Below are 57,671 nucleotides of genomic sequence, written 5' to 3' on the forward strand. Positions count from 1 at the left end.
TTGGTTAACTGCTCTAATTAGTAGTAGCAGCTAACCCTTTTGAGTGAGCCATCGTGCTGTGGTCTTTGACATACTCGTACCAAAGACGAGTCAAATCTTGAGCCTGTTGCTGTACCTCTGAACGGATTTGGTACATCCGGCGAGGGCGACCCCGACCTTCAACCTTTTTCCAATAACCTTCAATAATTTGCTCGTCCTCTAAGAACTTCAGCGCACTGTATAAAACTGTGTCAGAAAGACGATAGCTCGGGTACTCGGTCTCTAGTAGTTGAATCAACTCGGTGCCATAGGAGTCACCACGCGATAGAACGGCGAGTACGTAACATACTGCTAGCTCTTTGTTGAGATAGAACGGCGGCGGCGCTTGAAAAAATTGATAGATATCGTCGAACTTCATCTTTCCCATCCAAAATAATCACAACTTTGTTCACATTGGCTGCAAAGCGCCGCAAATGAACCGCAGACAACATAACCACACTATCGACCACCCCCCCTTACTCAACATCATCCAAAAGCATTAAATTCGTGCTCAACGTAAAAAAAAGTATGCCTTTGGATGTGTAAGTCAGGCTCTTGCCTTTCTTAACCTAGTTGCCGGGTAAAGCAAATGCCGAGTAAGCGACAAAGGCAACCTGTGGCAGGCTCAAAAAGCAACTATAGAAAGTAGAAACCTCGATTGCAAGAACAACATCAGCAGCCTTATTCGCTTTCGATTTCCCTTGTTGCTGACCAAAAAATGCCCGAATTAAGAAGTTGAGCCTTCAAGCAGACTTTCGTTCAGAGGTCAAAAACAAAAGCAGGACAGTGGTCAATTTAGTCTCTGACGATTAGGAACTACAAACTTGCACACCCTGATTCTAGATCCTAATCTGAATATTGTTCACTGAAAAAGTATCAAGCTTACGCTCTTAACAGTAGGTCGATTTCGTACCTAAGGTGGCTGAGAGGGTGACAGCCAGAAAAGTGTCCCGTTGTAGAAAAAGGTGATTAGCTAGTCGATTAAACTTTTTTAACATGCAGTGGCATCACTTTTTTGCCCTTAGCCGCTGCTTGACTGATGTTTCAGCTACAAGTAAGGTGGGTCTGACCTGTCAGGGTTACTTGACTAAACCAGAGCGTAAGGCGACAACGGCTGCCTGAACACGATCGTCAACCGCAAGCTTATTCATAATGCCGCGAATATGGGTTTTCACCGTATTGGGGCTAAGGTAAAGTACAGCGGCAATTTCAGGGTTACTTTGACCTTGAACCATTAGCTCAAGTACCTGTTGCTCTCGCTGTGATAGCTGACCAATGTTGCTGTTGACCGTCGGCGGCTGGAGATGTTCGATGACGCGACGGGCAATCTGTGGGTCAAGATAGGTTGCACCCTCTTGGGCAGCCGCGATCGCAGCAATCAGCCGTTCAACATTTGTACCTTTAATACAGTAAGCGTCTGCACCACTTGACAGTGCTGCAATGACTTCGGTTTCGGTTGTATGGGAGGTCAGCATCACAACGCGCACATCAGGCAGTGCTGCTTTAATCTGCTGTGTTGCTGCAATGCCATCCAGTCGCGGTAAGCCAATATCCATTACAACGACATCAGGTTTGAGCTTCAGTGCAGCTTCAACGCCCAAGTAGCCATCGCTTGCTTGCCCAACCACTGTAAGTTGAGGGTAGTCTTCCAGGCATTGCTCCAACCCTAGTTGCATCATCGGGTCGTCTTCGACAATAAGAATCCGCAGTGGTGGAAGTGCGTGTGAATGAGGCAATGAAGATACTTCCGACATAGTGTCACCGCAAGATTAAGAAGATGCAGCTAGCGTATCAGGGTTGCACTAGGAGATGCCGCAACTATAGCTTGACTTAATCCTTTTTTGAACTGGGTCAGCGCTGGCGTGAGAGACTGGTAGAATGACGCTCTTAAGCATTTTGAACGATTATGGTTAACCGGTCAGGCTCCTCAGCAACAAACCTGCAACAGATTGGCAAAGGTTTCCGTCTTACTGGTTGGGTTTGCTTATGGATTCAGGTTGTGCTGACTGTTGTCTCTAGCGTTGTCCTGATCTTTGCTACCTTGTTCAGTCCCAGCCGTTTTGCCAACCCAAATAATCCAAGTTCTAGTAGCTTCAGTACTTTTGCAGGCGTAGCGCTAACCACTTTTAGCATTTTCACCCTTTGCTTTAGTATCTATTGGGCGTTTCGCTACGTGCTGGTTGGTAGGCAGTTAGTTAACAAAACAACGCGTCCAAAGAAAGCTGAAGTAATTCAGATTCTACGCACTGGCTTGTATGTCAGTTTGGGAGGAATGCTAGTAGCAATTTTTGGGGCAGAGGCAATTACAGGTGTGTTAGTAGGCAAAGCTTCTGTAAGCCAGGGTTCTGGCTTTGCAATTAACCCATCTCAGGTCGTGCAATCGCTCGATATGTTTACTATCTTGGCGAGTCTTCAAGTCATCTTGGCTCACTTTGTTGGTATAGCTGGCGCACTTTTGCTCTTAAACAAGATGAGCCGACAGTAAGAGTGATTTCTTGAGACTAATTTCAGCAGAATACAGTAGTTAGTAGGGAAATAGATTGAAGCTAAGTCGCTCAGACTCGATCGATTCCTTCCTTTACCTGAAACCGTGTAAGAGCGCTGCGGCTTGAGTAGGGACTTTTTTGTCTGAAATCATTCAATGCTCAATCTTAAGCACTCAAAACTCTGTCACCCTTCCAACCAGTCGAAAATCTGCTCTAGCTGCTCTAGCGAAACCAAGCCATATTGCCAGAGGATCATTGGTAACGGACCTGGATCTTGCTCACGGTAGCGCAGCGCCATGGCGATCGCTGCTGCCGAAAGAGCTAGTTCCTTCTGCAAAAAATTAATGAGTTGAGTAGTGCTACGGTCAGATTCCACGGCTGGACTTTTTACCCCTGAATGTGAGTCTATTTGGTGCATTAGCTAGGCGATCGACTGTTAGCTTTCAAGGCTCGCTATGACTCAGATGCTTTAAGGGCAAGGGAGGCGCAAGCGAAACAGGGCTACGTGTGGCACTATGCTACTGAAAGCAAGTCGGTAAGGCGCTAACCGAATGACTCACCTGATTGGGTGGTTTTTGGCTGCTTACCCTCGTGATTTTACGTACTTGCTACTTACTTAAACCACAATCTTCAGCAAATGAACGTAGAGTTTTGTTGTTAAGGCGCGGTTGAGCGCGATCGCCCTCTAGATTTAGGGTCAGAAGCAACGAGCTTCTCCCTCGGATGCTACATCTAGAGTATTAATTGATTATGAAGATTTAGCGGTGGCAAGGCTTGTTTGCCATCAATGCAATGGCACTATGACGGCAGCACTTTAGCAACAGCCTTTTGCTACCTTCGGCAATACGCCTTCAAAAGGAGTGAACACCGACCCTTGCGATCTTGCTTACGTCCTTACAATAACCATATGCCATTAAACTGAAACACTATAGTGAGGGGACTATGCAGCCAACCAACCCCAATCAATTTACCGAAAAAGCCTGGGAGGCAATCGCGCGCACTCAAGAGCTTGTAAAGCAGGCACAGCATCAGCAGATTGAGTCAGAGCATCTTATGAAGGCACTGCTGGAGCAGGACGGACTTGCCAGCAGTGTCTTCAATAAATTGAACTTGAATGTGCAACAGGTGCGAGAGCGAACGGACGAGTTTATTCGCAAGCAGCCGAAGGTTTCTGGTAGCAGCACGTCCATGTATCTGGGGCGTAGTCTAGATGCTTTGCTTGATCGTGCTGACGGCTATCGCAAGCAGTTCAGTGATGAGTTCATTTCAGTAGAGCATTTGCTGCTTGGCTATGCCAAAGACGATCGCTTTGGCAGAAGCTTATTTACAGAATTTAGACTGGATGAGGCAAAGCTAAGAACGGCGATCGACCAGATTCGAGGGAGTCAAAAGGTGACAGACCAAAACCCGGAAGGTAAGTACGAGTCTTTAGAAAAGTACGGACGCGACTTGACGCAGTTCGCACGGGATGGCAAGCTCGACCCTGTGATTGGTCGCGATGATGAGATTCGCCGTACGATTCAAATCTTGTCGCGCCGTACCAAAAACAACCCTGTGCTTATTGGCGAACCGGGTGTGGGCAAAACGGCGATCGCTGAAGGTCTTGCTCAACGAATTGTTAGTGGTGACGTGCCAGAATCGTTGCGCGATCGCAAACTCATTGCGTTGGATATGGGCGCGCTGATTGCGGGTGCAAAATACCGGGGCGAATTTGAGGAGCGGTTGAAAGCAGTCCTTAAAGAAGTCACGGAGTCGAGAGGGCAACTAGTGCTCTTTATTGACGAAATTCACACTGTGGTTGGCGCTGGTGCCACACAAGGTGCAATGGATGCAGGCAACCTGCTGAAGCCTATGCTGGCTCGTGGTGAACTTCGCTGTATCGGTGCGACGACGCTGGACGAGTATCGCAAGTACATTGAAAAAGATGCTGCGCTAGAGCGACGCTTTCAGCAAGTGTATGTCGATCAACCCAGTGTCGAAGATTCGATCTCGATTCTACGCGGCTTGCGTGAACGCTATGAACTGCACCACGGGGTTAATATTTCTGATAATGCGCTGATTGCAGCAGCCACATTGTCTGCACGCTATATCGCCGATCGCTTCTTGCCAGATAAGGCGATCGACCTGATCGACGAAGCCGCTGCCAAGCTCAAGATGGAAAAAACGTCCAAGCCAGAAGAACTGGATGAGGTCGATCGCAAAATTTTGCAGCTTGAGATGGAGCGCCTGTCGCTACAAAAGGAAACAGATGCCGCTTCCCGCGATCGTCTCGAACGACTCGATCGTGAGTTAGCTGATTTGAAAGAGACACAGAGCGCTTTGAATGCCCAATGGCAGGCGGAAAAGGGTGTTATGGATCACATCCAGACGCTCAAAGAAGAGATGGATCACCTCAACATTCAGATCCAACAGGCAGAACGCGACTATGACTTAAACCGTGCTGCTGAACTGAAGTACGGCAAACTGGCGGATTTGAATCGCCAACTGCAAGAGGCTGAAGGTAAACTTTCTTCGACCCAATCTAGCGGCAAGTCTCTTTTGCAGAAAGAAGTCACTGAGGCAGATATTGCCGAAATTATCTCCAAGTGGACGGGCATTCCTATCAGCAAACTGGTGGAATCAGAAATGCAAAAGTTGCTGCACTTAGAAGACGAACTACACGAGCGTGTGATTGGTCAGCAAGAGGCAGTGACAGCGGTTGCCGATGCTATCCAGCGATCGCGGGCAGGCTTGGCAGATCCCAACCGACCGACTGCTAGCTTCATCTTCCTGGGACCTACAGGCGTTGGTAAAACCGAACTTGCCAAAGCGCTTGCAGCGTACCTCTTTGATACCGAAGACGCGCTGGTTCGCATTGATATGTCTGAATACATGGAGAAGCAATCAGTATCACGTTTGATTGGTGCGCCTCCAGGTTATGTAGGCTATGACGAAGGTGGACAGTTGACCGAAGCGATTCGTCGTCGTCCCTATGCTGTCATTCTGTTTGACGAAATTGAGAAAGCGCATCCCGATGTCTTCAACGTGATGCTGCAAATTCTAGATGACGGGCGCGTGACGGATGCTCAGGGGCATACGGTGGACTTCAAAAACACTGTGATCATTATGACGAGCAACATCGGTTCGCAATACATCCTGGATCTTGCAGGGGATGATAATCGGTATGACGAGATGCGATCGCGGGTGATGGATGCGATGCGTACCAGCTTCCGCCCCGAATTTCTCAATCGCATTGACGAAATCATTATCTTTCACACCTTGCAGCGATCGGAACTGCGGCAAATCGTTAAGCTCCAAACCTTGCGGCTGGGTACTCGTCTTGCCGATCGCAAAATGTCGCTCAAGCTTTCTGACAGTGCGCTAGATTTCCTGGCAGAAGTCGGCTACGACCCTGTTTTTGGTGCCCGTCCTCTCAAACGCGCCATCCAGCGTGAACTCGAAACACAGATTGCTAAAGCTATTCTGCGGGGCGAGTTTACTAGTGGTGATACTATCTTTGTCGATGTGGAAAATGAGCGACTAGCATTCAAACGCTTGCCGTCAGAAGTGCTAACAATACAGTAAGCGATCAAGGGGTGGACAACAGTTCACCCCTTTTTAGTTTCAGGCGATTGCCCTCTCTTGCAAAGTTCTCCACCCGCCTTTCCATAGCCGTTGAAGAGAGAGTTAAGACAGATTGAGGTTCCCAGTTCGGCTTCTGGTAAGGGTTTTACTTAATCCCTTAGCCTTAATCCTTTAGCCTTTTGCTATACCTGAGATAATAAAAGTACCCTTCTGCACTGATAGCCATGTTTGCGCTCGTCTCCCGTGAGAACATTCAACTGCGTCCTGGTACAGTGCTGCGGCTTCCTGCCACCTGGGATGAGTATGAGAGTCTGAGCCAGCAGCGGGGCGACGGTTCGCTACCTCGACTCAAGTATCGACATGGAGAAGTGCTTTTAATGTCTCCTTTGCCGCACCATGGGAAAGATGCTCATATCATTGCCAATATGATTACAACGTTGCTGGATCACTTTGAGCGTGAATATGATGCTTTTACTCCGGTAACGATGAAACTGCCGGAGGAAAGCGGAATTGAGCCAGATTACTGCTTTTACATCAATAACTGGGAAGCGGTTTTAGGTAAGAAGCGCATTGATTGGCGTGTCGATCCGCCACCCGATTTGGTGCTTGAAATTGATGTCACCAGCTATTCTGATGTTGATGATTATTTGCCTTATCGAGTGCCAGAAGTGTGGCTTTATAGGCGGCATCAGCTTTGCATCCACCAGCTTCAGGACAATGCCTATTGCCTGGTAGCTCAAAGCCGTTACTTTTCGATGATCGACCTTCAGCTCATTGTCGATCGCTGCCTGCAACTTGCCTACGATCGCAATACTAGCGCTGCGATCCGTGACCTGAGACAACGGTTACAAAACAGCACCACGTCCTAGCTGTTGTCGGCGATCACACCACAGCCCGATTCCATCTACAAATTCACCTTGTAACTGTGCAGTCATGTGGAGTCTTCAACCGATCGCTACAGAGTGAAGGTAAAGGAGCGGCAGCAACAAACGTAACAGAGGCTGCCAGTGCTGCGCTTGAAAAGTAGCCCATCATTCCCAGGTTGCAATTGGCTTCAACACGGCTGGAATTTCAGCGTCAGCCGGAAACTCTAGTTGGGTTTCTCGCAAGCCCAGGTAGCCCGATTCGGTAAAAGACAGTAGCATCCGCTGGAGCGCTAACCAAACTTCCGCTTCATACTCCCAATCACGTTGCCGATATGCCTGAGCCGCGATCGATCGCAATGCCCAAAAATAGCTGTTCCGTACAACCGAACCCCCTTTCTTGTATTCCGGCACATCTTCGCGGTGCAAAAACACAATTTCATCCTCGATTCTGGCTCTCATCAGTTGTAGCCCCCATGATTTAGTAAAAAGTCGTTTGGGAGCCTTTCCCCCTTTCCTCAAAAAGCATTTTTAATTTAATTACGTCCAGTTACCTAGGGACACAGATCACATACTTAGGGACACAAATTACATACCGTCAAATCTTCATGTCAGGGTATATCTTGCCTTCGCCTAACCATGCAGAAGCTTACTTTCCTTACAAATTACTAAGTTGACAGGTGCTTCAATGCTCACTTGTTGACGTTTGAGTAAATGGCAGAACGGCCTCTACAGACCGCTCTACCCAGATTTAAGGCATCTTAAATATATGTACGTAGCGGCCTTTTATAAAGAGCCTTAGAAGCTAGGAAGCCAATTTATGTTGCCTCTATGAAATTAGTTTAAGTTGTAGTGGCAGATACAGGCATCTCTAGGCAGGTATAACCACAATAGTTGTGTCAGTTTCCTGGGTGATTGAGAAAGTGTGGTCTAGCAATGTCCTAACAAGCAAAAGAGTCTGTTGTGGACAAGTTATCTCTTCGGATGGTCACTAAACGATCACAGCTTTGAGATACTAAGAGCGCAGCCTTGACAGTATTGATTTAAATCACAAAGATTCAACTGGTAACAAAATGGCGCACTGCCCTTTATGCTCTGATATTTTACTGCGGCACATTCGTTCTAGTCAGCCATATTGGCTGTGTCGCCGCTGTCGCTTTGAAATCTTAGGGGAAAGCTACCCAATTCACGATCGCAGCAGCGTAGCACTACCGCTTATCCCTGTTAAACAATTGCTAGCATCTCAAGTCAATGTATCGCTCGATTGCCTTGAGCCGCCGCTGCCTTCCGTGCCAACTAAAGTTTAGTAACAGGTACATACTGCTTTATGGAACGTAACTGAGCGGTATAAAGCCCGTTAAATAAAGCTGTTGCCTTGCTAAATGGCTCTGCCGTTGAGTAAATTTGAGCTAAACCTTAGTGAACTCACCAGCACCTCACGGGTCTAATCTCCGTAGAAAGCCTGATTTACCACCCTAGACAATGGATCATACTGTAACTGCAATGCCCTAAGAAGCCAATGCAGCATCTGTCTGACTGCGATGAATGAGGCAGATGTAGTCCATCGTCACCATGAGGTTTGCCCAAGTGAATCGCTTTTATACAGAGCTGCCCAGAGTTTTAGTTGTAGATGACAACCCCTCCAGTCGGCTCACGGCGGTTGCACTGCTGTCGGTCGAAGGTTACGACGTTGTAGAGGCTGATAGTGGTCCCGTAGCCTTAGACTCTGTTGTTGCAACTAATCCTGACCTGATTTTACTGGATGTTATGATGCCCGGTATGGACGGGTTTGAAGTGTGCCGTCGTCTTAAGCAGGATGAGCAGACCCGCCTGACCCCTGTTGTTTTTGTGACAGCGCTGGATGATCGTCGCGCTCGGCTGAAAGGCATTGAAGCAGGCGGCGATGACTTTTTAACTAAACCGTTTGACCAACTGGAACTGTCTGCCCGCGTCAAATCGCTCGTTCACCAAAAACGCCTCAACGAGGACCTTGACCACGCTGAACGAGTCCTCTTTTCGATCGCACAAACTGTAGAAAGCCGTGACCCTAATACAGGTGACCATTGCGAACGGCTCGTCGCGCATGGCAAAGCCTTTGGTGAGTTTTTGGGACTGTCGCGCATCGAAATCCGCGATTTGATGTGGGGCGGTTACCTGCATGACATCGGCAAAGTTGGTGTTCCTGATGCTATTTTGCTGAAGCCAGGTAAATTTACCCCAGAGGAGTGGGTGCTAATGCAGCAGCACGTACTCATTGGTGTAAAAATCTGCCAACCGTTACGAACCATGCGCGGCGTATTGCCAATTATTCGCTACCATCATGAGCGCTGGGATGGCACAGGCTACCCTGACGGTCTTAAAGGCGACCAGATTCCTCATCTAGCGCAAATTTTTCAAGTCATCGATATCTTCGATGCACTTACGAGCGAACGCCCTTATAAGAAGGCTTTCACTCCGATCGAAGCAGTTGGCATCTTGGAGGAAGAAACGGCAAAGGGCTGGCGCAATCCTGCATTGATCGAGCAGTTTAAAGAGTTCATCAATACAGTCTCTTTAGAAGCAAGCGAATCATTGTCTGGCGCAGCGTTGCTTGAGCTAGCCTCGCTGCCTCACACAGCCTAGCAACAGCGCTTGAATCGTTATCCAACTTAGAATATCCAACATCAAGACCGCTGACTTCTTTCAGAAAGTGATGGTCATATCAGTGGTGACGTTTTTCATGTCAGTAGAGTGAATGGTATTCTGTAGAGCGTTAAGGGGCAGAGTGGTAGCGGGATCGATGCATCAGGTTTCACGGCAAACGGTTCCACTGCAAACGACGTTCTACAGCAAACTAACTGGCGCAAACAACAATGGTAGCGGTGGCAATTTTGGCGGCTGGGCGTGGCACTCGGATGAAATCGGACTTGCCCAAAGTGCTGCATCGGTTGGGGGGTAAAACGCTAGTCGAATGGGTACTGGGTAGTGCCTCAGCAGTGGATGTCGATCGACGACTGGTAATTGTAGGCTATCGGAGTGAACTGATCAAACAGGCATTTGCTCAGAGAGACGATGGCAACACCCTTGAATTCGTAGAACAACGTGAACAACTGGGCACCGGACACGCAGTACAGCAGCTTTTATCGCCATTGCATGGGTTTGAGGGCGATCTGCTGATCCTTAATGGGGATGTACCGTTGTTGCGTCCCCTAACCCTCAAGCACCTGTTGCAGACCCATCGAGAGCACCAGAATGCAGCAACCATCCTGACTGCTCAACTGCCCAACCCCAAGGGCTACGGACGAGTATTTTGTGACGATCGAAATGTAGTGCAGCAGATTGTGGAAGACCGTGATTGCACAGCGCCACAACGACAGAATTGCCGCATTAATGCTGGGGTTTATTGCTTTCGCTGGGCTGACTTGGCAGCGGTGTTGCCAAAGTTGACGGCTGATAATGATCAGAAAGAATATTATTTGACAGATGTTGTGAACTATCTGTCTCCGGTCATGGCAGTGGATGTGGAGGATGAACAAGAGATTCTTGGCATTAATGATCGCAAACAGCTTGCTGCTGCGTATGACATCCTGCAAAGGCGTATTAAGGATGACTGGATGGCGGCTGGAGTTACGTTAATCGACCCAAACAGCATTACGATCGACGACACAGTAGTACTAGAGGCGGATGTAGTGGTGGAGCCACAAACCCATCTACGTGGCACGACAACGATTCAGGCTGGTAGCCGCATTGGTCCGGGTAGCCTAATTGAAAACAGCCGCATTGGTAAAAATGTGACGGCGCTCTATTCGGTGATTAGCGATAGCACGGTAGCAGCAGACACGCGCGTTGGTCCCTATGCTCATCTGCGGGGACACGTAGAAACGGGCACTGGCTGCCGCATCGGTAATTTTGTGGAGTTAAAAAATACGACGCTGGGCGATCGCACGAACATTGCTCACCTCTCGTATCTGGGCGATACGACTGCTGGCAATCAGGTGAATGTGGGTGCAGGCACAATTACGGCGAACTATGACGGTGTGAAGAAGCACCGCACTCAGATTGGCGATCGCACAAAAACGGGCGCAAATAGTGTGCTGGTAGCACCTATTACAATCGGCGAGGGCGTAAACATTGCGGCAGGTTCGACCATTACTGAGGATGTGCCGAATGATTGCCTGGTGATTGCCCGCGCTCGCCAGGTTGTGAAACCCGGCTGGCAGCTGAAAACTCAAACGAATGAGCCGACTTAATGCTTATTTAATAGCAATGCAAAACGCAATCGCTCAAGCCATTGATTAGTCAGCAGTGAAGGCGATCGTTCTAAAGTAAAGCCTCAGCGCATTCTAACGGTATGCGTAACCATTAGAATGCCGTTTGAGAGCGGTACTTTAGGCTTTGTGCTTTTTGCCTGGTTTGATGGAGGACTTTGCACCACTGATGACATCTTTTAGCGTGTCAACGGCGACCTCAACTGCTTTTTCAGCCGATGCTTGAGTACCTTCAGCGGTATCTTTCGCTTTGTCTGTCAAGGATGTAGCGGCATCAACTACGCCTGTATCAGCATCGTCAAGCGCATTGTGTACGGCGCTCGCTACGTTTTTGATAGCACCTGCCGCATCTTTAAGGGTGTGCCGAACCGTGTCTAGTCGATCGCTAGCTGCTCCTTGTTCAACCATTTTGGTAAGCGTGGCTTGTGCGCCCTCGGCAGCAACGGCTCCAACCAGTGCTGTGCCTAGAGTAGCAGCGTTCTTGCCAGCTTTACTTAAGGGGCTGTTACCTGTTTTGTGCTTCTTCTGCTTGCTTTTCTTATCTTTTTTATCTTTCTTGTCTTTCTTTTTCTTACTCATTAGTCAAAGAATGGATGACACCATTTCAAACGTCCATTCTTAAGCTTGCCTTAACCAATGCATAGTTACCTCTGCTTTGAGTAGGAGAACTAGATTAAGGGTGTGATCGCCAATCAGACAGAAAGCTTGCGCTGGTCCCGTTCAAGTACTGGACGATGCTTAAAAGCGGTTCTTTTTACTCTTTTAAGAAAGCTATTACTATTCATGCGATTGTTTGCTGCGGTAAACCTCACTCTCCAAGTAGAAGAGATCTTGAAAAGGGATAGCGATGATTAATTTAATTCGATCTACAGCTTTGGCGAAAGGAAAATTGATCATGAAAATTTCACCGGAAATTACCTACCGAGGTATTGATAAGAGCGAAGCGATCGATAACTTGATTCATGAAAAAATCGCTAAGCTCGAAAAGGTTTGTGATCACATCAGCAGTTGTCATATTGCAGTTGAAAAAGACCAGGATCGTCCGCGCAACAAATCGCCTTATCGGGTGCGCCTTGATATTACGGTTCCTCCTAACCACGAAGTTGTGGCACAAAGCAATCTTGCGATTGCTAAACAATATGTGGGTCTGGATACGGTGGTTCGAGATGCTTTTGATAAGGCATGGCGGCAGCTTAGAGACCTGAGCAGACAGCAACGTGAACACGACACTGCCCTAACAAATGACGGAGCGGAGGATACAGCAGCACTCGTTACGAAGCTCTTTCCTGAACAAGGCTATGGCTTTCTCAAAACGTTGGGCGGTGAAGATATTTACTTCCATCGCAACAGTGTGATTCACGGAGATTTTGATCGGCTGAGCTTAGGTACAGGTGTGCATTTTGAAGCGGTTGAAGGTGAGCAAGGCTTGCAAGCAACAACTGTAAAGATCGTTGATAAGCCAGGTGTGCGTGCTGGCAAGGCTGATGAAGCGTTGATTGAACCACCTTTAGGCTGGCAATAAAAACCTACATACACGCACTGGCTTGAAAGCATTGCCTAATATGTAACCACGATCGCCTGATAACGCACTTACGGTTACTAGGGATTGTGAATTTAATCAATCCGCAAACTGTACGGGCGGGTTTAGCAGACCCAACTACATCCTGCAATGGATTTCACAGTAAAACCCGCCCCTACCAAAGATCGAACTTATTTCATTCCCATTCCCAAGGGCGATCGCGCGTGCAATGCAATTGCCAGTTGTGCAAAGCGGACTAGGACTCTTTTTTGACGATTTCATCAAACCATTGCTTGAAAACCATGATGTGTTTTGGGCGGTACTGTGGGTCAAGGGTTGCCAACTGCCAGCGTTCCTTCACACTGTCATGGATTCTGTCTTTAAAGAAGTGCTGGTCAAGCTGTGTCGATCGGTCTTCTTTGTCAATCAAACTGCGATCGATTCTGCCTGCCAGTGCAAAAATTCCTTTAACATTGTCGGCAAATTGGATCGATGGATCGACCTCGATACCTTCTTCGACGACATAGGTTTGTTGCTGCTCTCCGTTTCTTCCATACGTGGTTAAATGTTCATTCGGATTGCCAACAAATTCCAAACCCAACCCTAATGCTTTGATCTGATCCATCATCCACTCGAGGGTAATGTCAGACAGCCCCCGGTTCTCTTTTGTACCGCCACCGACACAACCGTGGGTGCCTGTAAACCAGATTTCAGAGACTTGCTTTTTGTGGGTTAAAGCGTCTTTGCTCACGCTGTTCGGTAACATGTGAGTCACCTCGAAGGCACTACGATGTTCATCAATGGCAACCGCATGGAGTGCCTGTTGAATTTTGGGGTTCAGTTTGGAATCGTGAAATTGATATTTCTCGTTGACCCGACCGCTTATGAGGGGAATGGTTTTGGGAACGCCTAACTTGCCGACGGTATCCCAACAGCCAAGCAGTGTAATGGGGATCTGTGTTCCGGGCGCTGAACCTTGTGGGTAAACTGCATACCGCATGCGAAAGTCTTCTGCCTCTGGCTTTGAAGGCGAAAGATCTCGGTTACGGTAAAGTGCGTAGGCATCTTTGGTTTTACGAATGTAGGGACGTGCGAGCAACCCGCATTTATAGATAAATCCGGCGAGGCTTCTAGCGGTGTAAGCCCCCCGACTGAAGCCAAAGAGATAAATTTCATCGCCTGCTTCATAGTTGAAACAGAGGAAGCGATAGGCGTTTTGAATCCGTCGATCGATGCCCCAGCCAAAAGCACCTCCTAGCCAGCGATCGAATTTTTCTGGTCCTGTGCCAATGCCCTCGCTGTAATGCACGATTTGAGGAACGCCATCACTAGCGACTGCTTTAACGGCTTGGGCGATTTTGACCACGTTCGTTGGGTATTTGCAGTCTAGGTCTTGCCAAGTGCCATCGCAGCACACAACCAAACGCTTGTTCGGCTTCATCGTTCTACCTCTTAGATCTGTAGCTAGGGCTGGAAAAAGGAATTTTAGCGGTTAAGTGACATCAGAATTTATACCAATGCGGTAGCCTGAGAGCACTTCTAGCTTGGTGCTTGGTTAGGCGATGATGCTAAGGATGATGGCGAAAGTTACATTCGCTAGCAGAATCGAGAATAATCACTCTATATAGAAGTTTGCCCAGTAAAGCTCTCAGAATCGGGGTCTTTACCAACCTTTACGTTAATACCACGACGGTTCAAGATGATCGCTCGTTGCTTACTTAATCCACTATCAAATCACGCAGAAAGTAAAAGCGATCGGTCTGCCAATCTAATCCTTTACTTCGCCCTAAATGACCTATTAAAGGTGAAGAAAGCTCAATCAAAATTTCATGCATCTCTTTAGGTTGTAAAGGCAAAGGTGGAGTTGCGCTAAAGTATAATCCCATGAGCGTCTCTACTCCAATTGAATCAGAACTTGTGTCCTCCAAGTATTTCTTTGTCAATTGAACTAGAAGCGATCTAACACTAATTTCCCTAAGCACTTTGTCAATGTATTTTTCGACCTCATCATTAGATTGACCTGGTTTTAAGTAATCTTTGAGTTTAAATAGATCAACCGAACCGTAATGGTTGTTCTGTAATTTGACAAGTTTTTCAAGTGTTTCAGGATTGATGATTGTCATACTGTGTACTCTTGCAGCATCTTTAAGTTGCTCAGTCAATTCACCAGGACCAATAATCAATTTAGTTGCCCTGCGGAATTGCACTTCATCTTTTAAACGTAACGTTCCTAAGTTTAATAGTTGAACTGCTGTATCGTTAGGAATTTTCTTGCCCGATTTACACTCTCCAACTAACGGATATGGCTTCGAGCAGAATAAATCTAAACCTCCTGCTCCTCCTTTGTGCGAGTAGTCGATTGTAAACCCCAAAAACTGAAGACTAGTCCGCACTATATTTTCAAAATCTGTTCCAGCTTGATAGTTGGTTTTACCTTGGTCACTTTCTTTGCTACGCTTACCCAAGTCTGAAATATTCTCAATCCAAGTTGAATCTGAGTTTTTAGCTTTTGACGATATAAATGTTTTCCAGCCTAAAAATAAGCTTATTTCTTCGCTAAGTCTTTTGGCTGTAGGCTCAACAAAAACTAGTTGAGAAACTATATTGTGAAGTTCTTCCAGTTCAGGATGTAATGGTGATTCCAGATTTTCTAACTGCTGCTTGCGTCGGGCGAAGATACGATCATTGAAAACTGGAGTGTATTCATTAATGCTAAGGGAAGTTAAAAGTTTAACAAACTGCCCTTTAGCACTGACAGAACCTTCAACTGGCTCAACTAATGAATATACTCTAAGATAAATTAAGAAGACGTACTGCTTTTCTTGAAAAAGTTCCTGTAATTCTTTTATAGGTATTGCTACTAGACGTGATAACGCGCCTAAGGAGTCAGATCTACTGATGGGCTGGCAAGCCGAGCACTTAGCCCAAGCCCTAATCGATACCTTCTTCGGATCCAACTCATCATCAGGTGAACAAAGACCGAAGTTCTGTCCAGGGTAAATGTACGCTTTAGATATAGCCCCAATAGAGCGTCCTTGTATTAGAGATGCAGCTTCATTGTCAGATAAATGCAATGCGGACGCAATTGAAATTGACATATCTTTCAATCAATTGTAGTAACCAGCTCAAGTGAATCATCAAGACTAGAGACACTTGCTGTAGTAGGAATACTGATTGGGAGCTCTTCATTCGGTATATTCTTAGGAATCCTGCCAGAAGGCTTACTCAAGATTTCTCGAATAAGGGGATTATCAATCACAAGCCTTTTCTGATCAAGGAATTCAAAGATTTGATTCTCGCTCACTTCATAATCAGCCATTCTATTGTAAACGAACAGTATAGAAAGGAGTGGTTTGATATATTCACCAGCTAGCAAAACCCACTCACCTTGATGGGTAAGCAGTAAAGATCTCAAGTATTCTTGAGCTCTGGTAGCACTGCTAGAAATAGGTTTAGATCGTACTAAGCAGCCACGAGTTAAATCAAATTTTTCGTATTCAATTAACCGTTTAAGAGCTGCGGAAACACCAACTCCACTTGACTGCTGAACAATTGAGACTCCAATCTTTACAGGTTTTCTCTTTTCTTTTCCAACTATTCTAAAGTCAATATAACCCCTATCATTACCTTTTGCCTCTACCTCCTGAATATCCTTTATTTGGACTTCTTCAACGGTTTGACCAATCAGTGAACAGAAACTTAAGTGTAAAGCTTCAACCAGAGTAGTTTTGTCCTCTAGATAATTTTCTAATGCCCACTCTAGATCAGTAAATTCTTTCTCATACGCAGACTCTACAGGATTCTTAGGAGGAATCTTTAATAGTGTTTTTTCTGCAAAACTTGGAACTTTAAACTCATTAGCACACCACTGTAAAACCTTTCTAAAAGTTGGTCTTTCTTGCTTGAATTCTTCTTTAAGCTTACTTTCTTCAAAGGGATAAAGCGGGTCAGGTGGAATTAAGTCTTTGCTACAATAAAAATCTTTTAACCATTCAGAAATCAATGCAAAAACATCACTAACACTTAAATAATTCAAATCAATTACTTTTTCCCCTATGCGATCTATAACAGCATCAGCCTGTGGCATAACTTTAACCTGATCACGCCAAGTTTCAGGATACATTGCTGTTAAGACAACACCACTTTTCAAGCTATTTGAGACATCCTTTGCAAGGCTAGCTACTACCATTGCCTTTGGAAGAGTTTGCTCATTATGTCCTATGCTGTCTAGCTCATCGAAGCAAACTACTAATGTTTTGTATTCTCCAATTAGATTTAGAATTTCACCCACTTTATCTAAAGATTCAGCTTCTGGCTCCTCAGAAGAGGAGGATGGGAAACCCATCTCTTCGGCGTGCAACTGTGATAAGCCTTTGCCAGCAAGCCAATTAATGGCAAACGTTGCATGTGGTTTTGAGAGTGTCCAAAGGATAGCTTGGATAAGGTAAGGATTGTCTATTTCTGGTTTTGTTTGCAGAACTCTGGTAACAATCTGGTTGATTAAAGAAACAGGTTTCTCGCCTTTAGCTAGCATTTCAGCCATCTTCTTTGGAAATGCTACATCCACAAGCTGTTTTGGTTGAAACTCCTTTTTGTAGGCATCGCTTACTAAAGCTGTTGCTAATTCTTGCCACTGCATCACGCTTTGGCTACCAGTGCGCTTAAGGCTATACGCTAAATTCTGTAAAAACTCTTGCTTTATTCGATCTAAATTGCTGAATTCGCTCATGTAAACAAATAAAGCACTACCTTCAAATTGAAGACGATGCCGAATTCGGCTAATGAGGTGGCTTTTCCCTAGTCCTTTTTCAGCCCTGATAGTGATACCAATGGATGAGCGCTGTCCTGTACGAACCTTATTGATAGCATCGAAAACCATGTCAGATGCATGAGCATTCAGACTTGGAACATCAGGAAACCCTTTTCCCCAAACGTCTTGCTGCTTTACAAACAAAGGTCGGTCGAATGGATTGTGACTGGCAATTGTATTATGAAGAACTTCAATGGAAGACGGGAAGATATTTGTAGTGCTCATGGCATTAGGTTAGGGGAAAGCAATGAATAGGAGAGAGCTTTGGCTTGGTTAAGCTAATCGTTTCGCATAGAAGCGAAGACCGCTTACTTTTGACGTTATTGAGTCTTCGACCTTATCTGAAGAGCTATCCTCAACGCTGCCACCTTGAAGTTGAAGAATATCGTTAGCTTGCATTTCCAACACCCATTCATTAAATTCAGAACGAGAAACTCGACCGCCAATCTCGCGACGAATACGATAAATCGGTACTAAGTTGTCCAGATTGTATTCACGATTGAGGCGATCGTAGACTTCAAGCGCAACGGTCTTAAATTCGTCGTAGGACGCGATCGTGTCTTTTTTCGCTTTGCCATTTGTGGACGCGATCGTTGTTACAGTCTCCATCTGCTGAAGCCATTTCAACAACCCTCTTACTAGCCAAGCTCCCGTTGTTGTACCGTCCAGCTTAAAATCAACCGTTTTAAGTTCTTCAGCCAGTTGTTCCACACCTTTCGCTTCCAGCGATACTAGCGAGGATGACTTTTGCTTTTCGACCTTAATCGCGCCATCTTCTACTAACTGCTTGAAAGGTGCAGCTTTTTTGGCACGATCGGGCAGTTTCCCCTTTGGTAAGGCTGTCTTGTCTGCACCTAACTCCCACAAAGCCAGTAGCAAGCGAGTTGTCTCCTGGGTCTTCGTTTTAGACGATGTTTCTTTAGAAGGAGTCTGCACTGACATACGATCAATCCTGTTTTTATTAGGGTGAGTTGTTGCGCCTTACTCATGTTTCCCCTAAAAATCAGCAAGATCACGATCGCACACTATGAACTTCATGAAATGCCTATAGTTTGACTGTTAGTTGTGTAGCGATGCCACTGAAAGTAGTCCAGGCTACATCTACTTACGCAAGCTGACTGCGATCGCTCAGTTTGCCATCCCAAATCCTCGGCTTCTTTATCAGGTTCAGCCAAACAATCAGGATTAAACAAAGAAGTCGGGGATCTTTATCGGTTTTGTGTGGCGATTATTAACTGACTGCAAACTCGCTAAACTGCCGCATATAGGGCGACTGATACGCCAACACAATATCCTGCTTAGGGATGCCGGACTCCACCAGTTCATTTGCGACCCCAATCTCAGTCCCGTCATACTGAATCCAGATCTTTTCGCCCTTAATGTCTACATGAATCAGGCAACCAAAGACTCGGCGACGGCTTTCCCAGCCTGCATTTACCACCTGATAATGATCGCGCTCCACATCAAAGAGCGTTTGACGCTCAACCTCACCATAGGCAGGCTTAATCTGAGCGTGTTGCGCTAATACCTGTTGCACCGCTTGCCGATACTGGTCTAGTTTTGCCATTGCACAATCACCTCCGGCTCAGGATCAAACACCAGCAGCTTTAACTGATACTCTTGGATGCTCAGTTGCGGCAGTTGTCGTGAGAAAAAAGACTCATAGACCTCCAACGGCACCGCCAAATAGAGTCTTCGTTCCGGCTCCTTTATTTTAAGCGCTACCCGATAGTTCAAAAACTGCCCTAACGCGGTATGAAACTCAGACACCGCAGATGGCGCAAGAAAACTTTTGACCTCGACTGCAATTTGTTCGCCCTCTCGCTGGGCACCCAGCAAGCGCTCTGCACCTAAATCAACCTGCAATTGCCCATCGACTAGATCGATTGACAGTGGATCATGGGTAATTGTCCACCCGTCTTTTTGCAAGGCTGCTTTAACTGCATCATGAAAAATATCCCTCGCAGACATTGCTTAAGCCTAGACAGATTTCTTATTCGTTACTTTACGAGGAATAAACCGCGTATATCTCGGCTCAATCCTAATTTCAACCTAACAACTCATCCTGGGATTCAGAACCATTTTCTGAGTTGTTTTTAGCATCACTTCCAGCTAGCAAAACGTCAGCTACTTCTGGGAAATGGCTTCGCATACAGCTATTACAAACACCGTGAGTAAACTCCACATCTGAATACTTTTCGATGAACTTCTCGACACTAGACCAATAGCCCTGATCGTCACGAATACCCTTACAGTACGAACAAATGGGAATCAGCCCTTCCATCAGTTCGATCGTGTCCAACGCTTTTGCCAGTTGCGAAGAGACGCGCCGTAGCTCTAGCTGCATCACTACTTGACGGGCAAGCGCTTCTAACGTTTTCTTCTGAGCCTCCGATAGCTCTCTGGGCTTATGGTCAATCACACACAACGTACCGATTTCTTGCTCATCCGGCGTAGTAAGTGGTACGCCAGCATAGAAACGTACGTTTGGCGCACAGCTAACCAACGGATTAGTAGCGAAACGCTCATCTTTAAGCGCATCGTTCACAACCATCGTGTCTTTGCTTAAAATCGCGTGGGCACAGAACGAAACATCACGAGGGGTTTCGTCAACACTTAGCCCGACTTTAGACTTAAACCACTGGCGATCGACATCGACTAAACTAATCAGGGCGATCGGTACATCACAGATAAAAGCAGCTAGCGTCGTGATGTCATCATAGACTTGCTCAGAAGGAGTATCCAGAATGTTGTATGCCCTGAGTGCTTCGAGCCTTTCAACTTCTTGGTTAGGGGTTCTTGCTTTCATGGCATGACCATACTGGAATGCTTAACACTATTCTAGAGAGCAACCCGAAGCAAAGTTGTTGGGGAAAGAAAGAGTTGACAGCACTTAATATTAGGCTTGCCAAGTAATAATAGGCACTAAGAAACGCCAGTATGGGTCATGACTAAGCACAGATAACCTTAAAGATAACAACTAGAAAATAGAGTCCCCCTTAGGCAAGATAGAGTGATCAATCTAGAGTTATCACTTCTTAAGGTTCATCATTAAGCGTCAAAGCGTAGAGCTTTTCCACGTACTTCAGCATTAATGGTGCCGCGATCGTAAACAACCTGACCACCCACAATCGTCACCACTGGAAAGCCCGTCAGACTCCAACCTTCAAAGGGACTCCACTTGCACTTAGTTTGCAACTCCTCGCGCAATACGGGGCGGTAAGTATCTAGATCAACTAGCACCAAGTCGGCATCGTAGCCAGGGGCGATCGCACCCTTCTTCGGAATCCGATACGCTTTGGCGACCGCAGTAGACATCCAATTTGCTACCTGGGCAACCGTGCAGCGTCCCTGCTTTGCCTGGGTTAGCATCAACGGCAACGACGTTTCTACACCGGGCATTCCAGACGGCGAGTTCGGGTAAGTCTGGGCTTTCTCCTCTAGCGTATGGGGCGCATGATCAGTCGCAATGAAGTCAATTACACCATCCAGGAGCGCTTGCCAGAGAACTTCGTTGTCATGGGGCGATCGTAACGGTGGGTTCATTTGTGCCAACGTGCCGATCGTCTCGTAAGCGCTAGTGTTCAGCAACAAATGCTGCGGCGTGACTTCTGCCGTTACCCAAGCGGGTTTCTCCTGTCGCAACAGATCCGCTTCTTCGGCTGTAGACATATGTAGGATATGCAGCCGTCGCTGATATTTTTTAGAAAGCTTCAGCGCAAGCTGCGTCGCCTGGAGTGCTGCCAGATTGTCTTGAATTTGCGAGTGAACGGCTGGATCAGTGATGCCTGCAAACTGCTGTCGCCGTTCTGTAATCCGCGCTTGGTTTTCGGCATGGACGGCAATCAAGCGATCGCCATAGGCAAAGATCTTTTCTAGCCCTTCCTCTTGATCGTTCAGCAACGGACCATGCATCGACCCCATAAAGATCTTGATGCCTGGAGTGGGGTTTGCCTCAAGCAAATCGGGCAGTACCTCTGGCGTTGCACCAATAAAAAAGCCGTAGTTCACCAACGCTTTCTGAGCCGCGAGTTGCAGTTTGCTGTCCAGCGTTGCCTGTGTGGTGGTCAGTGGCTTCGTATTTGGCATTTCCAAAAAGGAGGTCACGCCACCTTTCGCGCAAGCACTGCTAGCGGTAAACAAATCTTCTTTATGTTCCAGCCCTGGTTCGCGGAAGTGTACCTGCGGATCGATAACTCCTGGCAACAAAGTCAAGCCCTGTGCGTCAATCTCTCTAACTGCCTCGTTAGTGGAGACGGGTGGCGGTGTGTCTGCATTGTGGGCATCGATAACTTGGACGATCGTGCCTTCTTGTATTTGCACATCGCCATTCATAAAGTCGCCATTAGGCAGCAAGATGTGAGCGTTTCGGATCAGAAGCGAAGAATTAGCTACCATGCTAGTCACAGTGATTTGTTTAGAGCGGAATCGTTCAAGACAGAAAAATCACCGCCATAATGAGCTAGATGCCAAAATAAGCGATGAGATGGTTTACAGTTGCATTTATATTGTGATGGATTAACGACACTGCCTCTACTGCACGGCAAGTATTAGATGCCATAACAAGCCAGCTACTTTTTTGCTCACATTTTTGATTTTTTTACATTTGACTCTCTATGACACGCGTACAAAGTAAGGTATCAGATGAAAAGCCACCTCAGAAAACCACTGAGAACCCCTGGTTAGAGGGACTCAAAACGATTGGACTAAGCGCTGTGCTAGCGTTTGGCATTCGGACGTTTGTAGCAGAGGCGCGGTATATTCCCTCTGGCTCGATGTTGCCGACGCTGCAAATCAACGACCGCCTCATTGTCGATAAGCTGGGCTATCACTTCAAAAATCCCGAGCGCGGCGATGTGGTGGTGTTTTCACCCACTGATACGCTAGAAAAACAAAATTTTCACGATGCGTTTATTAAGCGTGTCATTGGCTTGCCAGGCGATAAGGTCGAGGTCAAGGGTGGACGGGTGTTCATCAACGACCAGGCTCTCAGAGAAAGCTATATCGCCGAAGACCCTCAGTATCAATATGGTCCTGTGACGGTGCCCCAGGACGCTTATCTGGTGCTGGGCGACAACCGCAACAATAGCTATGACAGCCATTATTGGGGCTTTGTCCCGCGTGATCGTATCATCGGGCGAGCGATCGTTCGCTTTTGGCCCATGAACCGTTTGGGCGAAATCACACCCGAACCCAACTATCAGTAAGGCTAAGGGCTAAAGGATAAAAAATTTAGCCTTCATCCTTTAGACTTTCCAATAGCCTTTAGCCTTTTCCTACCCAGGTTCTCACCACCCGTCCAGTAATATCTTGCTGGAACCAGGGTGTGTTGACAGAAAGTGATTTGAGTGATCGGGCGTCTACTGTCCAAACCTGCTGCGGGTCGAAGAGCGTTAGTTCGGCAGGCTGTCCGGGGGCGATCGTGGCAGCTTTTTGCTGTAAGCATAGGGCTGGACGACTGCTGAGACTACGCCACAGATCCAGTGCTGTCCATTTGCCGGTAGCGACTAACGCTTGCCAGAGTAATGGCAATGCCACCTCTAAACCGATCGTGCCAGGAGGCGCTTCGGCAAAGGCAACGGTTTTTTCTTCGTAGGTGTAAGGTGTATGATCGATGGCGATCGCGTCGATCGTGCCGCTTTGTACGCCTTGAATCAGCGCGTCCTGATCGTCAGGGTTGCCTAGCGGTGGTGCAAGGTGCAAATTCGGGTCATAGCTGCCGATCGCCTCACTGTTGAGCAGCAGATGCATCCAGGTAGTACTGGCAGTGATAGGCAATCCCCGCGTCTTCGCTGCCTGGACGAGCGCTACACCCCGCGCGGTCGAAAGGCGCATCAGGTGAACAGGCGTGCCAGTCGTTTCAACGCATTCCAAAAGGGCTGACAAGGCAGTGGTTTCGGCGATCGTAGGAATCCCTGGCAAACCAAAGCGTAGCGCTGCCTGTCCTTCACGCATGACCCCGTTACCGCTCAAGGCTAGGTCAGAAGCCCAAAGTGCGATCGGTTTGGCGATCGGGTGCAAATATTCCAGCAGGCGACGAACCAGCAATAAACTGGTGAGCGATCGACTATCCGCAAAGCCAACAATCCCGGTCGCTGCCAGTTCACCCAACTCGGTCATTTGTTGTCCTTGTACAGCCAGGGTCAGCGCGCCCCAGCAGTAGAGGTGGGGAATGGGGAGCCGGGAGTTGGGAGTTGGGTCTGACGCTTGCATCCATGCTTCCCCTGCTCCATCGGCTCCCCTCACTCTCCCCTCTCCCTTCAGTTCTTGCCAGCGGTTCTGCACCCAGGCAACGCTACCTGGATGATCGATCGCGGGTTTAGTATCTGGCAGGATGGCGATACGGGTAAAACCACCCGCACTGGCAGCTTGCAAGAGTGATTGCAGCGTCTCACGTTCCTCAAAACCGGGTTCACCAGAGTGACTGTAAAGGTCAACTAAACCACTGCCCAGCACCAAACCACGACAATCCTGCACTTCAGTTGCGTCCGAGCTGTCTGCGATCGCATCACCAATCGCCTGCACAATGCCGTCTGCAATGAGCACATTCGTAACGCGATCGGTATTTGAAATGGGATCAATTACTCGTACTTGTTGAAGTAGTTCAGTAGGCATGGGTAAGAGGAGAGGGGTGAGGAGAATGAGTGAGAAGAGTTTTGACTGAAAAGTGAAGAGTCTTGAGTTGATTGAGCAGTCAGCGGTCAGCCTTTAGCCTTTGGCTTTTAGCCTGACTCCCGACTCCCCCTTCTGCCCCCTACCCTCTGCTTTCTGCCTTCTGCCCCTACAACGCTCCTGCCGCTGTTTGATCCAAAATGCCATCCGATAGATGAACGGTAATATTCATTGCCATCAGAACAGGTTGAATGTCGGTTGTGGCGGCATAATCGATAACGCTGACCGCACCGTTGCCTTGCTTAAAGTTCCAGAAATGCTCTGGACCAAGACCCAAAACGTAGCAGAGAATCGCTTTGTTTACGGCATCGTGGGCAACGACGAGGGTGGTGCCGGGTTCAGGTCTACTGGCAGCGGTTTGCACAATTTGATCCCAGGCTGCGATCGTCCGCTCCCACACTTGCTGGAGGTTCTCGCCTTCCGGCATCTGCACCGTTTCGGGCGATCGTTGCCATTGGTGCAACGTACCGGGATACCCCGCCTCAATTTCTGCTTCTAGCTTTCCTTCCCATAGCCCGTGGCTGATTTCTTTCAGGTTAGCTTCCAGTTCCAGCGACACATCCGGATGGTGTTGGAGAATGACCTCAGCAGTTTCTTTGGGGCGCAGCATCGGGCTACTAACGGCATGGTGAATGGGGATCGCTTTAAGAAATGCCGCTGCCCGCTGCGACTGTGCCCGTCCGTTCTCGTTCAGCGGTACGTCGATGTGACCCTGAAACCGCTTTTGGCGGTTCCAATCTGTCTCGCCGTGACGCACCAGCAAAAAACGCGCTCCCTGCTGCCCAGATTTAGGTTTTGGCAGCGGTTCGCCCAGATGAGCCGTTAAGTTAAGCGACTCGATTTGCACCGCGTCTCCGAACCCGCCTGCAAAGTTCAAAACGCTGATGCCGCAGTTAGATTGATGCACCGACTGATAGCGATCGCTCGGCAGCCCGATCGCGGTAGAAATTAACGCCCGATTGATGCCGCTATGTGCCACCACGAGAACAGTTTGCCCTTCGTGGCGCGGTAATAGCTCCCGCCAGAACGCTTCGGCTTGCTCAAACAGTGCTGGCACTGGGTAATAGTCTGTTGCACCATCCGTATCGGGTGCAGCCATCTTTAACTTGTGGGGTCGCCTTTGCCAGTTGCGGTAGCCCTCGGGGTCTTGCTCGGCAATCTCGCTAAACAGCTTGCCTTCCCAATCGGTCAGGTTGATTTCCTTCAACTTATCAGTGGTTTGCAGTAATGCAACAGGCGGCGTTTTAAGACGAGACAAAATGCGATCAGCGGTATCCTTTGCTCGTCGCAGAGGGCTGCTGTACACCGCATCAAAAGACAGAGCACTGAGGGCTACACCGACTTGATCAGCCGATCGCTGCCCTGCCTCTGTAAGGGTCGATTTATCACCATGACCCTGAACACGTCGTTCAACGTTAAAGCTACTCTCGCCGTGACGAACGAGGATGATGCGGGTAGTCAGAAGTTTGTCCTCCAGTAAATTGTTAGTTATTAGTTGTTTGCGGGAGCAGGGGAGGCAGAAGGCAGAGGACGGAGGGCAGAAAATGAAGACTTGTTTTTACCTTTTACCTTTTTACTTTTACCTTCCTCTCTCCTCTCTCCTGAAGAATTTTACCCCGTCTAGCGTACAGCCTTTGCCTATCTAAGCGACAATCGTTCTACAGGATCTGTGATCCTCATTCACAATGCAAAAGTGCAGTGCAAAGGTTCTAGCCGTTTTTAGTTGATAGCTAACGGCGAACGGCTAATCGTTACGTTGGAGAATGCATGACAATTAAGCGGATCGTTCTGGTGATCTTGACAGTGCTGGCGATCGCCCTCATTGGTCAAGATCTGCTGGCAAGCTGGAGTCAACCCCAGTTCCAAAGTCGGTTGGAGCTGTACCAAACTAATCTGGTGCTGCAGGCGACCGAGTGGCAGGGCGACGATCCAGGCTTAGTGTCGGTTCGCAAGGGCATCATCGGTGCTGAACCCGTACAGGGAGCCACAAAGCAATACCAAGAGCTACGCCAATCTGCCCAGAAAAACCTGGAACGAACTCAGCTTTTGCTGGCTTCTCCGACTGCCGATCCATCCTTAAAGGTATCGACACCCAAACTAGAACGCCTGATTACCGAACTCGATCTCAGGCTGGGTGTCCTTCAGGTGCAGCAAGGGCAGACTGCGACAGCACAAAAAACCTGGGCAGGCGTAATTCAGCAAACAGACGGGAAAGCTAACCTTGAGCCACTGAGCAAAACGGCTGGCGTCCTGGCAGGGCTTTGGAGCGATCCACCCCGGTTGTTCCCTGATGCCGAACAAACGCTGAAGCAAAATCTGGATAGCTGGTTTCGCTATCGGTCGCTCGCCCAACTGTACAAACTACAGCAACGACAGGACGCACTGACAGATCTTCAAGCAGCGCAACAGGCAACAGCAGAACGGGCGCTCACTAATTTGGCGATCGTCGGCGGCATCCCCACCATCAGCGGTTTGCTTGGCACCGTTATTCTGCTTTTTTTGCTGGGGCAGTGGGTCGTGCGACGCAAGCAATCTCTACTTGCACCAGAAGGAATCGCTGCGTGGACAGTGCCGTGGGATGGCGAAATTGTCTGGCAGGTATTGATCTTTGGCTTCTTTCTGGTGGGGCAAATCCTGCTACCGCTAGGGCTTGGCGTGTTTCAGCAAGCAGTGGGCTTCAATCCGGCGACATTGAGCGAACGCGTCAGAGCGCTTTACATCCTGGTGAATTACCTACTGTTAGCGGCTGGCGGCTTAGCAGTACTGTACTTCTCGATTAAGACATTCTTGCCGCTACCCGATGGTTGGTTTCAGGTCAAGCTACGGAGCCGATGGTTCCTTTGGGGGCTTGGTGGTTATTTCGCAGCGCTACCACTGGTGATTCTCATCTCGCTGGTCAACCAAAAAATTTGGCAGGGGCAGGGCGGCAGTAATCCTATTTTGCCGATCGCCCTGGAAGGCAAAGACCAGGGTGCCTTTGTGCTCTTTTGCATCACCGCCGCGATCGCCGCTCCCATTTTTGAAGAACTTTTGTTTCGGGGTTTCTTGCTGCCTTCACTCACTCGCTATATGCCTGTTTGGGGCGCGATCGTCTTGAGTAGCTTTATCTTTGCTCTCGCGCACCTCAGCCTCTCGGAAGTGCTGCCGCTAATGACATTAGGGATTGTGCTGGGCTTTGTCTACTCGCGATCGCGCAACCTCCTCGCCTCTATGCTGCTGCATAGTCTCTGGAATAGCGGCACACTTCTCAGCCTGTTTGTCTTGGGCAGCAGCACGCAATAGCGATGAGGCACATCTGTGAAAGACTAAAGCGAAGATAAACTTTTGTTACTTGAAATCTTCCTGATGTCGTTTGTAGAGAGTCTGGGGGATGAATAGAGCAGAGCATTACGGCAAACGAATTGTGCCGCTTAGTTTCGTTTGTCTGTCAGAAGCTAATTAAGCTTGCTTTTGCAAGTTTGTATAACTCTGATGGCTCATTGCAGCACTCAATGATGGGTGCAGTTTATGGCGGTGAGATCGCGGTCAGCAGGAACGATAAGACGTAGGAACTGAGTACGAAGCAAGCCTTACATTAGGCTTTTTTGCAGAAGCACACATTATGTATGCCTTGATTGAGATGGCTTTAGATCCATCATTTGAGCCACTTTAGATTGCTGCATTGATGTTGCTTGATTGGCTGTGTTCTAAATTTTCTTTCCAGCTAGCCTTAATGAGTTAAGTTTTCTAGGGAATACTTTATTCCAATAATTCGGGGGAGTAGATTAAATATGACTTCAATCCGGGCGTGATTAAGTCGATCGAAAATCAGCCTCACAAAGTGCTGAAGTTGGTTTTTGGTATGGTCTGAGACGAGAGCATCAATTTTTGCATTTTGGAGAGAACGACTATGGAAAGTTACGGGTCGACAGGGCTTGAAGGCTTACTTCATAAAAGCTACACAGTGAAGATTAGCGAGTACATTGGCAGCGGTTGGGCAACACTCAAGAAAAATCTAGGTGGGTTTGTTGGCTTTACACTTGTGGTTTTCTTGATTAACATTGCGATCGCTAAAATTAACCAATCTGCCTCTCCTGTCGGTACATTGATCAGCCTTTTGATTTCTGGTCCTTTAAATGCAGGCTTTTTCATTGTGGCATTCAAGCTTTTGAGAAATCGCGCTACAACGTTTGGTGATTTCTTTAGAGGTTTTAATAACTTCCTGCCGCTTTTTCTGGTTAGCCTTATTTCTAGCGTGATGATTGGCATTGGATTTGTGCTGATTATCATTCCTGGTATTTACCTGGCAGTTGCATACACCTTTGCGCTGCCTTTAGTGCTTGAAAAGAAGATGAACTTCTGGGATGGAATGGAGTTTAGCCGCAAGCTGATTTCCAAGAATTGGTTCTCCTTCTTTGGCTTTGCTTTTGTGTTGGTATTACTAAATCTGGCGGGTGCTTTGCTGCTGGGTATAGGTCTGCTAGTGACGATTCCGCTCAGTGTTTGCGCTATTGCTGCCGCCTATGCAGACATCGTAGGTTTACCCTCTTCCACCTCTGATTTTTAGTGACGGCTTACAGTAGAAGCGCCTCTACTAGTCAGATTTGCTTAAAGAAAGTGGATAGTTTTTGACCAATCGCCTTCTACTTCATCTACGCTCAAGAGAGAACCCCGTAGATGCTTGTGGAAGGTTTTTCCTTTGGTTTTAGACGCAACAAAACTCACGCTGCCACAAGGCGATCGCACAACTGAGGCGATCGCGGCACCATCTCTAGAAATTGCCATCCTGGATGTGACTGGGATGAAGTGTGCTGGCTGTGTTCGAGCCGTTGAGAACGAACTGAAACAATGTCAGGGTGTGGCGACAGCAACAGTCAACCTGGCGATCGAAGTGGCAACGGTTGAATACGAGAGCGGTGCGCTCCAGCCCTCTACTTTAGCGACAACGTTAACCGAGGCAGGGTTCCCGTCTCAGCTTCGGGTGTCTGACAGTACGCTTAATCCTGCCGATCCCCAAAACAGCGATCGCCTTGATTTTCAGGCACAGCGGCAGATAGAGTCGCAGCGACAGCTTTGGCGATTAGCGATGGCGATTGCTCTGTTGCTGCTGTCAGGCATTGGACATCTTGACCAATTGGGTCAGTTGAATCTACCTGTTTTGTCAAACCTCGGCTTCACTAATATTTGGTTCCATTGTGGGCTGGCAACTGTTGCGCTGCTTATACCAGGGCGATCAATGCTGATCGACGGTTGGCGTGGACTGCGACGCAATGCTCCCAACATGAATACACTCGTCAGCATGGGCACGCTGACTGCCTATATCACTAGCTTAGTAGCGCTACTAGTGCCCCAACTAGGCTGGGAGTGCTTTTTTGATGAGCCTGTCATGCTAGTTGGCTTTATCTTGCTGGGTCGCACACTTGAACAACAAGCAAGAAATCGTGCTGCCAGTGCTTTTCAATCATTACTTGCCCTCCAGCCTAAGGTGGCACGGTTGATGAAGGGGAGGAGTGAGCAAGAGAAGGGAGAGCAGCGAGAGGAAAGGGGGAAGCAAAAGGAGCAGGGGGAGCCATGCAATCAAAACTCTTACCCTGATCGCTCCACACTCCTCACCTCAGATTTCATCGAAATTCCTGCCGATCGTGTTCGTCTCGGTGAATGGCTTCAAGTGCTACCAGGAGACAAAGTGCCTGTGGATGGTGAAGTGGTGATTGGGCAGACCACTATAGATGAGTCGATGCTGACGGGTGAGGCAATCCCTGTTCTAAAACAGCCTGGAGACTTAGTGGCAGCAGGGACACTCAATCAAACGGGCACGATCGCGCTGCGTGCAACTCGTACAGGCAAAGAAACGACTCTGGCACATATTATTGCGCTGGTTGAAGCAGCCCAGACCCGTAAAGCCCCGATCCAAAATCTGGCAGATACGATCGCGGGCTATTTTACCTACGGCGTGATGACGATCGCCTTCCTCACGTTCTTGTTCTGGTATCTCGTTGGCAGCCAACTCTGGGGCGACGCTCTGATGCAAATCGGGCAACACGCCATGAGTACTGGACACACGATGTCGCACTCCTCACTCCCTACCCCTCACTCTTCACCCTTCGTTCTCAGCCTCAAACTGGCGATCGCCGTCCTTGTGATCGCTTGCCCCTGCGCTCTGGGGCTTGCCACACCGACCGCTATCCTGGTTGGGTCTGGCATTGGGGCTGAACGAGGTCTCCTCATTCGTGGGGGCGATGTGCTGGAGCGCGTGCATCAACTGGACACCGTAATCTTCGACAAAACAGGTACGCTTACTACTGGTAAACCGATTGTCACAGACTGTATTGTGCTGGAAAGCGGTCAGCGGTCAGCGGTCAGCGGTCAGCAGCGAGAATGTAGCTATCAGCCGTCGGCGGTCAGCGGTCAGCAGACAGATTCCAGTAGTGGTGCCCCTCACATTGGTTTTCCAACGCAAGCCCCATCCCTCACACTTGCTTCCTCTGCCTCCTCCCCTGCCTCCACTGATCCCTTTTCACCCCTTCACCCCTTCACCCCTCACACTCTTCTCCAACTAGCTGCCAGTGTAGAAAGCGGCACACGCCATCCTTTAGCGATCGCCATCCAGCAACAGGCTCAGCAGGAGTCATTGGAGCTTTTGGCAGCAAGAGCTTTCCTCACTGCGCCGGGACTGGGTGTCGCTGCGATCGTTACGCTAACAGAAACAACGGTAGATGTGTCTGTGGCGATCGGTACTCAAGCGTGGTTAGCGCAGCACGGTGTTACCGTTAACGAGGCTGCTAAAGCAGCAGCTCAGCGCTTGCTTCAGGCTGGAAAGACAGTTGTTTATGTGGCTGTAGACGGCACTTTGGCAGGACTCATTGCTGTCACCGATACACTTAGACCGGATGCAATTGAAACAGTCGCAGCACTGAAGGCAATAGGGCTAACAGTCATGCTACTGACGGGCGATCAGCTAGATTCGGCATGCGCGATCGCCCAGCCGCTTGCGCTTAACCCAGATCACATTTTGGCTAGTGTGCTGCCAGAGGGCAAAGCTCAGGCGATCGCGGCGCTTCAGGCACAGGGGCACAAAATTGCGATGGTCGGTGATGGCATTAACGATTCGCCTGCCCTTACTCAGGCTGATGTCGGTATTGCCTTGCATTCTGGCACTGATGTTGCGGTAGAAACAGCAGGCATTGTTCTGATGCGCGATCGTCTAACCGATGTTGTCGAGTCCATACGGTTAAGTCACGCAACCTTTAATAAGATCCGTCAAAACCTCTTCTGGGCGTTTGCTTATAATGTTTTAGGGATCCCTTTAGCAGCCGGATTGCTGGTGCCAAATGCTGGTCTTTTATTAAGCCCTGCCGCCGCAGGCGCTATGATGGCTCTTAGTTCCGTTAGTGTTGTGTCTAACTCCCTGTTGCTGTACCTCACCTTCCCTACATCGAGCCGCGCTGAAAACGCCAGATGATTCGCTGTAGTTTCGGTCAGACTTGCTTTTGCACTACTTGTATCAAGACTGCCCGTGTCAAGTAAACCAACAGTCTCTTAGGTCTCATGTCTTCAGAATCTTATCAAAGTCATTTGCTGATTGTTGAAGATGATAACGGACGGCGCAGTATTGCGCTGGACGGCTCCGAATACTCTATTGGCAGAGATCCATCCTGCGATATCTGCCTTGATTCGCTCTTTGTTTCTCGCCGTCATGCAACGCTGCTGCGCCTTCCAAATGGTGATGGCACCGTTAGCTATCGCATTGTTGATGGCGACCTTGAAGGCAGACCAAGTTCCAATGGGTTTTTGGTCAACGGCTATCGTCTTCGTACACACAACTTGCAAAACGAAGACGAGGTTGTGTTCGGACCGCGGGTGCGCATCATTTACTATTTGTGTCAGCGCGATAGCGTAGTGACGATGCCAGTCGATGAGTTTGACATTACGCTGATTAGCCCAGGCATGATGGACGATGATGGTGGTATGTCTAAACGTAAACGTCAGGTGTTGAGCCTCCTTAACGCTTGGCAAAAGCAACCACGACGATCAGTCTTAAAGCTTAAGCGCAAGCGATCGGAGCAGTAATTTCAGTTGCCATTAGCAGTCTAAGGCACGGAGCATGAACGGGGGCTGGGGGCGTTACCCCTAACCAGAGCTTTTACTGGTTGTTGCTCAGAATGATTTGCGCTATCTACACTCAGCGTCCCGTTCAAACTGCATTACTTTGCTACGGGCTTATCTAAGCTTTGTAAGCACCTGGGGCTGTGTTGCTCTTTGATTCAGAGGCAGTGCGTTTAGGTATCCGGCTTGGAATATTTTGATCAGCGGTAAATCTAGGCTGTGTTCTGCAACAGGCGCTATGATGGCGAAGTAGTGCTGTTAGCTTCCATCACTTAAGCTAGGCTAGAAGTGTAGTGAGCTAGTTTAGAAAGCTTCAGGAAATCGGTCTAGCCAGCGCTTACCTCACCACGTCACGTATTGTTCAATGCCTTCAGAACCGCATCAAAACCATTTGCTGATTATTGAGGATGACAAAGGACGGCGAGAATTTGTCCTTGATGGTCCTGTTTATTCGATCGGGCGAGATCCAAAATGTGATGTGCGGCTCGTTTCGCAGTTTGTCTCGCGCCGTCACGCGACCTTAGTGCAGCTCCTCAACGATAATGGCACCTATTATTACCGCATTGTGGATGGCAATCTTAAAGGCAGAACAAGTGCCAATGGTCTGATGATCAACGGACGCAAGCTTCAGGCACACGATTTGCAAAATGAAGATGAAGTTGTCTTTGGACCACAAGTACGCGCTATCTATTATTCTCTTAAGCGCGATGCCATCATGACAGTGCCACCCGACGAGTTTGACATTACGCTGATTAGCCCAAATATGATCGGCGATCCAGAAGATTAGTGCATCGACCGCAGTGGTTGCCTAGTTCCATCAGTCATTGCCTTAAACGCTAGCGTTTACAGCGCTGGTGTTAATGCGGCGGGCGATCGCAGTCAGCCGAAAATTGCTGGAGGGCACGAATGTAATGCCACGGCGTTCTGGCTTGACGGTCCCCTGCGTGGTAGCAGTCAAGGTATAGCAAGAGAGGACAGTTGCCAGCACCAGCTTCATTTCGTACAGCGAAAAGGCTGCGCCAATGCAGCTTCGTGAACCGCCGCCAAAGGGCAGAAACTCATAGGGCGAAAACTTTTGCTGCAAAAAGCGGTCTGGCTGAAATTGCTCTGGGGCAGGATAGGTCTGTGAGCGACGATGCGCCAGGTAAATGCAAGGAATTAGAATGGCTCCTGGGTCAAACGTATAGTCTCCAATCTGCACGGGTTCTTTGACCTTGCGCGGCTGGGAGATGAGCGCGATCGGGTAGATTCGCAGCGACTCTTTGCAGACAGCGGTTAAGTAGGGTAACTGAGCGAGGCGATCGGGGTCTGGTGCGTTGCCCAATGACTCAAGCTCTTGCTGTAATTTTGCTAATACTGATGGCTTTTCATGCACCCAGTAAAACGCCCAGGAGAGAGCTGATGCAGTCGTTTCATGCCCCAGCAGCAAAAGAGTCATTAACTGATCGCGTAATTCTTCGTCGCTCATTGATTGACCCGCTTCATCTTGAGCTGATAGCAGTAGCGTCAAGACATCGGCGCGATCAGGATCAAACTGAACGCGACGCTGCCGAATTTCGGCATAGATGAGCTTGTCAATCTGATACTGCTGCTTGAGGAACGCACCCCACGGACTCCAGCGCCCTAAATCTCGTTGCAGCATTGGGAAGAAAAATTGGCTGGAATACAGCGGCGATGTAACCGCTTCCAGCAGTGCGTTTAACAAATGTTTGAGCTGATAGTAGCGCGGTCCTGGCGTCATGCCAAAGACGACCCGCAAAATGATCTGAAGCGAAATTTCAGACGTAGATTCTCGAATCGAGAAGGGTTTATCTAAAGTCCAGTCTGCAATCACTTGACGGGTCAGATCGCAAATGAGCTGACCATAGGTGCGCATACGATCGCCATGGAGCGGTGGCATCAAAAGCTGTCGCTGTCGCTGGTGCCGCTCGCCATCTAGCATGATAAGAGAACGATCGCCCGTCAGCGGTCGAAACACATGGGTCACTTTACCCAACTCAAACTGACCGGCTGGAGCTGTGAAGATTTGCGCGATCGCCCCTGGATCGCCAAAAAATACGACAGGCGGCGACTGCCAACCCAACACGCGCGTTGTGAACGTATCACCATAACGTTGGGCGCACTGCTCCAGAAAGCCAATTGGTTGGGCGACTAACGCCAGCGTTTGCAGCAGTGAGGGGGTGGTCAATCCATCGGGCAAAGTGCTTACACTCATCGCGAATTAAAGGTAGAAGGCAAAAGGTTAATCAATCAATGGGCTATCGGTTTCACTACACGGTACATGGGCAGCGTGAACTGCCAGTCGTGTTGTTTCTACATGGTTTTATGGGCAACAGCGCCGATTTTGACACAGTAATGACTTGTCTAGCCAACCAGTTTTGCTGCCTCGCGGTTGACTTGCCTGGTCACGGCAACACGATCGTTGAGGGTGAAGATACTCTTTACACCATGCCGCAGACGGCTAACGCGATCGTCTCCTGGCTCGATCATCTCAATATTTCTCAATGTTTTTTGGTTGGCTACTCAATGGGTGGTCGGTTGGCGCTGTACTTAGCGCTTCACTTTCCCCAGCGTTTTCCAAAAGTGGTGCTAGAGTCAGCCTCCCCTGGACTCAGAACAAAAGCTGAACGGGCAGCACGGTTGAAACACGATCGTGCCTTAGCAGACCAGATCGAAGCCGCATTTCCTTCCTTTCTATCCTACTGGTACAGTCAGCCCTTGTTTCATGCCCTGCGTCATCATCCTGTGTTTATGCAGGTGCAAGAGCGGCGATCGCACAATCATCCTGCTTTACTGGCAACATCGCTACGCTATCTCAGCACAGGGTTACAACCATCCTTATGGGAACGCTTGCAGCACCATACACAGCCCCTGCTGTTGCTAACTGGGGAGGACGATCGCAAGTTTTGTACAATCAATCAAGCGATGGCTGACTGCTGCCCTACCGCTCAACTACGGATGCTTCCTGCTTGTGGTCACGTCCCTCACCTCGAACAGCCTAATGCATTTACAGATGCCCTGCAAACATTTTTCAGCTAACGCATGATGGCAGACTGCCCTGCAAACATTTTTCAGCTAACGCATGATGGCAGACGTTTAAGGTTCCCTCTTGTCGCTTTGATCCTGCCTGTAAGTGCTACCAGAATTTTGTCTAAATGTCTGTCTGGTTCGGTGCGCTTTGGATAAAACAGTACAAAGTCAGGATGTGTCAGGCAGTTGGAACGATTATCCTGGTAATCATGAGACACCGCACAAACGCATGAAGAAAGTTCTGTTCATTCTAGGCGAGCTGGACGACGATGATATTGATTGGGTGCTAGAAACCGCCGTCCGGCAAGAAGTCGTTGCTGGAACGGTGCTAATTCATGAAGGGCAACCGATCGACACCCTTTATATCTTGCTTGAAGGCGAACTTAGCGTTTCGGTAGCCGCTATGGACGATCGAGAAATTGCTATCCTGTCCAGTGGCGAGGTGGTGGGAGAAATGTCCTTCATTGATACCCGTCCCCCGTCTGCAACCGTCACCGCTGCCAAAAATTCTCTTGTTCTCTCTATTCCTAGAGAACAGCTTGCAACCAAACTGCGTCAAGACATTGGTTTTGCATCACGGTTTTACCGCGCTCTTGCCATTTTTCTTTCCAATCGGCTGCGTGTCACCGTCAATCAACTTGGCTATGGCAGCAATAATCAGTCTGAAGTCACTGACCTACCCAATGATGAGCTGGCACGAGACGCAAAAGACAATGTAGCGCTAGCAGAAACTCGGCTTGATTGGCTACTGAGACGATTGAAGGGACGGTGAAAGGCTGAAGGCTAAAACGGGCATGAGAAACTTAAAACGTTTTCTCCTGGCTCTACAGCATTGCCGCTCTCAGAAGCCAGGCTTTTCCCCACCCTCACTCTCCCATGCCATCACCCTTTCATTCTCCTAATCCTTTATTCTCCCACCCCTTCACTCTGTTATCCATCAGCAGCCCCTTTAAAGGTTTCTGTAACTCTAGACTCCCTTTGCCACTGGAACCTTTCAATCTTTTGCCAAGTCTTTAAACCATCTAATGCGTATGTTTAGGTGGCGACTTATGTTTAATTTCAGTCGATGGCAGTCTAAAACGGCGTTTGTAATTGCTTTAGGAATGACAGCACCGGCGATCGCGCCGCTGGCGATCGCCGCAACCGCACCTCCTGCTCCTTATACAGTGGCGCAGCTTTTTCCCTCGCAGCAAGCCCCCCGTCGAGTCGCGATTCCGGTTGGAACACGGCTGCCGATTCGGTATGATGGCGCTGAAAAAGTTGTCGTTTCACCAAACGAAACTACGCCTCTCACGTTGGTGCTTGACAGAAATATTCGCTCCTCTTCTGGCGAAATTCTGGTGCGATCGGGTAGTCAAATCAAAGGTGAATTAAGACCTGCTGACGGTGGTTCTCAGTTTTACGCCCAGCAGATCACCTTGACGGATGGTACGGTATTGCCGATCAACGCAACCTCTGAAGTTGTCACCAGAACTCAAGAAATTGTGCCAGGAACAAATACCGGCGCTGTACTTAAGGGAGCCGCTATCGGTGCTGGTGCCGCTACCATCATCTCTGGCGTCACTGGCAGACGACGTATTACCCTTGGCAAAATCCTTGTTGGCGCGGGTGCTGGCGCTTTGGGTGGCTTAGTCTTCGGCAAAAAACGAGCTGATGTCATTGTGGTTGAACCGAACACTGACCTTACGCTGATCTTGAATGATTCGCTGGTGCTGCGCTAGCACTACCGTCCTCAAAATAGGTTGCAACCCAGTCCACCGAGAAGACGTTAGACCTGAATAAAGCAGTGTTTTTTGAGCGGCTTTAATCTTTCAAAAAACACTTTGCTATCACCCCTACAGCTATTGAAGAAAAATTAATTGACTTTTAAGTAGGAGGGCTAAATTAAGCACCATTTAGAGACCGGGTTTCGGCTGTGCTTAACCCACTGACATCTAGGGCTGAGGTCACTTCGACTTCACTCAGTGCCTCTTGCGAAGAATTCCGCCTAGCTACTTAGAAGTCCCAGACATTAATTGTAGAAGACGAGACTTTGTAATTCTAGGTGTGAACGGTAAGAAAGCTTGTTTTCTCTCTATCTTCAGGTTTTGTGGAGTGTGTTGAGTTACATCTAGAGGGAGATAGAAAAATAGGTTGCTCCCTGTAGATTAGTAACTGTACTCAAAGTTTTGAAGTGAATGAATCAATACATTCACTGAGATGGAAAGTACATTTCTTAACGCAAAATACGGAGATCATTATGAGCTTAGAAGATAGAGTTAAGGCAACTGCCAAAAATGTTGAAGGGAAAATTCAAGAAGGTGTTGGTAATGTGACTGGCGATCCTCAGACTAAGGCTGAAGGTCAAGCAAAACAAGCTGAAGCCGAGGGTCGTCACACAGTTGAAGATGTAAAAGATAACGTCAAAAGGATGATTGACTAGTCTATAACCTGGTCGCTACTCAGGTATGACATCTAAAAGCGTAGGCAGCAAATTTGCTGCCTACGCTTTTACGTTTCTATCTACAGGTATCGTCAATTGGAATCCAACTTAGACAAAGATGTGGAAGAGAAGATTCAAGACATCTTCTTTTACTTGGAATCCAACTTAGACAAAGATGTGGAAGAGAAGATTCAAGATATCTTCTTTTACTTAACTGATCAAGGTTTGGCAGGCAGTGTTGCAAATTCCTGATTTCTTTACGAACTTGGGAGTTTTGCTTTAAAGCAATTTTGGCTCTGCATCCAGTATTTCCATACTGCTCATTTCTAACGGCAAAAAGACGGTCATTACTTCGCCCTGTTGTGGCCGATCGCGCACAATAAGCTTGCCACCTAGTGCTTGAAATAAGCTTTTTGTCACCGCCAGATTAAGGCTAAGGGTGCCCGTTTCTGGTTGAAACATTAGTAGTTGCCCAAGCGATCGTAACAATGGTCGATGCTGCTTTTGAGCTGCCATTGCTGAGTCTGTTTCAGACTGAAGCTGCACCTTAAGCTGATTGCCTGCGGGTACCACCTCTACTTGAATATGGCTACCCACGGGCAGGCTGCGCGTAAAGCGTTCGATTAAGCTGGTCAGCGCCTGGTCTAACATCATTGGATCGCTTACAACGGTCGGCATCTTCTGAGGCAGCACAATGTCGAGGGTAAGCTGTCGTTGGCTTGCCTGTTGTTGCCAACGCGGAATGCTTTGCTTAAACATTTCGGCTAAGGGCGTCCGCGTGAGCGACATCTTACTGGGGCGCGACGATGAGGTTTGCAGCTCAACGGCACGAAAGATTAAGCCAAAGCGATCGATTTGTTCGCTACATTCACGATCGATAATGCTCAGACGCTTCACTACATCAGGAGGAAGATCAATTCGCTTTAGCAGCGATCGCGTGAGGGTGCGAATGGTTGTAAGAGGTGTACGAATTTCATGAGCCAGGGCTTGCAGCAATTCAACATCCAGACTGGCAGCATCAGGCAACGGCATCGTCTGGTAATGCGATGGCGCAGGGTGTTTACGAACGTTTTGACGATCGCCTTGACGCTTGCTGGTTGTCTCTTGACGCTGTGCAACGGACTGCCCCTCGGTTTTTTCGCTGCGTGTTTCTTCTAGCGGCTCTGGTAAATGCGCCAACATCAAGCGGCTAAACCGCATTACAGTTGCATAGTCTGGCGCTACAGGAGCAAATTGCGCTGCTAAGGCATCTAACTGTTCGATCTGCTCAGAATTCATGAGCAAAATGCGCGGGCGAATCGCATTCCACGCTTGTTCGACAACCGTTGGCATAAACGAAAACATGAACGCTGGTTCGCCCAGCAGCGATTCGCCCAAAACCACAACCAGGCTGAAACGGGACGTTAAGACCAGGCAAAATTGCTCGGCTGCCAGTGGATCGCCGGGTAACAAAGGTAAGGCGGACGTTGTTTCTAGCTGGGAAGCGACGGACGTTTGTTGATCACTTGCTGGAAGCAGTTGTAACGGCAACCAGGCTGCAACATTCAGCGGATTTGCCGTTAGCGACCAGGTAGAAAAATTGCAGACTAAGGCGGGATGACTAATAACTGGGAGCGGTCCCGACAGCACAAAACCTTGCGTCGTTGGTTCAGTGTCACTCGCTTCAGCCGTTGCCACCACGTTTTGCAGCAGTAGACTTAAGGCGGCGATCGCCCCAGACCATTCTCGCTCTGCTCGCACGCGCTGTAGCGCCGAACGGTGTGATCGAAATGTTGCGATCGACTCCATTGTTGCTGCTGGCGCTGAATAGTCCATCCAGGTTGGATCGTTCAACGCCAGAATTTCACTTAAAGTTGGTAGTAACCATTTAGGCACAATGTTCACTTCTACTTAGGGATAACCGTCGTTGGAATACCCTTCTGCATAACTCCTACTATGACCATATCTGGATTATTGATCAAAGAGGAGCCGTGGAACCGAACAATGAGGTGGCGATGTCCGGTGAGTGAGCGTTAAGAGTCAGGTTGAGGCAGCAGCCCTATACGTCGATAAATGAGTCGCATTGAGCGCCGCATTTCCGGTAGCTGTTTGGTAAACAGAAGGGAGCCACTAATGCAGAGGATGCCGCCAAGCAGGAGCGTGTTAGGCGCGCCAATGTGTGTGGCAAGACTGCCTGCTACTAAATTACCGAAGGTGACGGTGCTGGTAAACGCCATCATGTAGAAGCTCATCACTCTGCCGCGCTTATCATCATCAACGATCGTTTGCAGCACGGTATTACCGGAGGTGTGTTGCAAGACGAGACCCATACCAATGAGCAACACTGCTAGCATAGACAACCACAGCACGCGAGAAAGGGCAAAGACAATCAGCGCACTGCCAAAAATGGCTGGGGCGATCGCAATCAGCTTACTTAGCCCTAATGCATTCGGTCGAGCGCTTAGATAAACAGCAGCAATCAGCGCCCCTAGCCCAGACGATGCCATCAAAAAGCCCAGCGTTTCGGGTCCGCCGTGGAGTATTTCGGAGGCAAAAATGGGTGCCAGCGTCATGTAGGGCATTCCTACCAAACTTACCAAGGCAATCAGCAGGAGAATGGAACGAATTGGCTGCAACCCGAAGGCGTAATCGAACCCTTCTTTCAAGCTGTACCAGATGGTTTCTGCTGGTTTGCTCGCTACTGGTGGTTCGGGCGGCAGGCGCATAGCTAACAAGCCAGCAATCACGGCAATGTAGCTCACGCCATCAATCAGAAAGCAAACGCCTGTATTTGTTGCAGCGATGATTAAACCCGCGATCGCAGGACCCACCAACCGTGCACTGCTAAACATGGATGAATTGAGGGCGATCGCATTGCTTAAGTCGTCTCGCCGATCGACCATCTTCACAACAAACGACTGGCGCGCTGGCATATCAAACGCATTGATGCTGCCCTGAAATGCCGCCAACACCACAATCTGCCAGACTTCGATCGTGCCGGTCAAAGCCAGAAACGCCAGCGATAGCGACTGCATCATGGCAAGAACTTGTGTGATGATGATCGTCCGACGACGATCCCACCGATCGACCCACACGCCTGCAAAGGGAGTCAACACAAAGTTGGGAAACTGATTGGCAAAACCAACTAATCCCAGCATTAGTGCCGAACCTGTTAAATGATAAACCAGCCAGATCGTGGCAGTTTGTGTCATCCAGGTGCCAATAAGCGATGCACCCTGTCCTAAGAAAAAAAGCCGATAATTGCGCGATCGTAGGGCGCGTAACATCGGCTTTAAACGTTCAATTCCGAAATTCATTGCGTTTCATTTAATAGAAGGAAGTAAGAAATGAGGAAGGACGAGAGCACGTTTTGAGTTGAACGCTCATGCTTGATCAATCCTTTCAATTTCTCCATCACCGTTATTTCGTATGCGTAGTTTCTGCTTACGAATAAACTAGCAAACTTTGATTAAGGGTTTGTAACACTTGAGGATGAATTGAGGTGTTTACTTCAACGCACTTTTCTAGCCAGAGGAAATCCATTCGCTGGACTTTTCCCGATAGACTCCCTGCTTAAGTAGAGACGCATTTAGACAACAGCAGAAGTACTGCCTACGAGAGATTGGCGATCGCGCGGTTCAGCAACTCAGAAAAGTGTTCACGTTCGCTGTGAGACATATCTTGCATCGCTTGTTCACGCAATTCCATTGCGATCGGCGGCAAAATGGTTTCAAACTTGTGACCGTCTTCAGTTAGCCAGATGCGCCAGATGCGTCGATCGTGAGGGTCGCGTTCTCGCCGAATCAAGCCTCGGCTTTCCATCCGATCGAGTACCCCCGTAAGCGTGCCACCGACCTGCTGTAACTTTTCGCCGAGGCTAGAAATAGCTAAACCATCTTCTTTCCAGAGGCAGCAAAGCACGACCCAGTGAAAGATGGTCAGATCAAACTGATCCAATCGCTCTTGAAAGCGACGTGCCAAAAGCTGCGACAAGAGCTTGATCCGGTAGCCAATGCCGTGTGGTGCTAGGACTGCATGGAACGGCTCTGACGTGGGTGGTTCCGTTGATGGCAGGACCATCTGGCTGCACCTTATTTACTTAGCGTGCTTACTATTTAGCATACTGCGTCTGCATGGCACTAGCAATGACCTACTGAAGCTGTTTGCCCTACGCCATTACAGTAAAAATCGAGGTGGGGTTAGCCAAAAGAGAGTACTGTTACCGATCGGTGTTTGTTCCGGTAAGGTTAGCCCCAGCACACCCGCTTTTTTAAGTGTTAACACGCCATTCGTTTTTCCCCAGAGCAGTGTTTCTGCCCAAAGACTCAGGTTTGGTTCGTGCCCTACTAATGCCAGCGCTTTGGTTTCGAGCGATCGCCAGCTCTCTAACCAGGCTAACCACTCATGCAAACTACCATCCGGTGCTAGTGCAGGTGTTACTTGCAAGGTCGGAGCCAGCTTTGCCTCTAGCAAAAGGTCTGCCGTTTGTCGCGCTCGCACTAGTGGGCTAGTCAGGATGATATTAAACTGGAGTGACAGCGCATGAAGCCGCTTTGCTACCTGTCGTGTCTTCCGGAACCCTTCGTCAGTTAGGGGTCGCTCATCGTCATTAGCATGGGTTCCGTGCTCTCCAGCAAGACCGTGACGGATAAGGTAAAGATCGAGTGCTGGCATAGAAGGCGGGAGGCTAAGGGATGAGGGATGAAGGCTAAGGGATGAAAGGGATGAAGGACACGCTCGTTGCTTGTGATGAAAGCCTATCCTTAAGGCTACAGAGGGAAAGTAGAACTATGACTAAAAAAGCAAAGCTCTAGAGAATGTTTAGCCTTCTCCTCTGCCTCACTTAACCATTTGGATAGTGCTGATCGGGGTTAACTAACCGCAGCAGCTTTTGCTTCACCTGGGCATCAAAAACACCCCATTTCATCTTGGCGTATTCAGAGCTTTCGGTAAAACCAGACAGAAAGCCAAGGGGGATTTCAAACCCACCTGCCTGCGATCGTCCGCCGCCAAAGAAACGTCCTTGTGCATCTTGACCAAAGGCTTCTTTGATAAACTCGTCTGGGTCAAGCGTCAGTTTGTCAGTACGAAGTGAGCCAACGACGACTTCTAACTCTTCATCCTCATCGTGGACAATGCCATAAACAACCGCCGTGTGAACGTTTTCTTCAGTAACGAGAAAGTCTGCTGCCTGGGGAATGGCATCACGATCGTCATAGCGAAGATAGCCAACCCCCGCGATCGAAAAGTTGTTTTGCACGATACGGTTCTTCAACGCGCGCTCGATCACATCCATCACTTGGCGCGACCGAGACGACTGCAGGACGGCATTCAGCAGTTGAGCGTCGTAAAAGCGGCTCAAGTATGCGGCTGCCAGAAAATCTTCTTCGCCCGCCTGCCGTAGCGCATTAGTATCAGACCGCAACCCATGCATCAGTGCCGTTGCACATTTAACGTGTTCACTAGTATTGCTATCCAGCTTGAGCAGTCCTGCCTGGAGGTATTGCGTCAGGATGGTGGCTGTGGCACGGGTGTAGGGACGAATATCGACAAACTCAGCGTTAAGGTCTCCTTGCATACTGTGGTGATCAATCACAACCGTAATGGGAATGCCCGCTTGCTGCACAGACGGCAATAGTTGGCTGGTGGTTCCCTGGTTGTCGAGCAAAGCACAGCCTTGATATTTCGATAAATCTCGGCTCTTTAAAACTTGCGGCGTGAGGCGCTGCACCGGTAAATTGGTCAGCTTGACGAGAGCAACATTTTCCTGGTGGCTAAGGGTGCCCGCATAAACCATCTCGCACTGAATGTCGTATTTCTGAGCAATCAGCTTGTAAGTCCAGGCAGATGAGAGCGCATCTGGATCAGGAAAATCTTGAAGAATCAGGAGTTGACGATCGCCCCGATGCCGCTCTAAAGTTTGGTGAAGTTCTTCTACCTTCTGACTTTGCTCTGAAGACCGAGGCACGTCATAGGCAAACGGCTGAACTATTTGGTTCGCTCCTGAATGGTTAGATGATTGACTGCGTAGAGATGGCTGAAGCGGTCTTGCAGCAAACTGGTCTGTCTGCTCGACAGTATTTGGAGCCACCTGGACGCTCAAGGGATGTGTTTCCGTGAGCAATAACAGACTGTCGAGGGAGGGAGACGAATCGTGCATATGGGGTTAAAAGGTGAGTGAAGCTTTGCTTCGGCGCGTACTCTACGACCCTTACAGAGATTGGCAAGGGTCAAACTATGGGTACTGTTTCGATCTTCGCAAAAAAAAGGTGAAACGTCATAAGCCAAACGCTATATCTCTCGACTGGCCAACCTGATCCCAGGTCAGCCCAATGAGCTAGATTGTGGCTGGGATAACATTAAGCGTTTTGATGCCGTTTTCTGAGTCTACTGCTACAGCGCTACTTCTAACGACTTGCTTCGACAAGAGCACACTCTTGAAGGGTCGATCGTTAGATACCGATTACGTACTTGCGCCACTCTTGATTGACTCCGTTCTTGAGATGCTTGGTTACTTCAAAATATAAACCGCTGTAAGGTTTGCGTGGTGCCACATCGAGCAACATATTAGCTTCTTTGGGAGTACGATTGCCCTTTCTAACGTTGCAACGCACGCACGCCGTAACGATGTTTTCCCAAGAATCGCCGCCGCCTCGCGATCGCGGAATCACATGATCAAGCGTTAAATCATCGCCAATATAGCCACAGTATTGGCAGGAATGGCTGTCTCGGTGAAGGAGGTTGCGGCGGGTTAGCGGAATTTCTTTATAGGGCACGCGGACGTAGTGGCGCAGCCGGATTACCGTTGGCAGTGGAAAGCCAGAATAAATGTACTTGCCGTTGTGTTCAACCTGCTCGGCTTTGCCTTTAATGAGCAAAACCACTGCCCTACGCCAGCTCGTAATGTTGAGCGGTTCGTAAGACGCATTCAGCACCAGAACCTTGCCCATTGATAATTCTGTTGAAACAAGAGTTTCACAAATGGTAACACATGTGATAGAGGAGCGTAGCAGTCCCGCTAGGAGCAGGTGATCGGTCAGCAGGTGCGCGTTTAGTGTAGATTGCGATTAAGCAACCAGCCCCCTATCAAGCTCTCTCAGTTTATGTCTCAACTACTCACGCCCTTGAACACCTATGCCTGCTTTAACGGCACCGTTAGTTTTTATAGCCATCCATCCACTACTTGCAAGGGGGAGATGAAGTTTACAGTTTATTTGCCGCCACGATCGCAGTCTGAACCTTTGCCCGTACTGTACTTTTTGTCAGGACTGACCTGTACTGAAGAAAACTTTATAGTGAAGGCGGGAGCGCAGCAATTTGCAGCAAAATATGGCGTAATTCTGGTGGCACCCGATACCAGCCCACGTGGTGCAAACATTCCTGGTGAAGAGGACGACTGGGATTTTGGCACTGGCGCTGGCTTTTACGTTGATGCTACGCAAGAACCGTGGCGATCGCACTACCAGATGTACAGCTACGTGACCCAAGAACTACCTGCAATTATTGCTGCTCATTTCCCTATAAAAACAGACCGTCAAGGCATCTTTGGTCATTCTATGGGCGGGCATGGAGCATTAGTCTGTGCGTTGCGAAACCCGGAGCAGTATCGATCAGTGTCTGCCTTTGCGCCGATCGTTGCTCCTATGCGTGTGCCCTGGGGACAAAAAGCCTTTACTAACTATCTCGGAGTCGATGAGGAAACGTGGCGATCGTACGATGCCAGCGAACTTGTGCTAACAACTCAACTCAAACACTCAATTTTGATTGACCAGGGTACGGCTGATACGTTTTTAGAAAAACAGTTAATGCCACAGGTGTTTGAGCAAGCATGCGCGAAGTCAGGACAACCACTAACGCTACGAATGCAAGACGGCTACGACCACAGCTATTACTTCATCTCCACCTTTGTCGAAGACCACATTCGCCATCATGCCGAGATTCTTTGGAGTTAATGAAAGCTCGTGTTTTGCAACAGTAGAGAGCTTAGAGAACTGTTAGAAGTGCTACAAGTTTGAGACATCTAGCTCATAGAAAGCAACATGAAAACGCCAAAACAAGTGCTTCAAGACTGGGTTGCTGCTTACAATGCTCGCGACCCTTATGCCCTGGTTGAGCTTTATCACGAAGACGCGGTGAACCATCAGGTTGCTTTTGGCGATCCTCTTAAAGGACGCGAAGCACTACTTGAGAGTTTTGTCGCTTTCTTTGGTGCCTTTCCTGATAATTACACTCATGTTGAAAATCTCTTTGCAGATGATGAGTGGGGAATAGTCGAGTGGAGTGGTGGTGGTACCTTTCTGGGCGAACTTGATGGCAGCCCACCTACTGGTAAGCGATATACCCTGCAAGGCTGTGGCTTCTTTCATATTCTTGATGGCAAAATTCATTTTCAGCGTGGGTACATCGACAAATACACCTGGTTTACTCAAATTGGGCTACCGGTTTCATAAGCGTGCAACGGTTGCACTGACGATCTTAGGATGAAGCTCCCTACTTGAAGAAGTCGGGGCTCTGATGCCTACAAAAAAGGCTGATCGATTAGCATTTGCTATCTCGATCAGCCTAGAAGTTAAGGAGCGGTCAACTTAGCAATAGTCACTAAGACTATTTGGATTCAGTAAAGTCAGCGTCGATCACATCATCGTCAGCGCCACCAGAGGGAGGGGTAGGACCACCCATGTCAGGACCACCTGGAGGAGGCGAACCTGCATCACCACCGGCTTGCTGATAGAGGTTGCTGCTGATGCTGTAAAGCGATTGTTGCAGTTCGCCAGTCAGCGTCTTGATTTGGTCAAAGTCTTCTTTAGCGATCGCGTCGCGCAGATCCTTAATTAGACCTTCAACTTTGGTCTTATCCGCCGCAGGCACCTTATCACCCAGTTCGTTGATTTGCTTCTCAGCTTGGTAGGTCAACGAATCCGCCTGGTTTTTCAGGTCGATCTTTTCACGCCGCTCTTTATCAGCAGTGGCATTTTGCTCGGCTTCGCGCACCATGCGTTCCACATCGTCCTTCGGCAGGGTCGAGGCACCCGTAATGCTGATGGACTGTTCCTTGCCAGTGCCCTTGTCCTTAGCGGTGACGTTAAGAATACCGTTTGCGTCGATGTCAAAGGTGACTTCGATTTGCGGTACGCCACGTGGTGCAGAGGGAATGCCATCAAGACGAAAGACACCCAAGTCTTTGTTGTCGTTCGCCATTTCGCGCTCACCCTGGAGAATGTGGATTTCCACATTGCTTTGACCATCGACCGCCGTTGAGAAGACTTCTGACTTCTTGGTGGGGATAGTGGTGTTGCGAGGAATAATCTTGGTCATCACGCCGCCCAAGGTTTCGACACCAAGAGACAGTGGGGTGACATCCAGCAGCAGAATGTCTTTGACTTCGCCTGACAGCACACCTGCTTGTACAGCAGCACCAACAGCAACCACTTCGTCAGGATTTACAGTTTGGTTAGGGTCTTTGCCCAGAACTCGCTTCACCAGTTCTTGTACAGCCGGAATCCGGGTGGAACCACCGACCAATACCACTTCTTCAATGCTGCTTTTATCGAGCTTGGCATCACGGAGTGCGTTTTCAACAGGGATACGGCAGCGATCGATCAGGTCAGCGCAGAGTTCTTCAAACTTCTGACGAGTCAGGGTTGTATCCAAATGCTTGGGTCCGTCCTGAGTCGCAGTGATGAAGGGAAGGTTGACTTCTGCCTGCGTCACGCTAGAGAGTTCGATCTTGGCTTTTTCTGCTGCTTCAGTCAGACGTTGCAGCGCTTGCTTGTCTTTGCGAAGGTCAATACCTTCTGCTTTGCGGAACTCTTCTGCAAGATAGTCCACAATTTTCTTGTCAAAGTCGTCGCCACCTAAGTGGGTATCACCAGAGGTTGACAACACTTCAAACACGCCATCGCCGACTTCCAGGATCGATACGTCAAATGTACCGCCGCCCAAGTCAAAGACGATGATGGTTTCGTTGCTCTTCTTATCCAAGCCGTATGCCAGCGAGGCAGCAGTCGGCTCGTTGATAATCCGTAGCACTTCAACACCTGCAATCTTGCCTGCGTCTTTTGTTGCTTGACGCTGCGAGTCGTTGAAGTAAGCGGGAACCGTGATGACTGCTTGAGTCACCGTTTCGCCGAGATACTTGCTTGCATCTTCGACCAGCTTCCGCAACACTTGTGCAGAGATTTCTTCGGGTGCAAACTGCTTGCTAGCAGCGGGACAGTCCAGCTTCACGTTGTTGTTAACGTTGAGAACTTTGTAAGCAACCTCGGTCGCTTCGTGCGTAATCTCGTCGTAGCGACGACCAATGAAACGCTTCACTGAATAGAACGTGTTTTCGGGGTTCATGACCGCCTGACGCTTGGCGATTTGCCCGACGAGACGATCGCCATTCTTCGCAAAGGCGACCACAGAAGGAGTAGTACGGAACCCTTCAGCATTGGCAATGACAGTGGGCTTACCACCCTCCATCACTGCGACGCATGAGTTGGTTGTACCTAAGTCAATTCCAACAACTTTTGCCATGAGTGCTTCGGCTCCATCAAATTTACAAAAACAATTACGGGGGTGGCAGCTAGCCAATCAAGCCAGAGCAGGTAAGCGCCATCAGTTAAAGTCAGGCGGTCAGCAAGAACGCTCTTGATATTACTAAGAGGCACACAACGCGCCTTCTACTCTCTCTATACTGATTGCGATTGATGCTCTGATGAAGGCGTATTTACCGAACCTACGGTTGGACGGTTGAGAAGAAAGGATAAAAGATGAAGGCTAAAGGCTTAATTGCTTTTTATACTTCATCCCTTATCCTTTAGCCTTTCCTATGCAGCTTTCTCAGCCCAAACGTCATCAGTGTGTGTCGTTTGCGTTTCAGCAGGCATGTGATTGCTGTCGGCTTCTAGCTTGGGTTCGGTGATCGCGTCAGCCAAGTTAACCTTCACAACTTTGGGGCGATCGCTCACTACTTTGGGTAGCGTCAGGGTCAGAATGCCATCAGTAAAGTCAGCTTTAACCTGATCGTTTTGGATGGCAACTGGTAGGGGCACTACACGGCGGAAACTACCGTAGCGGAACTCAGACCGGAAAAACTTGCCGTCTTCATTCTTAGTTTCAGAGCGATACTCACCAGTGATAGAAACGCCTGCGCGAGTTACCTGAATATCTAGATCTTTGGCAGCAATGCCGGGAAGTTCAGCACGAAGCACAAACGCTGCATCAGTCGCTTTGAGTTCGATCGCGGGTGTCCAAGTGTGAGCAGCAGGAGCAGCCGTGCGATTAGCTGGAGTGAAATCGTCAAACAGTCGATCGAGTTGACGACTCAAGGTTTCGATTTCTTGCCAAGGTTGCCAGCGAATGAGTGACATGGTGGAAGGACCTCTTGAAAGCGATGGGACTTGAGAAAGAGTGCGCTGCGGTAAGCGAGGCGAAAATCTATAACGTTGCAACATTAATCGTTGAGATAGTGAGAAAGGCTGGCAATGTTGTTAGTAAAACGATGTCTTTAGCAGTCAGCTTTACTAATAGCGCCAATGAATCTAATGTAGGGCAGCAAGGGCGTTACAACATTGGGGTAAACCGTCAAGGCACAGTTGTAGTTACCGATAAAGACTTATTTTCGAACCATTTTATACAGCGGAGAACCGTCTTTTTAGTTGGGTTTTCCGTCGCTTTTCGTAGAGTAGCTTTGGCGACTGAAGTCGCAGTTACACGGACACTAGCGTAGCCATGCCCGAAGGGCTATAAACTGCCCCTAGCTTGACAGCATGCAAGAAACGCAGGTTCTAAAACCCTTAACTTTCCGTAGTCCGTGTCGGTGAGCTTTATCTATGTAATCGCGGTTTTAACCGCCAGACATTTTTCAAACAACCTCTTCATTGAAGGGCAAGGACAGTTCAAGTTCGGTAGTAGCTAGTAACCAGAATGATGAAAGCCGAACAATCTGTAGGAGTAATCGTCTTTGGCATGGCTACGCCAAGGCAATGCCGTGCCTTCAAATGAAAAGCTCGACTTGATTTAGTCCTTTAATCTGTGCCCTTTCGTAGCGTTCTCTAACGGTATTAGCTCTGGCTGCCCGGAAATGTTATCTGTACCGTAGTTTGCTGCTCTGGGATACTGTCGATCGTAATGTCGCCGCCGTGCAACTCGATCAGTCGTTTGGCAATAGCAAAGCCCAACCCCGACCCTTGCTGCTCGTAAAACTTGCGTTCAAACTGCATATAGGCACCCAGGCTAGCAAGCTGTTCTGCGGTCATGCCCCGCCCACGATCGGTAATTGTCAGCTTCAAGCCTTCGTCAACGATTCTGGCTGACAGATGAATGGGAGTACCTGCCGCCGAAAATTTGAAAGCATTGCCAATTAGCTCTTCCAGCACTTTTTTGAGCTTTAGATCCGAGATCTGGATTTTGGTATCTTGCAAATCTAAATGCAAATCGGCTTCACGTCCTTCTTGTTTGGCGATCGCCGTTGCCACAGCCATGATCAGCGCCGCAGGAATGCGCGTCTCACCACTACGCAGCAACGCGAGGCGCTCGTCATCACGGGCGGTAATTTCCAGCTCAGAGTAGAGCAAAAAGTTTTGGATGAGCCGATAGAGCCGCTCGGCAGCGCTATGGATACCTTGCGTTAGTTCGAGTATTTCCTGCCGCTCAATGTTTTTGTAATCGTCAATAATCACCTCGGCAAGCCCCAAAATGCCGTTTAGAGGCGTTCGTAGTTCGTGGGGCAATGACAGTGCAATACTGCTTCTCAAACTTTCGAGCTGTTGCTGGGACTGTTCAACTAACACTGCCTGTTTAGTAAAGCGGCTGTTGATCGCAGTCAGCAATTCTTTTGCATCACAAGGCTTGGTTAAATAGTCATCTGCACCCAATGCCATACCGTGACGAAAATCGGTCTTTGCGCCTCGTGCTGTCAGAAAAATGAATGGAATGGCAGCCGTAGCAGTGTCCTGCCGCAAAGCTTTCAGTACCTCATAGCCATCAAGCTGCGGCATGGTCACATCACACAGAATCAAATCGGGCAAATGCTCCTGTGCCTGTTCAACACCAATTTTGCCGTTCTCAGCACCTAGGACGCTGAAGCCTTCAATCTCCAGTAACTCTAGAAGCGGTTCCCGAATGAAGCGATCATCTTCAATGACTAGAATTCTTTTCATCGCTTGCTCTCAATGTCACGATTCATGTAGGGGCATACCAAAATCCGACATTGCTGCAATATTCCTGTACTTAAATAATTTGTCAACCGTACTTAGTGATTGAACGATCGACAGCAAACTGTTCAGCCATGTTTAACCACGTGCGCGATTTGGTTTTGCCTACTCAACCACTATCAGCGGTTCTATCTTCTATTGTGTGTTGATTTTGAATGCTTCGTCGTCCGTGTATTTAGCTGATTCACAATTGTCGTCCGTGTGACTGTTAGAGTAGGCTATGAGCCTTCAGTTGATGCAACGCATGGGGATACATTCCGCAGAAAACCGCGCCGATCGCCAAACCTTTGAGAGCCTGACTGAAGCGGTAGAGGTGCAGGCTTGGGAGACATTGCCTGCGGCTCAACAGGCGTTGATCGCTCAGGCAGTTGCTCCTGACATTACCATCAGTGGTATTGCTTATCCTGATACGCCAGCAGCTCTGGCTACTCTGGTGCAGGCAGATGATCGCCAGCCGCTTTTACCCTGTGGTACGGGTAGCAAATTGGCATGGGGCGGTCTGGTAGGAGGGCAGAGGGCAGAGGGCAGAGGGCTGAAGGCTGAAGAGAAGAGGGTACCGCTGCTGCTGGTGAGTACAGAGCGGTTAAAGCGACTGATTGACCACGCGATCGGCGACTTAACCGTAACGGTAGAAGCAGGAATGCGCTTTGCAGATGTGCAGGCAACGCTGGCAACCGCAGGACAGTACTTACCAATCGACCCTGCCTATCCAGACCACGCTACGATCGGCGGTATCATCGCGACAGCCGATACAGGTTCGCTCCGTCAACGCTACAACGGTGTGCGCGATCTGTTGCTGGGCGTGTCGATCGTCCGAGCCGATGGGCAGGTTGCCAAAGCGGGTGGACGCGTCGTGAAAAACGTTGCAGGCTACGACTTGATGAAGCTTTTTACTGGCTCTTACGGTACGTTAGGCATCATCACTCAGGCGACGTTGCGGGTATATCCCTTGCCCGAAGCATCGCAAACGGTTGTGCTAAGTGGAGAGGCTGCTGCGATCGCGCACGCCACCCAACTGTTGCTCAGTTCGTCTTTAACCCCTACCAGTGCTGATCTCTTGTCTGAATCGCTCGTCGCTGCAATGGATATAGGAAAGGGCACTGCGCTTGCCGTCCGCTTTCAAAGTATGCTGCCGAGCGTACAGGAACAAACCAATCGGATGGTTGAGGTCAGCAAGGCACTAGGTCTGACGATCGCCTCTTTCTTGGGCACTGATGATGCGGCTTTATGGCAACGCTTACGAGAACGGATGACTGCGGCTCCCCCGATCGATGCTATAACCTGCAAAATAGGGATACGCCCCTCCGCAACGGTGGCATTGTTAGCCATTCTTACTAAGCATCACAATGAGCTAGCGATCGCACCGCCGTCTGGGCTGCTGCCTTCTGCACAGATCCATGCTGCTAGCGGGCTGGGGCTGCTGCTGCTCGATGCTGCTACGCCTCCAGAAACCCTTTTAAACATTCGCTCATGCTGCCAGGAAAATGGCGGGTTTCTCTCTATCCTTCAGGCTCCAGTGGCGCTTAAACAGGCGATCGATGTCTGGGGTTACAACGGCAATGCACTGTACCTGATGCGCCAACTAAAACAGCAATTTGATCCATACAACCGTTTGAGTCCCCACCGATTTGTAGGCGGAATTTAAGTCATGAGTGCTAGTTACGAAAAGTTTGAGTCTGAGACTAAGGACGCTGAGGGAACAGATAAAGGATCAAGGTTGAAAGGGGATGAGCTAGGCTCGAATTTAGACTTTAGCCCTTCTCTGTTAGCCTTTGATGCGCACAATCCCCCTGATCCTACCCTGATCGACGCTTGCGTTCACTGTGGATTTTGCCTCTCTACGTGCCCTAGCTATCGGGTGCTTGGCAAAGAGATGGATTCGCCGAGAGGACGGATTTACCTCATGGATGGGGTGAATGAGGGACAAATTCCCCTGTCTACTGCAACGACGCAGCATTTTGATTCGTGCCTGGGCTGTCTTGCCTGTGTGACCACCTGCCCTTCGGGGGTGCGCTACGACAAGCTCATTGAGTCGACCCGATCGCAGGTCGAACGCAACCAGACACGATCGCTCCCTGAAACTCTCTTGCGTCGTCTCATCTTCTCCACCTTTCCGTATCCCGATCGGCTACGGCTCATGCTGCGTCCCCTCGGTCTATATCAGAAAACAGGCTTGCAGCGCTTGGTGCGATCGTTAGGCTTCCTGAAGTCGCTTTCACCCCAACTGGCAGCGATGGAGGCGATGTTACCACCTATTTCTGCCCAAGCGTTTCAAGATCCTTTACCTGAGGTGATTCCAGCGCAGGGCAAGCAGCGCTATCGAGTAGGCTTGCTGCTTGGCTGTGTCCAACGGCTCTTCAACCCCGAAGTGAATGACGCGACTGTGCGCGTGCTAACTGCTAACGGTTGCGAAGTGATTGTGCCACCGACCCAAGGCTGTTGCGGTGCGCTCACCCATCACCAGGGGCAAGAAGACCAAACTAAAACGCTGGCACGTCAGCTCATTGACAGCTTTGCCGGTACAAACCTAGATGCCATTATCATCAATGCGTCTGGTTGTGGGCATACGCTTAAGGAGTACGGCAGCATTTTGCAGGATGACCCTGAGTACCGAGAGCGAGCCAAAGACTTTGCTGCGAAAGTGAAGGATGTGCAGGAATTTCTTGCTGATGTCGGGCTGACTGCCCACCTCTCGCCGTTGCAGGACGAGCCGCTAACGTTAGTCTACCAGGATGCTTGCCATATGCTGCACGGGCAAAAGATTAGCGTCCAGCCGCGCCAGCTGCTCAAGCAAATTCCAGGTGTGCGGCTACGAGAACCAGTGGATGCTGCACTGTGCTGTGGCAGTGCCGGTGTTTACAATATCTTGCAGCCAGAGGTGGCAGCAGAACTCGGTCGGCAAAAGGTCGAAAATTTGCTTCAGACAGGTGCCTCGCTCATTGCCTCAGCTAACATTGGCTGCTTTGTGCAAATTAGCAGGCACCTACAGCTTCAGGGCAAAACGGTACCTGTGCTGCATCCGATGCAATTGCTAGATTACTCGATTCGGGGCATTCAATTGACGGCTTCCCCATCCGAAGCGATCGCCGTTTCATCAAGCCGCACTTGACGATAGAGCGTGTCGATCGCCAGCGAGAAGCCGATGCTTTTTAAGGTTGTAGTGTCGCCTGCTTCATAGGGATGCAGTACCCAAAAGCCTTCAGCGTTGCGCCGAAAGCACTCTACGTTGATCGCCGTTGACTCAATCAGCACATATTCTTGCAGGGTTTCTAGCTTACGGTAGCGGGCAAACTTGCTGCCCCAGTCATATGCTTCGGTGGATGGCGACAGCACCTCGATGATCAGGCAAGGATATTGCACGAATTGATTGGAGTTCTGATCGCGGCGATCGCACGTCACTACCAAATCTGGGTAATGGTAGGCGCTGGTTGGCGATGCCTGTACTTTGACATCCGCCATGTAAAGCTCACAGCCCTTGTCTTGCAGATAGCCATCTAATGCCGTTGCCAGGTTAAGCGCAATCCGATTATGAGGCTTCGAGCCTCCTGTCATCGCAAAGACTTCTCCATCCACATACTCGTACCGATCTTCCTGTGTGGGTTCCCACTCCAGCTATTCTGCGGGTGTCATCTGGTATGACTTAATTTGAGCAATCATGATCGTTACCACTGTGGGTTAATTGAAATTGGAAGTACTGCTAAATCTCAGCAGCAGACCAGGATGAAACAGTTGTAGCAGGCCTACCTTACAGAGGAAAGCGTCTATAGCAAGTGAGAGTTCAGGAACGATCATTGTTCAGTATGTAGACAGAAGTAGGTCAGGATACTGCCAGAACCTTTATGTCCTGAAGAGGAAAATTAACCATGTTGCTGTTTGAAAAAGCTAAAGAACTACTACATTATTCTGAAAATGAGCAAGCGCAGGATGAAGCAATTATTGACCTGCTGTATCTTGTTATGCTGAGTGATAAAGCAATTAAGCTGAGTGAACAAGACTTCGTGACAGATTACGTTTCATCGCTCGATCTACCTTCCAAACATTCTTGGGAGTTTTATATCAATGCGGCGCTGCCAAAAGTTCGTACTGCGCTTCAAAGTCAGGAAAAAACCGAAGCACTACTCCTTGATATAAGCGATCGCCTCAAACACCACAATTTGCGGAATCTAGCTTTGGAGGTTGTTCAAGAACTGATACAAGTGGACTCAACTATAGCGGTAGAAGAAAGTGCCCTTGTCGAAAAAATTAGACAACGATTTGGTTTCTAATAGCTTCAATTTTAAGAGCGCAATGATCTGGCGCAATCATCAGGGTACTTGCTAAAGCACCCGCAACGTACTGGCAATGCTACTGACTGCTTCCATGACCCGAATTTCGTCTAGCGCCGTGCGGAAGTTGCCCTCGCGGACATGGTGAGTGACGACGACGATTTCTGCCAGGTCATCGCGCAAACCTGTCTGCACGATCGACTCTAGGCTGACGTTGTGGTTGCCAAAGCAAGTGCCCAGTTTGCCAATCACACCAGGGAAGTCTTTCGTGAGAAAACGGACATAAAAGCGCGTCACCAGGTCTGCCATGGGGGCGATCGTGCAATAGTCTTGATGCGAACAGGCAAGTAAAGGATCGAGCAAGGGCAGCCCGTTCGATCGTGTAGTAGTGCCCCGCTCTACTTTAAGAATGGCAGCAATATTCAGGATGTCGGCAACCACTGCACTGGCAGTTGGACCCGCCCCCGCACCAGGACCAAAGAACATTACCTGTCCGATCGGCTCGCCCTCAATCACGATCGCATTGTAAACACCGCTAACACTTGCAAGCGGATGGCTGGTGTGTACTAACGTTGGATGCACTCGTACCTGTAGGGTCGCCGTTTCTGTGGTTGGGGTTTCAGTCGTAAGATCCTCCCGCTTTGCCACTGCCAACAGCTTGATCACGAAGCCTAGTTTCTCTGCATAGGCAATATCAGCAGCGCTCACTTGCCGGATACCCTCACAATGCACGTCCGGTAACTTAATGCGACCACCAAACGCTAGGGATGCCAGAATTGCAATTTTGTCGGCTGCATCTAAACCATCGACATCGGCAGTTGGGTCAGCTTCGGCATACCCCAGCCGTTGAGCATCGGCTAGAATGCTGGCAAAATCGCCTCCCTCGGTCTGCATCCGCGACAGAATGTAGTTGGTTGTGCCATTAATAATGCCAGTGACGGTATGCAGGCGATTGGCGCAAAGCGATTGTTTGAGCGGCTCAATGACCGGAATACCACCGCCGACTGCGGCTTCTAGCAGCACATATACGCCTGCTTTTTCTGCTGCTGTAAAGATTTCGGCTCCGTATCGCGCGATCGCTGCCTTGTTTGCCGTGACTACGTGCTTGCCGTGGGCGATCGCTTTCAGGATGAGCGATCGGGCTGGTTCCAGTCCACCCATGACCTCGACCACAATGTCTATGTCTGGGTCAGTAACGATCGCGTCTAGGTCAGTGGTGATGATACTTGGCGGCAGATCAACAGCACGAGACTTTTCGAGCGATCGAACTCCCACCCGATACAGCTCTAGCTCTTGCACTAAGGGATGACGCTGGGACGGGTTAAGCAAAATCTGCACAGTTCCCGTTCCAACTGTTCCCAAACCCAATAGACCAATTTTGAAGCCCACAGTCTCAACCTGCCGTGCAAGAGTTCACACTTATTGTAAAGGAGAGGGGAGAGGAGTGAGGTGTAAGGGAAGTAGGAGAGGCAGGGGAGTCGGGGAGTAGGAGAGGCAGGGGAGGCAGAGTTTTAAGTTGATTCCAACCACAGCCTTTTGCCTTTTGCCTTTTGCCTTTTGCCTTTACACCCCCCTCTCTCTTCACTTGCCCTACAACAGCGTTGCGATTTCTTTCAAGTAAACTCGGCTAAACGGCTCGTCTTCGCCTAATTGATACTGCTCAATCAATCCATTGCGATGAATGGAAACGGTGTCCTCTTGTTTAATCACAACGACAGAGTCCTCGAAGACATCGCGTGCTAGCATCTTTTCTACCTCAGTAGGCTCGTCTAAAACAACGATGTTGCTGCCGTAGTAAAACATTCCATCGCGCTCAAGGACATCTTCGCGGTATTCGGCAATGAGCAAATCGAGCCGAGGGTTGCGTAGCAAGTTTTGGACGTTGGTGTTGTAGTCTATATGCTGGTGTTTTTCAGAGCGATTGATGAAAACACCTTTGGCACAAACGGCACCGATCGTCCAATCCGGCTGGTGACGCAGAATGTAATCCGCGATCTCTTGCAGTTCTGGTACAGAAATGCGGTTGCAGCTAATGATCGGAATACGAGCCGCTTTGCCTGTTTCAAAAAAGGTTTTGAGAAGGTAAGCGGGAACATCAACACTTTCGCCGATCGCAGGTTTCAGGTGCATATTGATGCCAGGAGCCGCATTAATCTCGATAATGCCAAAGTTGCCTTTCTTCCAGGACTCCGAAAGGTCTTGGGCGATCACATCAATACCCAGACAGGTCAGGCGAAAATGTTGGGCAATATCTTGCGCCAGAATGATGGTATCGGGATGCATCTGACGGGTGGCATCAATGCTTAAGCCACCTGCCGAAAGGTTAGCAACCTTGCGAAGATAAATGGTGCGATCGGCTTCCAAAACCGAATTGAGCGACAAACCTTGCTCGTCTAGATAGCGCTCCATTGCCTCATCGCACTTAATTTTGCCCAGTGGTGAGGTGGGTGTATCAACTCTGGCTGGTGTGCGGTTTTCGCGGTCGATCAGTTCGTTGATGGTTGACTTGCCA

Annotated in this window: 52 protein-coding genes (1 of these 52 only partly in view); 24 read left to right on the forward strand and 28 right to left on the reverse strand. The window is 49.0% G+C overall.

Annotated features, from left to right (window positions below):
* Positions 1 to 13: 13 nt before the first annotated feature.
* Together H6F76_RS26195 and H6F76_RS26200 are read right to left on the reverse strand one after the other, a co-directional pair.
* The gene (locus H6F76_RS26195) at positions 14 to 397 is read right to left on the reverse strand and encodes a PadR family transcriptional regulator (RefSeq protein ID WP_190453077.1); all 384 of its coding nucleotides are present in this window, start codon (positions 395 to 397) and stop codon (positions 14 to 16) included.
* Positions 398 to 1,097: 700 nt separating this feature from the next.
* Positions 1,098 to 1,772 (reverse strand): response regulator transcription factor, encoded by a 675-nt coding sequence (locus tag H6F76_RS26200; protein WP_190512712.1) that lies wholly within the window; start codon positions 1,770 to 1,772, stop codon positions 1,098 to 1,100.
* A 152-nt stretch (positions 1,773 to 1,924) separates the two neighbouring features.
* On the opposite strand from H6F76_RS26200, the gene H6F76_RS26205 reads away from it, so the two are divergent.
* Positions 1,925 to 2,503, forward strand: coding sequence for a DUF3611 family protein (locus H6F76_RS26205; RefSeq protein ID WP_190453071.1), 579 nt, complete (start codon positions 1,925 to 1,927; stop codon positions 2,501 to 2,503).
* Positions 2,504 to 2,688: 185 nt separating this feature from the next.
* Here the strand turns inward: H6F76_RS26205 and H6F76_RS26210 are convergent, their stop codons facing one another.
* Positions 2,689 to 2,922 (reverse strand): DUF2949 domain-containing protein, encoded by a 234-nt coding sequence (locus H6F76_RS26210; protein WP_190453069.1) that lies wholly within the window; start codon positions 2,920 to 2,922, stop codon positions 2,689 to 2,691.
* 524 nt (positions 2,923 to 3,446) lie between these two features.
* Between H6F76_RS26210 and clpB the strand changes: the two genes are divergently transcribed.
* On the forward strand, positions 3,447 to 6,068 hold the full coding sequence (gene clpB / locus H6F76_RS26215) for an ATP-dependent chaperone ClpB (RefSeq protein ID WP_190512714.1): 2,622 nt from the start codon (positions 3,447 to 3,449) through the stop codon (positions 6,066 to 6,068).
* 224 nt (positions 6,069 to 6,292) lie between these two features.
* Positions 6,293 to 6,937 (forward strand): Uma2 family endonuclease, encoded by a 645-nt coding sequence (locus H6F76_RS26220; protein ID WP_190512715.1) that lies wholly within the window; start codon positions 6,293 to 6,295, stop codon positions 6,935 to 6,937.
* Between the two features lie 162 nt (positions 6,938 to 7,099).
* On the opposite strand, the gene H6F76_RS26225 is transcribed toward H6F76_RS26220, so the two are convergent.
* The gene (locus tag H6F76_RS26225; RefSeq protein ID WP_190453059.1) at positions 7,100 to 7,393 is read right to left on the reverse strand and encodes a hypothetical protein; all 294 of its coding nucleotides are present in this window, start codon (positions 7,391 to 7,393) and stop codon (positions 7,100 to 7,102) included.
* A 611-nt stretch (positions 7,394 to 8,004) separates the two neighbouring features.
* Between H6F76_RS26225 and H6F76_RS26230 the strand changes: the two genes are divergently transcribed.
* From H6F76_RS26230 to glmU, 3 genes are all read left to right on the forward strand, one after another.
* Positions 8,005 to 8,238: a hypothetical protein gene (locus H6F76_RS26230; protein WP_190453056.1), complete on the forward strand. Its 234-nt coding sequence runs from the start codon at positions 8,005 to 8,007 to the stop codon at positions 8,236 to 8,238.
* Positions 8,239 to 8,503: 265 nt separating this feature from the next.
* Positions 8,504 to 9,553: a two-component system response regulator gene (locus H6F76_RS26235; RefSeq protein WP_190512717.1), complete on the forward strand. Its 1,050-nt coding sequence runs from the start codon at positions 8,504 to 8,506 to the stop codon at positions 9,551 to 9,553.
* Positions 9,554 to 9,783: 230 nt separating this feature from the next.
* Entirely contained in the window at positions 9,784 to 11,160 is a 1,377-nt protein-coding gene (gene glmU, locus H6F76_RS26240; protein ID WP_190512719.1) for a bifunctional UDP-N-acetylglucosamine diphosphorylase/glucosamine-1-phosphate N-acetyltransferase GlmU, read from the forward strand.
* 138 nt (positions 11,161 to 11,298) lie between these two features.
* Here the strand turns inward: glmU and H6F76_RS26245 are convergent, their stop codons facing one another.
* The gene (locus H6F76_RS26245) at positions 11,299 to 11,757 is read right to left on the reverse strand and encodes a hypothetical protein (RefSeq protein ID WP_190512721.1); all 459 of its coding nucleotides are present in this window, start codon (positions 11,755 to 11,757) and stop codon (positions 11,299 to 11,301) included.
* A gap of 316 nt (positions 11,758 to 12,073) precedes the next feature.
* Here H6F76_RS26245 and H6F76_RS26250 point away from each other — a divergent pair, with 316 nt between their 5' ends.
* Positions 12,074 to 12,700, forward strand: coding sequence for an HPF/RaiA family ribosome-associated protein (locus H6F76_RS26250; protein WP_190446332.1), 627 nt, complete (start codon positions 12,074 to 12,076; stop codon positions 12,698 to 12,700).
* Positions 12,701 to 12,953: 253 nt separating this feature from the next.
* On the opposite strand, the gene H6F76_RS26255 is transcribed toward H6F76_RS26250, so the two are convergent.
* The 8 genes from H6F76_RS26255 to H6F76_RS26290 form a co-directional block, all read right to left on the reverse strand.
* On the reverse strand, positions 12,954 to 14,138 hold the full coding sequence (locus H6F76_RS26255) for a DUF2235 domain-containing protein (protein ID WP_190512723.1): 1,185 nt from the start codon (positions 14,136 to 14,138) through the stop codon (positions 12,954 to 12,956).
* 277 nt (positions 14,139 to 14,415) lie between these two features.
* The gene (locus tag H6F76_RS26260) at positions 14,416 to 15,795 is read right to left on the reverse strand and encodes a DUF1802 family protein (protein WP_190512725.1); all 1,380 of its coding nucleotides are present in this window, start codon (positions 15,793 to 15,795) and stop codon (positions 14,416 to 14,418) included.
* A 5-nt stretch (positions 15,796 to 15,800) separates the two neighbouring features.
* Positions 15,801 to 17,732, reverse strand: a complete 1,932-nt coding sequence (locus tag H6F76_RS26265) for a P-loop NTPase fold protein (protein WP_190512727.1) — start codon at positions 17,730 to 17,732, stop codon at positions 15,801 to 15,803.
* Between the two features lie 48 nt (positions 17,733 to 17,780).
* Positions 17,781 to 18,449, reverse strand: coding sequence for a hypothetical protein (locus tag H6F76_RS26270; protein ID WP_190512729.1), 669 nt, complete (start codon positions 18,447 to 18,449; stop codon positions 17,781 to 17,783).
* 289 nt (positions 18,450 to 18,738) lie between these two features.
* Positions 18,739 to 19,074: a XisI protein gene (locus H6F76_RS26275; protein ID WP_190512731.1), complete on the reverse strand. Its 336-nt coding sequence runs from the start codon at positions 19,072 to 19,074 to the stop codon at positions 18,739 to 18,741.
* Positions 19,062 to 19,478 (reverse strand): element excision factor XisH family protein, encoded by a 417-nt coding sequence (locus H6F76_RS26280; RefSeq protein ID WP_190512733.1) that lies wholly within the window; start codon positions 19,476 to 19,478, stop codon positions 19,062 to 19,064. The genes H6F76_RS26275 and H6F76_RS26280 overlap by 13 nt, the downstream gene beginning before the upstream one ends.
* Positions 19,479 to 19,554: 76 nt before the next feature.
* Positions 19,555 to 20,316, reverse strand: a complete 762-nt coding sequence (locus tag H6F76_RS26285; RefSeq protein WP_190446337.1) for a GAF domain-containing protein — start codon at positions 20,314 to 20,316, stop codon at positions 19,555 to 19,557.
* 242 nt (positions 20,317 to 20,558) lie between these two features.
* Positions 20,559 to 21,905 (reverse strand): dihydroorotase, encoded by a 1,347-nt coding sequence (locus tag H6F76_RS26290; protein WP_190512735.1) that lies wholly within the window; start codon positions 21,903 to 21,905, stop codon positions 20,559 to 20,561.
* 218 nt (positions 21,906 to 22,123) lie between these two features.
* On the opposite strand from H6F76_RS26290, the gene lepB reads away from it, so the two are divergent.
* Positions 22,124 to 22,714, forward strand: coding sequence for a signal peptidase I (gene lepB / locus H6F76_RS26295; protein WP_190446339.1), 591 nt, complete (start codon positions 22,124 to 22,126; stop codon positions 22,712 to 22,714).
* 58 nt (positions 22,715 to 22,772) lie between these two features.
* On the opposite strand, the gene H6F76_RS26300 is transcribed toward lepB, so the two are convergent.
* Together H6F76_RS26300 and H6F76_RS26305 are read right to left on the reverse strand one after the other, a co-directional pair.
* A complete protein-coding gene (locus tag H6F76_RS26300) occupies positions 22,773 to 24,122 on the reverse strand; it encodes a dihydroorotase (protein ID WP_190512737.1) in 1,350 nt (449 codons plus the stop codon).
* A 166-nt stretch (positions 24,123 to 24,288) separates the two neighbouring features.
* Complete coding sequence (locus tag H6F76_RS26305; RefSeq protein WP_190512955.1) at positions 24,289 to 25,641, reverse strand: histidine phosphatase family protein; 1,353 nt, start codon at positions 25,639 to 25,641, stop codon at positions 24,289 to 24,291.
* A 305-nt stretch (positions 25,642 to 25,946) separates the two neighbouring features.
* Between H6F76_RS26305 and H6F76_RS26310 the strand changes: the two genes are divergently transcribed.
* From H6F76_RS26310 to H6F76_RS26330, 5 genes are all read left to right on the forward strand, one after another.
* Complete coding sequence (locus H6F76_RS26310; RefSeq protein WP_190512739.1) at positions 25,947 to 27,461, forward strand: type II CAAX endopeptidase family protein; 1,515 nt, start codon at positions 25,947 to 25,949, stop codon at positions 27,459 to 27,461.
* Positions 27,462 to 28,068: 607 nt separating this feature from the next.
* On the forward strand, positions 28,069 to 28,725 hold the full coding sequence (locus H6F76_RS26315) for a hypothetical protein (protein ID WP_190512741.1): 657 nt from the start codon (positions 28,069 to 28,071) through the stop codon (positions 28,723 to 28,725).
* A gap of 159 nt (positions 28,726 to 28,884) precedes the next feature.
* Complete coding sequence (locus tag H6F76_RS26320; protein WP_347276134.1) at positions 28,885 to 31,620, forward strand: heavy metal translocating P-type ATPase; 2,736 nt, start codon at positions 28,885 to 28,887, stop codon at positions 31,618 to 31,620.
* A gap of 86 nt (positions 31,621 to 31,706) precedes the next feature.
* Positions 31,707 to 32,228 carry an FHA domain-containing protein gene (locus H6F76_RS26325; RefSeq protein WP_190512743.1) on the forward strand — a complete coding sequence of 174 codons (522 nt, stop codon included), beginning with the start codon at positions 31,707 to 31,709 and terminating at the stop codon, positions 32,226 to 32,228.
* A gap of 400 nt (positions 32,229 to 32,628) precedes the next feature.
* Positions 32,629 to 33,051, forward strand: coding sequence for an FHA domain-containing protein (locus H6F76_RS26330; RefSeq protein ID WP_190446344.1), 423 nt, complete (start codon positions 32,629 to 32,631; stop codon positions 33,049 to 33,051).
* Between the two features lie 42 nt (positions 33,052 to 33,093).
* Here H6F76_RS26330 and H6F76_RS26335 read toward each other — a convergent pair whose 3' ends face one another.
* The gene (locus tag H6F76_RS26335) at positions 33,094 to 34,479 is read right to left on the reverse strand and encodes a cytochrome P450 (protein ID WP_190512745.1); all 1,386 of its coding nucleotides are present in this window, start codon (positions 34,477 to 34,479) and stop codon (positions 33,094 to 33,096) included.
* A 38-nt stretch (positions 34,480 to 34,517) separates the two neighbouring features.
* Here H6F76_RS26335 and menH point away from each other — a divergent pair, with 38 nt between their 5' ends.
* The 5 genes from menH to H6F76_RS26360 all read left to right on the forward strand — a co-directional run bounded on the left by menH (position 34,518) and on the right by H6F76_RS26360 (position 37,968).
* Positions 34,518 to 35,303 (forward strand): 2-succinyl-6-hydroxy-2,4-cyclohexadiene-1-carboxylate synthase, encoded by a 786-nt coding sequence (gene menH / locus H6F76_RS26340; protein ID WP_190512747.1) that lies wholly within the window; start codon positions 34,518 to 34,520, stop codon positions 35,301 to 35,303.
* Positions 35,304 to 35,523: 220 nt separating this feature from the next.
* Entirely contained in the window at positions 35,524 to 36,066 is a 543-nt protein-coding gene (locus H6F76_RS26345; RefSeq protein ID WP_190446422.1) for a cyclic nucleotide-binding domain-containing protein, read from the forward strand.
* 277 nt (positions 36,067 to 36,343) lie between these two features.
* Positions 36,344 to 37,015, forward strand: a complete 672-nt coding sequence (locus tag H6F76_RS26350) for a hypothetical protein (RefSeq protein WP_190446347.1) — start codon at positions 36,344 to 36,346, stop codon at positions 37,013 to 37,015.
* A 518-nt stretch (positions 37,016 to 37,533) separates the two neighbouring features.
* Positions 37,534 to 37,716, forward strand: coding sequence for a CsbD family protein (locus tag H6F76_RS26355; RefSeq protein WP_190446348.1), 183 nt, complete (start codon positions 37,534 to 37,536; stop codon positions 37,714 to 37,716).
* Between the two features lie 96 nt (positions 37,717 to 37,812).
* Complete coding sequence (locus H6F76_RS26360; RefSeq protein ID WP_190512749.1) at positions 37,813 to 37,968, forward strand: hypothetical protein; 156 nt, start codon at positions 37,813 to 37,815, stop codon at positions 37,966 to 37,968.
* 27 nt (positions 37,969 to 37,995) lie between these two features.
* On the opposite strand, the gene H6F76_RS26365 is transcribed toward H6F76_RS26360, so the two are convergent.
* The 6 genes from H6F76_RS26365 to H6F76_RS26390 form a co-directional block, all read right to left on the reverse strand.
* Entirely contained in the window at positions 37,996 to 39,591 is a 1,596-nt protein-coding gene (locus tag H6F76_RS26365) for a HAMP domain-containing sensor histidine kinase (protein ID WP_190512751.1), read from the reverse strand.
* A 137-nt stretch (positions 39,592 to 39,728) separates the two neighbouring features.
* Positions 39,729 to 41,012, reverse strand: a complete 1,284-nt coding sequence (locus tag H6F76_RS26370; protein WP_190512752.1) for an MFS transporter — start codon at positions 41,010 to 41,012, stop codon at positions 39,729 to 39,731.
* Positions 41,013 to 41,307: 295 nt separating this feature from the next.
* A complete protein-coding gene (locus tag H6F76_RS26375; protein ID WP_190512754.1) occupies positions 41,308 to 41,775 on the reverse strand; it encodes a MarR family transcriptional regulator in 468 nt (155 codons plus the stop codon).
* A 96-nt stretch (positions 41,776 to 41,871) separates the two neighbouring features.
* Complete coding sequence (gene sixA, locus H6F76_RS26380; RefSeq protein WP_190512756.1) at positions 41,872 to 42,369, reverse strand: phosphohistidine phosphatase SixA; 498 nt, start codon at positions 42,367 to 42,369, stop codon at positions 41,872 to 41,874.
* A 169-nt stretch (positions 42,370 to 42,538) separates the two neighbouring features.
* On the reverse strand, positions 42,539 to 43,855 hold the full coding sequence (locus H6F76_RS26385) for a bifunctional oligoribonuclease/PAP phosphatase NrnA (RefSeq protein WP_242036858.1): 1,317 nt from the start codon (positions 43,853 to 43,855) through the stop codon (positions 42,539 to 42,541).
* A 292-nt stretch (positions 43,856 to 44,147) separates the two neighbouring features.
* A complete protein-coding gene (locus tag H6F76_RS26390; RefSeq protein ID WP_190446353.1) occupies positions 44,148 to 44,645 on the reverse strand; it encodes an HNH endonuclease in 498 nt (165 codons plus the stop codon).
* Positions 44,646 to 44,798: 153 nt separating this feature from the next.
* Here H6F76_RS26390 and fghA point away from each other — a divergent pair, with 153 nt between their 5' ends.
* Together fghA and H6F76_RS26400 are read left to right on the forward strand one after the other, a co-directional pair.
* A complete protein-coding gene (gene fghA / locus H6F76_RS26395) occupies positions 44,799 to 45,647 on the forward strand; it encodes an S-formylglutathione hydrolase (protein ID WP_190512758.1) in 849 nt (282 codons plus the stop codon).
* A gap of 87 nt (positions 45,648 to 45,734) precedes the next feature.
* Positions 45,735 to 46,145: an ester cyclase gene (locus H6F76_RS26400; protein WP_190512760.1), complete on the forward strand. Its 411-nt coding sequence runs from the start codon at positions 45,735 to 45,737 to the stop codon at positions 46,143 to 46,145.
* A 154-nt stretch (positions 46,146 to 46,299) separates the two neighbouring features.
* Here the strand turns inward: H6F76_RS26400 and dnaK are convergent, their stop codons facing one another.
* Both dnaK and H6F76_RS26410 read right to left on the reverse strand, forming a co-directional pair.
* Complete coding sequence (gene dnaK, locus H6F76_RS26405; RefSeq protein WP_190446356.1) at positions 46,300 to 48,213, reverse strand: molecular chaperone DnaK; 1,914 nt, start codon at positions 48,211 to 48,213, stop codon at positions 46,300 to 46,302.
* Positions 48,214 to 48,506: 293 nt separating this feature from the next.
* Complete coding sequence (locus H6F76_RS26410) at positions 48,507 to 49,049, reverse strand: Hsp20/alpha crystallin family protein (RefSeq protein WP_190512763.1); 543 nt, start codon at positions 49,047 to 49,049, stop codon at positions 48,507 to 48,509.
* Positions 49,050 to 49,063: 14 nt separating this feature from the next.
* On the opposite strand from H6F76_RS26410, the gene H6F76_RS26415 reads away from it, so the two are divergent.
* Positions 49,064 to 49,408, forward strand: coding sequence for a hypothetical protein (locus H6F76_RS26415; RefSeq protein ID WP_190512765.1), 345 nt, complete (start codon positions 49,064 to 49,066; stop codon positions 49,406 to 49,408).
* Between the two features lie 334 nt (positions 49,409 to 49,742).
* Here the strand turns inward: H6F76_RS26415 and H6F76_RS26420 are convergent, their stop codons facing one another.
* Positions 49,743 to 50,840, reverse strand: a complete 1,098-nt coding sequence (locus H6F76_RS26420) for a response regulator (protein WP_190512766.1) — start codon at positions 50,838 to 50,840, stop codon at positions 49,743 to 49,745.
* Positions 50,841 to 51,114: 274 nt separating this feature from the next.
* Between H6F76_RS26420 and H6F76_RS26425 the strand changes: the two genes are divergently transcribed.
* Positions 51,115 to 52,539 (forward strand): FAD-binding oxidoreductase, encoded by a 1,425-nt coding sequence (locus H6F76_RS26425; RefSeq protein WP_242036859.1) that lies wholly within the window; start codon positions 51,115 to 51,117, stop codon positions 52,537 to 52,539.
* A gap of 3 nt (positions 52,540 to 52,542) precedes the next feature.
* Positions 52,543 to 54,003: a glycolate oxidase subunit GlcF gene (glcF, locus tag H6F76_RS26430; protein ID WP_190512768.1), complete on the forward strand. Its 1,461-nt coding sequence runs from the start codon at positions 52,543 to 52,545 to the stop codon at positions 54,001 to 54,003.
* Here glcF and H6F76_RS26435 read toward each other — a convergent pair.
* Positions 53,949 to 54,506 carry a Uma2 family endonuclease gene (locus H6F76_RS26435; RefSeq protein ID WP_277881288.1) on the reverse strand — a complete coding sequence of 186 codons (558 nt, stop codon included), beginning with the start codon at positions 54,504 to 54,506 and terminating at the stop codon, positions 53,949 to 53,951. The genes glcF and H6F76_RS26435 overlap by 55 nt on opposite strands.
* Before the next feature lie 251 nt (positions 54,507 to 54,757).
* Between H6F76_RS26435 and H6F76_RS26440 the strand changes: the two genes are divergently transcribed.
* Positions 54,758 to 55,159, forward strand: a complete 402-nt coding sequence (locus H6F76_RS26440) for a hypothetical protein (RefSeq protein ID WP_190512770.1) — start codon at positions 54,758 to 54,760, stop codon at positions 55,157 to 55,159.
* Positions 55,160 to 55,210: 51 nt separating this feature from the next.
* Here H6F76_RS26440 and H6F76_RS26445 read toward each other — a convergent pair whose 3' ends face one another.
* Positions 55,211 to 56,548 (reverse strand): homoserine dehydrogenase, encoded by a 1,338-nt coding sequence (locus H6F76_RS26445; RefSeq protein WP_190512772.1) that lies wholly within the window; start codon positions 56,546 to 56,548, stop codon positions 55,211 to 55,213.
* A gap of 201 nt (positions 56,549 to 56,749) precedes the next feature.
* On the reverse strand, positions 56,750 to 57,671 hold the final stretch of the coding sequence (locus H6F76_RS26450) for an acetate--CoA ligase family protein (protein WP_190512774.1). It continues 989 nt past the right edge of the window; 922 of the gene's 1,911 nt are visible here — the last part of the coding sequence; its start codon lies off the right edge, out of view; it ends in the stop codon at positions 56,750 to 56,752.

This window comes from Leptolyngbya sp. FACHB-321 (assembly GCF_014695975.1).
Taxonomy (GTDB): domain Bacteria; phylum Cyanobacteriota; class Cyanobacteriia; order Leptolyngbyales; family Leptolyngbyaceae; genus Stenomitos.

Coding starts and splice junctions, on each gene's coding strand:
- dnaK (WP_190446356.1), bottom strand. CDS start 48,213: ATGGCAAAAGTTGTTGGAATTGACTTAGGTACAACCAACTCATGCGTC.
- H6F76_RS26205 (WP_190453071.1), top strand. CDS start 1,925: ATGGTTAACCGGTCAGGCTCCTCAGCAACAAACCTGCAACAGATTGGC.
- H6F76_RS26390 (WP_190446353.1), bottom strand. CDS start 44,645: ATGGGCAAGGTTCTGGTGCTGAATGCGTCTTACGAACCGCTCAACATT.
- H6F76_RS26410 (WP_190512763.1), bottom strand. CDS start 49,049: ATGTCACTCATTCGCTGGCAACCTTGGCAAGAAATCGAAACCTTGAGT.
- H6F76_RS26335 (WP_190512745.1), bottom strand. CDS start 34,479: ATGAGTGTAAGCACTTTGCCCGATGGATTGACCACCCCCTCACTGCTG.
- H6F76_RS26280 (WP_190512733.1), bottom strand. CDS start 19,478: ATGTCTGCGAGGGATATTTTTCATGATGCAGTTAAAGCAGCCTTGCAA.
- H6F76_RS26195 (WP_190453077.1), bottom strand. CDS start 397: ATGAAGTTCGACGATATCTATCAATTTTTTCAAGCGCCGCCGCCGTTC.
- H6F76_RS26285 (WP_190446337.1), bottom strand. CDS start 20,316: ATGAAAGCAAGAACCCCTAACCAAGAAGTTGAAAGGCTCGAAGCACTC.
- H6F76_RS26270 (WP_190512729.1), bottom strand. CDS start 18,449: ATGTCAGTGCAGACTCCTTCTAAAGAAACATCGTCTAAAACGAAGACC.
- H6F76_RS26220 (WP_190512715.1), top strand. CDS start 6,293: ATGTTTGCGCTCGTCTCCCGTGAGAACATTCAACTGCGTCCTGGTACA.
- H6F76_RS26255 (WP_190512723.1), bottom strand. CDS start 14,138: ATGAAGCCGAACAAGCGTTTGGTTGTGTGCTGCGATGGCACTTGGCAA.
- H6F76_RS26290 (WP_190512735.1), bottom strand. CDS start 21,905: ATGGTAGCTAATTCTTCGCTTCTGATCCGAAACGCTCACATCTTGCTG.
- H6F76_RS26225 (WP_190453059.1), bottom strand. CDS start 7,393: ATGAGAGCCAGAATCGAGGATGAAATTGTGTTTTTGCACCGCGAAGAT.
- H6F76_RS26315 (WP_190512741.1), top strand. CDS start 28,069: ATGGAAAGTTACGGGTCGACAGGGCTTGAAGGCTTACTTCATAAAAGC.
- H6F76_RS26375 (WP_190512754.1), bottom strand. CDS start 41,775: ATGGTCCTGCCATCAACGGAACCACCCACGTCAGAGCCGTTCCATGCA.
- H6F76_RS26275 (WP_190512731.1), bottom strand. CDS start 19,074: ATGGCAAAACTAGACCAGTATCGGCAAGCGGTGCAACAGGTATTAGCG.
- H6F76_RS26425 (WP_242036859.1), top strand. CDS start 51,115: ATGAGCCTTCAGTTGATGCAACGCATGGGGATACATTCCGCAGAAAAC.
- H6F76_RS26250 (WP_190446332.1), top strand. CDS start 12,074: ATGAAAATTTCACCGGAAATTACCTACCGAGGTATTGATAAGAGCGAA.
- H6F76_RS26230 (WP_190453056.1), top strand. CDS start 8,005: ATGGCGCACTGCCCTTTATGCTCTGATATTTTACTGCGGCACATTCGT.
- glcF (WP_190512768.1), top strand. CDS start 52,543: ATGAGTGCTAGTTACGAAAAGTTTGAGTCTGAGACTAAGGACGCTGAG.
- H6F76_RS26235 (WP_190512717.1), top strand. CDS start 8,504: ATGAGGTTTGCCCAAGTGAATCGCTTTTATACAGAGCTGCCCAGAGTT.
- H6F76_RS26330 (WP_190446344.1), top strand. CDS start 32,629: ATGCCTTCAGAACCGCATCAAAACCATTTGCTGATTATTGAGGATGAC.
- H6F76_RS26440 (WP_190512770.1), top strand. CDS start 54,758: ATGTTGCTGTTTGAAAAAGCTAAAGAACTACTACATTATTCTGAAAAT.
- H6F76_RS26310 (WP_190512739.1), top strand. CDS start 25,947: ATGACAATTAAGCGGATCGTTCTGGTGATCTTGACAGTGCTGGCGATC.
- H6F76_RS26325 (WP_190512743.1), top strand. CDS start 31,707: ATGTCTTCAGAATCTTATCAAAGTCATTTGCTGATTGTTGAAGATGAT.
- H6F76_RS26345 (WP_190446422.1), top strand. CDS start 35,524: ATGAAGAAAGTTCTGTTCATTCTAGGCGAGCTGGACGACGATGATATT.
- H6F76_RS26265 (WP_190512727.1), bottom strand. CDS start 17,732: ATGAGCACTACAAATATCTTCCCGTCTTCCATTGAAGTTCTTCATAAT.
- H6F76_RS26245 (WP_190512721.1), bottom strand. CDS start 11,757: ATGAGTAAGAAAAAGAAAGACAAGAAAGATAAAAAAGATAAGAAAAGC.
- H6F76_RS26400 (WP_190512760.1), top strand. CDS start 45,735: ATGAAAACGCCAAAACAAGTGCTTCAAGACTGGGTTGCTGCTTACAAT.
- H6F76_RS26210 (WP_190453069.1), bottom strand. CDS start 2,922: ATGCACCAAATAGACTCACATTCAGGGGTAAAAAGTCCAGCCGTGGAA.
- glmU (WP_190512719.1), top strand. CDS start 9,784: ATGGTAGCGGTGGCAATTTTGGCGGCTGGGCGTGGCACTCGGATGAAA.
- H6F76_RS26200 (WP_190512712.1), bottom strand. CDS start 1,772: ATGTCGGAAGTATCTTCATTGCCTCATTCACACGCACTTCCACCACTG.
- H6F76_RS26350 (WP_190446347.1), top strand. CDS start 36,344: ATGTTTAATTTCAGTCGATGGCAGTCTAAAACGGCGTTTGTAATTGCT.
- H6F76_RS26370 (WP_190512752.1), bottom strand. CDS start 41,012: ATGAATTTCGGAATTGAACGTTTAAAGCCGATGTTACGCGCCCTACGA.
- fghA (WP_190512758.1), top strand. CDS start 44,799: ATGTCTCAACTACTCACGCCCTTGAACACCTATGCCTGCTTTAACGGC.
- H6F76_RS26385 (WP_242036858.1), bottom strand. CDS start 43,855: ATGCACGATTCGTCTCCCTCCCTCGACAGTCTGTTATTGCTCACGGAA.
- lepB (WP_190446339.1), top strand. CDS start 22,124: ATGACACGCGTACAAAGTAAGGTATCAGATGAAAAGCCACCTCAGAAA.
- H6F76_RS26260 (WP_190512725.1), bottom strand. CDS start 15,795: ATGTCAATTTCAATTGCGTCCGCATTGCATTTATCTGACAATGAAGCT.
- H6F76_RS26355 (WP_190446348.1), top strand. CDS start 37,534: ATGAGCTTAGAAGATAGAGTTAAGGCAACTGCCAAAAATGTTGAAGGG.
- menH (WP_190512747.1), top strand. CDS start 34,518: ATGGGCTATCGGTTTCACTACACGGTACATGGGCAGCGTGAACTGCCA.
- clpB (WP_190512714.1), top strand. CDS start 3,447: ATGCAGCCAACCAACCCCAATCAATTTACCGAAAAAGCCTGGGAGGCA.
- sixA (WP_190512756.1), bottom strand. CDS start 42,369: ATGCCAGCACTCGATCTTTACCTTATCCGTCACGGTCTTGCTGGAGAG.
- H6F76_RS26420 (WP_190512766.1), bottom strand. CDS start 50,840: ATGAAAAGAATTCTAGTCATTGAAGATGATCGCTTCATTCGGGAACCG.
- H6F76_RS26300 (WP_190512737.1), bottom strand. CDS start 24,122: ATGCCTACTGAACTACTTCAACAAGTACGAGTAATTGATCCCATTTCA.